This window comes from Pseudomonas sp. PS01300 (assembly GCF_029960155.1).
GTDB classification, from domain to species: domain Bacteria; phylum Pseudomonadota; class Gammaproteobacteria; order Pseudomonadales; family Pseudomonadaceae; genus Aquipseudomonas; species Aquipseudomonas palmensis.
On the sequence record NZ_JASCPN010000050.1, the window covers coordinates 1 to 41,251 of the forward strand.

Sequence of the window (41,251 nt, forward strand, 5' to 3'; positions counted from 1 at the left end):
GGTCAAGCCCGCTCCCACAGGGATCGCCGCCAACCTTGTGGGAGCGGGCTTGACCCGCGATTGGGCCTTACAGGCTACGCCGGGTTTGGAAATTATAATTTACGGGCCTTGCAGCCACCTTTCAGGGGCTTTCACCAAATAACGAATAATCCTCAGCAAAATTCATTAGTCATTCTCTATCGGTTTGACTTGTGCAATGCGCTAAGCTAATTTGTTGTGCATTATGTTGAACACTCAAGCGTTGCCGCTCCTCACCTCCCGCCTGGTTTCCCGTGAACGTCACTGGACCGGCGACCTCTAGCGCCACCCTCCCAAACCCCGGCTTTTTTGCTGACGCCGCCGTCAGCCCCTCGCGTTTTTCTAATGCCCATGGGAGGGCACCATGCGTTCCTGGATCTATCTGTTCATCGCCATCGTGGCCGAAGTGATCGGTACCACGTCGATGAAATTCGCCGCCGATCATTCGCCGATTCTCGGTCACGCCCTCATGTACGCCATGATCGGCCTGTCCTACGGCTTCCTCGCGCTCGCCGTGAAGCGCGTGCCGCTGGGTGTGGCCTACGCCCTGTGGGAAGGCATCGGCATCGTGCTGATCACCGTGGTCAGCGTCACCTGGCTGGGTGAAAGCATCGGCCTGCTCAAGGCCCTGGGCCTGGGCGTGATGATCGCGGGTATCCTGCTGATCAAGTCCGGTACCCGCAGCGCCCGCCGTGAAACCACCGGGGAGGCCCTGCCATGCTGAGCCTGCAAGTGATCCCCTTTGCCTGGCTGGCACTGGCCATCGTGCTCGAAGTGCTCGCCAACCTGCTGCTCAAGTACTCCGACGGCCTGCGCAAGCGCTGGGTCGCGGCGGCGTCGATCGTCTGCGTGCTGGCTGCCTTCACGGCGCTGGCCCAGGCGGTCAAGGACATCCCCCTGTCGATGGCCTACGCCATCTGGGGCGGCTTCGGCATTCTTGCCACCGTGGCCATGGGCTGGGCCCTGTTCGGCCAGCGCCTGGCCGGCCGCGGCTGGCTTGGCCTGCTGCTTCTGCTGGGCGGCATGGGCCTGCTGAAACTGGCCTGATCGCAGCCCTTAGAGCCATTCGCGAAAATGCTTATGCACAAGCTGCATGCCAACTCGGCGCGTAGTGCATCGCCAGTGGCCAGCCCGTTCGTCTTTGCGCAAATGGCTGTTTTTGCTCAGGTTTAGAAGGTGAACAAAAAATGACCAGCTGTCGCCAGCCCTTGTCGGGCGGCTTTTTCAGCGATTCATCAAAATGTTGCGCACAGACTTATCCACAGGTTTGCACGTCAACCGCGCTCTGCCAAAAGCATCAGATTCCGAGGCGTGAGAGGGTAGGGGCAGAAGCTGCCAAGGCGCACCTCGAAGCCCTGTTCGCCCAGGTACAGTGCGCGATCCAACACCAGCCATAGCTCCAGCGGGCGGCGGAACAGGTTGCGCACCTGTTCAAGGTTGCGCACCCGGGCCAGTCGCGCCCAGCCAGCCTGTTCCAGTGCCGCCCAGTCGGGCGCACCCGTCACCTGCAGCCCCTTGAGTTCGGCCAGGTCCTGGCAGTACTGGGCGAAGGGCTTGTGCAGCCAGTGGCTGGGCAGCGAAGGGGTGGGCAGGTAGCTGTCGCAGCCGCGAACCTCGCGCTGCAGCAGGTCGAAGCCCAGCCGCCGCGCCATCGACGCGTCACGCTGGCGGCGCACGCGGTTGCCGGCGGTGACGGTTTCGCTCAGCGGCAGGCCCAGGTCGTCGACCGACAGGCTCAACGTCGAAGCTTGAGCGGCTGTGGATAACGCTTGGTAGTGCGCTGCGCTGATACGGTTGTAGCAGCACGGCGCAATCGCCAGCTGACGGCAGCCGCCAGCGCTGGCCAGTTGCATCAGGCGCACGTGCAGGTCGCCGCAGGCATGCAGCGCAACGGCGGTGTGCTGGCTGCCCAGCTGGGTGGCAGCATCGGCGGCCATCACGTCCTGCAGGCGATGCTCCGCAGGCAGGTGATGGTGCTGGCTGAGCTGTTCGCCGGCCAACACCAGCGCGGGGTCGTATTCCAGGCATGTCAGTTGCTGCGCCGGGCCCAGCAGGCGCCGGCCCAGGTGCCCCTTGCCCGCACACCAGTCCAGCCAGTGCGTGGGCTGGCGGGCAAAATCAAGGCGCCCGGCAAAGGCCTCGATCTGCTGCCATTTGCGCCCTGGCACGTCCACGTTCAGGCGCGGGTTGGCAGGGGCCAGCTCGATTGTGGATAACTCGCCCACCGCCGACAGCGCCTGGCACTGGGCGGCCAGCTGTGGATACGGTGCGGGGGCGTTTTCAGGCGGGGTATCGGCCTCGCTCAGCGGCCGCTGGCGCAGCCAGTGGCTCAGGGCGGGGTGCTCGCGCTCCCACGGCAGGTGCAGCTGGGTAAACGGCCGCGGCCGCCACAGGCCCTGGTGCTCCAGCAAAAAGCTGTCCAGGGCCTGGAAGCGGCTATGCAGTGGCTCGCCCTGCAGTACCTCAGCGGCCCTGGCAGGCATCGACCCGCAACCAGCGCTCGAGCACCTTGAAGCCCTGCACCAGCAGGAACGAGATCAGCAGGTAGAACAGGCCGGCGGCAAAGAAGATCTCCACCGGCAGGTAGGTGCGCGCGATGATCGTGCGTGCCATGCCGGTCAGTTCCAGCAGGGTCACGGTACTGGCCAGGGCGCTGGCCTTGAGCATCAGGATCACTTCGTTGCTGTAGGCCGGCAGGCCGATGCGCGCCGCGCGCGGCAGCATGATGTAGAACAGCGCCTTGGCCCGGGACATGCCCAGCGCCCGCGCCGCCTCGATCTCCCCGCGCGGGATGGCCTGCAGCGCGCCCCGCAGGATCTCGGCGATGTAGGCGGCGGTGTGCAGGGTCATGGTCAGCACGGTGCACCAGAACGGATCGCGCAGGTACGGCCACAGGGCGCTGTTGCGCACGATCTCGAACTGCGCCATGCCGTAGTACACCAGAAACAGCTGCACCAGCAGCGGCGTGCCGCGGAAGAAGAAGATGTAGCCATACGGCAGCGCGCGCACATACCAGTGGCGCGAGGAGCGGGCGATGCCCAGCGGGATGGCCAGGATCAGCCCGGCGATGACCGCAATGGCCACCAGCTCCAGGGTCAGGGTTGCGCCCTGGGCCAGGCGTGGCAGCCACTTGATGATCACTTCCCAGTTCATTGGTTGGCCCTCGCGAAGCCGCGTGCGGCGCGTTTTTCCAGGAAGTGCATGCCGATCATCGCAAGGATGGTCAGGCCCAGGTAGATGATTGCCGCCACCATGTAGAAGGTGAACGGCTGCTTGGTGACGGTCACGGCCACCTGCGAGTGGCGCATGATCTCTTCAAGGCCGATCACCGATACCAGCGCGGTGTCCTTCATCAGGATCATGAACAGGTTGCCCAGGCCGGGCAGGGCGATGCGCCACATCTGCGGCAGGATCAGCCGCGAGAAGATCCGCGCTTTGGACAGGCCCAGGGCCAGGCCCGCTTCGCGGTGGCCTTTGGGGATGGCCAGGATCGCGCCACGGAACACTTCGGTGGCATAGGCACCGAAGCACAGGCCCAGAGCGATCACGCCGGCAGCAAAGGCGCTCAGCTCAAGGCCGGGAATATTCAGGAGGTCGCCCAGCTTGCTCATCAGGCTGACGGTGCCGAAGTAGATCAGCAACACCCACAGCAGCTCGGGCACGCCGCGCACCAGGGTCGAGTAGAAACCGCCAAGCCACTGCAGCGGCTTGTACGGCGAGGTCTTGGCCAGGGCGCCGAGCAACCCCAGCACCAGCCCCAGGCACAGGGCCGACAGCGCCAGTTGCACGGTCATCAGGGTGCCAGCCGCCAGGGCCGGACCGAATCCGTAGAGATCAATATTCATGGGCAGGCTTGTTCAGGGACGGGCACCGCCGCAGGGGCGGTGCCGGTCGGGCGAATCAATAGATGCTGAAAGGGAAGTACTTGTCGTTGATCTTCTTGTAGGTGCCGTCGGCAACGATTTCCTTGAGGGCGGCGTTCAGCCTGTCGCGCAGCTGGGTGTCACCCTTGCGCACGGCAATGCCGACCTTGTCGCTCTCGTTGACCGGGTCGCCCTTGAACTCGTAGTTCTTGCCGGCATCGGACTTGAGCCAGTCGTAGTTGGCGTACTTGTCGGCCAGGATGGCGTCCAGGCGGCCGGAGGTCAGGTCCAGGTAGGCGTTTTCCTGGCCGTCGTACAGGTTGACCTTGAAGTCGCCGTCCATGCCGCCGTTGTCGTCCAGCCAGGTTGCGGCCTGGGTGGCGCGCTGGGTGCCGATGGTCTTGCCCTTGAGCGAGGCGCGGTCGGTCTTGAAGTCGACGTTTTTCGGGGCGATGAACTGCTGCTTGTTGGAGTAGTACGGGTCGGTGAAGTCAACGGCCTGCTTGCGCTCGTCGGTGATCGACAGCGACGAGATCAGGAAGTCGAATTTCTTGGCGTTCAGGGCCGGGATGATGCCGTCCCAGTCGGAGGTGACCACTTCGCATTCGACCTTCATCTTGGCGCACAGGGCGTCGCCGATGTCCTTGTCGAAGCCTACGACCTGGCCGCTGGCATCCTTGTTGTTGAAGGGCGGGTAGGCCGCTTCGATGCCCATTTTCAGCTTTTCGGCGGCCATGGCGTTGGCCGAGAACACCAGGGTGGCGGCAGCGGCCAGGAGGAATTTCTTGTAGTTCTGCATGCGTGTTGCTCCGTTAGCGGTTGCTGGACATGAATTGTTTACAACGCGCCGAGTTCGGGTTTTCGAAAACCTGCTGCGGCGATCCTTGCTCTTCCACCAGGCCCTGGTGCAGGAAGATGACTTCACTGGACACCTGCCGGGCGAAGCTCATTTCATGGGTAACCAGTAGCATGGTACGGCCTTCTTCGGCCAGCGCGCGGATCACGTTGAGCACTTCCTGGACCATTTCCGGGTCCAGCGCCGAGGTGGGCTCGTCGAACAGAATGACCTTGGGCTTCATCGCCAGGGTGCGCGCAATGGCGGCACGCTGCTGCTGGCCGCCGGAGAGTTCGGCCGGGTAGCTGTGACGCTTGTTGTGGATGCCGACCTTGTCCAGCAGCGCCTCGGCGTGCTCGATGGCCTCGGCCTTGCTCTGGCCGAGCACGCGGCGCGGCGCCTCGATGATGTTGTCGAGCACGCTCATGTGCGGCCACAGGTTGAAGTTCTGGAACACGAAGCCGATCTCGCTGCGCAGGCGGTTGATCTGCCTGTTGTCGGCGGCGATCAGTTCGCCGTTCTTGCCGGCCTTGAGCCTGAGCTCTTCACCGGCGACCAGGATCTGGCCTTCGTGGGGGTTTTCCAGCAGGTTGATGCAGCGCAGCAAGGTGGACTTGCCGGAACCGGACGATCCCAGGATCGAAATCACGTCGCCGTCGCGGGCGGTCAGCGAAATGCCCTTGAGAATCTCCTGCGCGCCGTAGCGCTTGTGCAGGTTGCGGATTTCCAGCGCGGGCGTGGCCTGGGCCATGTGCGGTCCTCTTGAGTTCTGGTGCGTGCCTGCTGTTGTCGGCCTTCCTGGCGAGGCGCAACGCTAGCATAGCGCTCGAACGACAGCCAACAACGGCGGGCGGGGCGAAGGGCCTGTGGGCAGGTGGGTGTCGCATCGATGCAGCGGACTGTCGCGCGGATGACCGCGCGCCCCATTTCCACGGGCCGTAGCCGTGATGAAAAAAGGCGCGATGGTGCCAGTTTTGGCCGATGCTGGAAAGCCGTTTTTGACCGGTTGCACAGCATCCGGGGGTTTTGCCGGCCCTGGGCTGCGGCGCAGCCCGGGTCGTTGCTCAACCGAATTTCTTCTGCTTGGAGACGATCTCCGAGGCCTGCACATAGGCGTCCTGGAACTCGTCGCTCTCCAGCCACTGCATCGCTTGGGCCTCTTCGGTGCCGTCCAGCCAGTGGCGGTAGGCGCAGAACACCTTGCAGATGTAGTCGGTGGAGTGTTCTTCCTTGTGCCCCTTGAGCACCAGGGCCAGCAGCGGGTCGACCAGGAACACGGCAATCATCGAGGCCAGGCCGGTGTCCTGGGCCTGTTTCATCTTTTCGAACAGCGCGGTGTAGCTGCCCGATTCCATGGCCTTGGTGAACACCTGCTCGACGCTGGCGCTGGCGCTCTCGCCGCTGCTCTTGACCGCCTGGCCGCTGCGTACCATGCGGTTCTCGCGGGCCTTGCTGGCGGCGCGCTTGGCGCGTTTTTGCTGTTTGCTGCTGGAAGCCATTGCGGGTAATCCTTGAAAGAAGTGATGCGTGGCGCTATTGAACCCCACTCCACGAGGAAACCCAAGCCGTCGACACCGGCCGCTGTGGCCAGCGGGCCAACCGATGCGCACGAAAAAGCCCCTGGGTCTCGCGACCCAGGGGCTTGGCAGTTACCGCCTCAACCTGCCAGTCAGAACGCCCAGCGCACTTTCAGCGATGCCGACTGGTTGAGGAAGTCCTCACGGTATTCGGCATCGTAGTTGGCGCTCAGCTCGGTGCTGTCGGTGACGCGGTAGCTGACGCCCACACCGCCACGACCCAGCCACGGGCTAGGGTCCAGGCCCTGGGTACGGAACGACAGGCCTGGCTCGCCAGCGTAGGCACTGGTGAGCGAGGCACGTTCGCCGATGGTGTCATAGCCCACGCCCAGCTTGAGGCTGGTGGACAGCCGCTCGCTGAACAGGTGCACCAGTTCGGCGTCGGCACCCAGTACCAGGCTTTCGCTGTCACGGCGATCGACATCCAGGTTGAGCGCGCCGGCACCGGTTTCGCGGTAGCCCTCGTCCCCGACCCAGGTATAGTCCGCGCGCACGCTCGGCGTCAGCTCGGTGGCTTGGCCCAGGCGTAGCGTGTGGCCCAGGCCCACGCCTGCATGCACGACCTGGCTGTCGTACCTGGACTTGGCCTCGGTGCCCATGAACAGGATCTTGCGCTTGCCCTCGGTGCGGCCCTGGCCATAATCGAGCTGGTAGGTCAGCTGGGTCGCGTCGTCCAGGTCGTAGCTGCCGTAACCGATCAGCTGGTACATATCCATGTCGGCGCTGTTGGGGGCTGCCTTGGAGTCACCGTTGATGTCGCTTTTGGCGTAGGCGAAGGCCAGGCCCACACGGCTCTGAGGGTTGATGGCCGCGTCGGCGCCGAAGACGATGCCCTGGCTGTTGACCTCGAAGCCCGAGACGCCATTGCGCTCGTTCTGATCGCCCCACGAACCGAAGGTCTTGACCCACAGTTCGCGATCGCCTAGCACCTCGTCACCCGAAGACAAGCCGCGGCCCTGGCTGACCCGCGCCTGTACCACATCGTGGATCGCGGTGAGCGAAGCATTGGCGGCCGCTTGCGAACTGCCGACCAGCAGCGGCAGGGTCTGGCTGACCGCGTCGGAGACCTGCTGGTTGGTGCTCAGCTTGCCCAGCGAGGTGATGACCTGCTGCATGCCGGCGTTATCGGTGCCCTGGCCGATGATGGTGTCCAGTACCTGAGCCGCGCCGCGTGCCGGCTTGTTGCCGCTGATGGACGGCTGGTTGTCTTCAGGTGTCGGGGTAGGCTTGGTCGGCGGCTTCGGCTTGGTTCCGCCATCGATGATGTCGACGATGGTCGTGGCCTTTACTACCTGGAAGTCGACGTGGCCGCCAACTCCGTTAGTGGCGACACTCTTGAAGTCGAACAGCGCACTGTTGTCGGTGACTTTCGCGAAGTTGCCGCTCAGCGCTGCGCTGGTGTACACCACGTTGTCCAGGCTCTGGCCGATGGCCAGGCGATTGGCCTGGGCCACGTCCACGGCAGCGTTGCCGGCCAGGGTGACGTTGCCCGAGGCGGACAGCCGGCTGTAGCCGCCCTCGCTGTCATTGGACTCGGCGGCAATGCGGTACACGCCATTTCTGCTCTGGCTGAAGCTGCCGTCCACATAGACATAGGGGCGGGGGCTGGCGGCGTGGCCCAGCTGCAGCGTGCCGTCGTTTACCAGTGCGCCATTGATGCGAGTGTTGCCCAGTTGCAATGTGCCGCCCTGCTGCACGTTGACGCTACCCGTCAGGGTGGTGCCGTTCGCGGTGCGCAGGGTGCCCTGCTTGACGTTCCAGCGAGAGAGGGTGGTGCCGGTGCTGTCGCCGCTCAGTGTCCAGGTGCTGGCATCGCGCTTGTCGAACGTGCCGAAACCGATGTACCGGGTGTTCAGCTCGCTTAGGTTGAAGGCGCTGTCTGCCGACCCGCCTAGGGCGAACGTGTCGGCGCTGCCGGCAAAGGTCAAGCCCTGGATGTTGGAGCCGTTTTCCAATACCAGGGTGTTGCTGCCCCCGCTGAGCATGATGGCCGTGCCGGAAATCGAGCTGTTGCTGATGGTGCCGGCGTTGTAGATGGTGGAGCCGCCGCTGCTCTGGATGGCAGGCCCACTGCCCATGAACATGCCACCCGGAGCGCTCGCGCCGCTGCTGATGGTGGCGCCGGTGTTGTTGCGGACCTCGAAGTTGGAGCCCGAGATGCCGCTACCGCCTTGCGAGCCGATCGGCATCATCGGGCTGCTGGTGCCACCGGCACCGCCAAGGACAATGCCGTTGTTGACCACGACAAAGCCATCGCCGCTCACCGCAGTTGCGCCACTGCCACCGATGCCGCCCATGCCTGGCATGGCCCCCATGCCGGCACTACCGCCCGCGCCGCCGACCACACTGCCGTCGTTGATCAGGGTGAAATGGTTGCCCGCCACGGCCTCGCCACCGTTGCCGCCGCTACTGTTCGCGCTGGGGAGCGGATTGATGTTGTCGCCACCTGCCCCGCCGTTGCCGCCAGCGATGGCGCTCTGGTTGCTCAGCCACAGGCCTGATGCAACAACGCCAGTGCCGCCTTTGCCACCGTTGCCTGGAGTGCTGTTCGGCAGAGCGCTGGAATTGCCGCCACGGCCACCGGCGCCGCCGCTGATGCTGGCGTTGTTGATGAAACGGCCGGCACCGCTCAAGCCCGCGCCACCTGCACCACCGGCGCTGCCGATACCTGCTTCGCTGTTGCCGCCCTGGCCGCCACCGCCGCCCACCAGTGTGGCGCTGCTGCTGTAGTCATAGCCGCTGCCTGTGGCGGCGGCAGTGCCGCTGCCGCCCGGGTCGCCGCTGGCGCCTGGTGCCGACATGCCGCTATCGCCCTGGCACACGCCACTGAGGGTGCCGGTGCCGACCAGTGTGCAGCTGCCCGATGCAGCCATTGCCAGCGGGCTGCTCCCCAGCAGTGCCAGCAGTACCGCGTGTGCCAGAGGGCGCAGCCGTGCGCCCGTACCAATCGTGCCACTCCCCTTGCCGGCCGACCGTGCGGTCTCCGGCGCTACCTGAAAAACGCCCAGGTGGCGGTTCAAGATCAGCTTGTAGCTCTTGTTCATGGTGGTGCTTGCTCGATTGTAGTTTTAGGGTGTTGGCAGGGGCCTTTTCGGCCAAAAAGCATGCGATGCTAGCAGAGTGGCATCACGCTTTTAACATCCCCAAACAATTAGTTTTAGCGCTGTAGAATTGGCGTCAAAGCGCCGTCATCAGGACAATTCCGTGCACTATCTGATCATCCAAAACGCGTTGTCGGCGCCCTTGTTCACACAGGTTCGCGCAGCGCTCGGCAAGGGTTCTTTCAGCGATGGCCGGGCCACCGCCAACGGCCTCGCACAGGCGGCCAAGCGCAACCTGCAACTGGCGCCGGAGGGCCATGCTGAGCTGCTCGACTGCATCGCCCAGGCGCTGCTGGAGCAGCCGCTGCTGCAGGCTTTCGCGATGCCCTGGCATGTGGGGCGGCCGATGATCAATCGCTACGCGGTGGGCATGGCCTACGGCATGCATGCCGATGCTGCGCATATCGGCGACTTGCGAACCGATATCTCCTACACCCTGTTTCTGGATGATCCGGCCAGCTACGCGGGTGGTGAACTGGTCATCGACAGCGAGGGGCAGCAGTTCAGCTTCAAGTTGCCGGCCGGCAGCCTGCTGCTGTACCCGAGCGGGGCGCTGCATGAGGTGAGGGAGGTCACGGCAGGGGTGAGGCATGCCGCAGTGGGCTGGATCCAGAGCCGTATCCGCGATGCCGGGCAACGCGAGATCATCGCCAAGCTCAAGGCAGTGCCGCCTGCGCTGGGGCAGGGCGGGCAGCATCAGGCACTGGCCGTGCAGACCAACGAGTGCATCCAGCGGCTGGTTCGCATGTGGTGCGACTGAGCGCCTGGCGGGTCAGGGCAGCCGCCCGCACAGCGCATTGCCTTCATAGCCGTGCATGATCGGCGCCAGGAACATGAACGGGCCGCAGGCATTGAGGTAGGGGTTCTTGTCGACGCTGTGGGTGGTGTACATCAGCACGCGCTCGTCGCCGAACCTGTCGTGGCCGAACGCGGCTTCGGTGTAGGTCGAGCACACCGGCAGCTTCAGCGGCACGGGCAGCACCACCAGCCACAGGCTGATGCCGCACCATTCCCGGGTGGCTTCGGAACGTTCGGTGCGGGTGATGTGCGGGGTGATATCACGGCCGAGCAGCTGGCGGTAGGTGTCGGTCTTTTCGACGCGGGTCTGGGGCGAGGCGGACTTGAAACCGACGCAACCGTTCAGGCACACCAGCGCAAGCGCCGTCATCACAAGCCTTTTCATCCATGAACCCTGGTAGGCGCCGGCCTGGCCGGCGAAGGTGTCGACCTGGCGAGCACCAAATCGCAGGCAATAAAAAGCCCCAAGGAATCACTTCGCTTGGGGCTTTTCGGTATTAGTGGTGCCCAGAGACGGAATCGAACCGCCGACACGGGGATTTTCAATCCCCTGCTCTACCGACTGAGCTATCTGGGCAACGGGGCGCATTAAAAGCGTTTTTCGGATTTGCGTCAACGACTTTTTGAAAATTTATTAAATTAATTCCGTCGCTTACGAATTTCCGGGGTTATTCGGCAGGCGGCACGTAGCCTTCGGCCTTCTCGTATTCTTCGCCGGAGAAGAACTTGTCCATCTCGCCCTGGAGGTACTTGCGGTCCTCGGCGTTCATCATGTTCAGGCGCTTCTCGTTGATCAGCATGGTCTGTTCCTTCTGCCAGTCGGCCCAGGCCTTCTGCGAGATATGCTCGAAAATGTCCTGGCCCTTGGCGCCGGGATACGGCGGGCGCTCCAGGCCAGGCAGCTCTTCTTTGTACTTGCGGCACATTACGGTGCGGGTCATGACGACTCTCCTGCATTCAATACGTGGGCCGCGCGTTTGAGCAGTTTCTTGACCGGGGCAGCAAGGCCCAGGCGCGGCGGGGTGGCGAGGTTATACCAGAGCCAGTCGGCCTCGGCCACGTGGTCACCCTGGGGGGCCACCGGCACCAGCCAGGGTTGGATCGCCAGCTGGAAGTGGCTGAAGGTGTGGGTCAGGCTGTCCAGCGCCACGGGCTCGCCCAGGTTCACCCCGTGCTGCTCGGCCAGGTGTTGCAGGTCGTCGAGGCTGTCCAGCTCCGGCAGGCTCCACAAACCGCCCCACAGGCCGCTGGACGGGCGCCGGTACAGCAGGATGGCGCCCTCGTTGTTGGCCAGCAGCGGCATCAGTGTGCTGCGCTGGGGCAGGGTCTTGCGCGGCTTGGGGATCGGGTAGCGGATCTCCTGGCCGAGCATGTGCGCCTCGCAGCCGCGCTCCAGCGGGCACAGCAGGCAACTGGGCTTGCTGCGCGTGCACAGGGTGGCGCCCAGGTCCATCATCGCCTGGGTGTAGTGGTTGACCCGGCTGTGGGGGGTAAAACGCTCGGCGTTGGCCCACAGCGCCTTGGCCACCTTGGGCTCGCCCGGGTAGCCTTCCTGCGCGGTGTAGCGGGCCAGCACGCGCTTGACGTTGCCGTCCAGGATCGGCGCACGCAGGCCCATGCTGATGCTGGCGATTGCCCCGGCAGTGGACAGGCCGATGCCGGGCAGCTCGGTGAGCTTCTCGACATCGCGCGGGAATTGGCCGGCGTACTGCTCCACCACGATCTTCGCGGTCTTCTGCAGGTTGCGCGCGCGGGTGTAGTAGCCCAGCCCGGTCCACAGGTGCAGCACCTCGTCCTCCGGCGCCGCGGCCAGGGCCTCGACGCTGGGCAGGGCTTGCATGAAGCGCCCGAAGTAGTTGAGCACGGTGCTCACCTGGGTCTGTTGCAGCATGATCTCCGACACCCACACCCGGTACGGGGTGATGCCCTGTTGCCAGGGCAGGTCGTGGCGGCCGTTACGGTCGTACCATTCCAGCACGGCGCTGGAAAACTGCTCGGGATTCATCGTTTGAACAGGCCCTTGAGTGCGTCTTTGAGTTCGGGGCTGACCTTGTCACCCAGCTTTTCGTTGAGCTTTTCCTGCAGCTTGTTGCCCAGCGCCTTGCCGGCCAGCTTGCCCAGGCCGTCCTTGTCCACGCGGCAGGCCTTGGCACCCAGCTCCAGCGGGCCACGGCAGCGCAGTGGGAATTCCAGCCCCACGTAGCGCTCGTTGACCTGGCAGGCCGGGTCGGGCATGTCGCGCTTGTCGCCCTCGACGATCACGCCCACGCGGTAGTCCATGCCCAGCACGCGCAGGTCGAGGTCGCCGTGGCCGTTGACGGTCAGGCCCGGGATGCGCACCTTCAGGTCCGGGTTGCTGGCCACGCCGTTGCGCAGCACCAGGCTGCCCTTGAGTTCCTGGAACGGGGTGTCCTTGCCGCGTGGTTCGCCGCTCAGGGCCTTGCGGTTGAGGGTGGCGATGCCCTGGCACAGCTGCTGCTCGAGGTTGGCATTGACCAGCACACCGTTGTTGATGACGAAGCTGGCGTTGCCATTGAGGGTGTCGATCAGCGCCTTCTGGCTGTTGCCGCTGCCGGTCAGGTTGCTGCTCAGGGTCAGCAGGCCCTTGACCGGCGGGGTGTCGGTCTGGCTCTTGATGAAGTGCTCCACCGGTACGCGGTTGACCTGGGTACTCAGGCCGATCTGCGGTACCGCAGGGCGCACGTCGAGGGTGCCCTTGGTAGCGAAGTCGCCGTTGTAGAGGCCGCCCTGCAGGGTGTCCAGGGTGATCAGGCCGCCCTGGCCACGGGCCTTGAGCACGGCGTTCTGGATAGGCAGCTGTTCAAGGGTGAGCACGCCGAAGCTCAGGTCTGCCTGCAGGTCGAGTACGCGCAGGCGGTCCACCGGCAGCAGCTTGTCGGTGCTCCAGGCGGTCTTGGTGGGTGCGTCCGGCAGCGGTGTGGTGCCGGCTCCGGCCAGCGCGCCGGCTTCGTTCTGCTGCACCTCGGCCTGGCGCGCGGCCTTGGCGCCGGTGGCGGCCTCGCTCTTGGCCGGCAGGTAGCGGTCGGCATTGAACGTGTCGGCTTTTAGCTGCACGCGCAGGGCCTGCTTGGCGAAGTCATCCACCGCCAGGCGGCCGGTGAAGGTGCTGTCGTCGAGCTTCACTGCCAGGTCTTCCAGGGCCAGGCGGGTGGGGCTGCCTTCCAGGCGGCTGACCAGCTCGAACTTGCCCAGGGTGGCGGCATCGGCCATCGGTGGCACTGCCACGCCGACGCTGTCGAGGAACGTGCGCAGGTCGAGCTGGGCGATGGACAGGCCGCCGGTGAGCTTGGGCGTGCTGTTCAGGTCACGCACGTTCAGCTCGCCCAGGGCGCGCAGCTGGTTGGCCGACAGCTTCAGGCCGTTCCATTCGGCAACGTTCGCGGCCATGTCCACCAGCAACTGGCCCTGGGCGGCGAAGGTCATGGTCTTGCCCTGCAGCGGCTCGCCGGAGGCTTCGCCGCTGAGCTTCATGTCTTCGAACTGGTAGCGCTTGAGCGCACGGTCGAAGCGCAGTTCGCCCTTGAGCTCGGTGCGGGCGCGCAGGGCCGGCTGGCCAGCGCTGAAGAAGGCGGTCATGGTCAGCGGAATGTTGACCCCTTCGTGAACCGCGCCGGTGCTCAGCTGGATGCTCTCGGCGCTGAAACTCTGGCCGCTTTGCGCATCGCTGTACTGCACCTTGGCGTTGTTCACGGTGAGGCTGTCGATGTCCAGCTTGACCGGGCGCTCGGCGGCGGCCGGCTTGGCCGGGGTCTCGCCTGGGGCGGGTGTGCCGGCGCTGCCTTCGGCCGGTGCAGCCGGGGTGGCGGCCGGCAGCGGCTTGCCGATGTCTTCCCAGTTGCCGTGGCCGTGCTCGTCGCGGGCCAGGGTCAGGTTAAGGCCCTCGACGCGCACGTCGCTCATCTGCACTTCACGGCGCAGCAGCGGCAGTACACGCACCGACAGGCCGAGCATCTGCAGGTCGGCGAATGGCACCTTGGGATTGTTGAGCGTGGCGATGCTCGCCTCGTGCAGTTCCAGCCCCAGCCACGGGAACAGGCTCCAGCCGATGTCGCCGTTGAGCGTCAGCTCGACGTGGGCCTTGTCGCGTGCCAGCTGGCGGATCTCGTCTTTGTAGTCGTTGGGATCGAAGAGGTGGGTCAGGGCAAAGCCCAGCGCCACAATGATCAGCAACAACCCGAGTATCACCAGCCCCAGGATTTTGCCGAACGCTTTCATGGGCGAGTCCTTGTAGTCCGATTGTAAAATTCAGCCGCAGAGTATAGCCCCGTGCAGGGCGCGCGGGCGCGGCGCGACCCGGGTTTGGACAGCAACCGGCGGGGCAGTTCCTGACACGGGGGTATCAGTTTTCGCAAAAACCACAGTATCAGCCTAATTTCAGCGAGTGCGGCGAATGGTACTCTCTCGCGCCTCCACGGTCCCGTTGCGGCCGATTGTCGCGTCAAAGGGCCGGTTGCCAGATAAACGACGTGCTGCCCCAGGCAGCCAAAGTCGCAGGCAGCAGGCCTGGTCGGTGGAGCATCCATATCACGAGGGGAACAACAATGAGCAGCACTACGGTGGGCGGCATCGCCAGTACGCCCGGCTTCCTGTCCAAGGAACGCATTGTCGCCAGGGCCGGTTTCAACCGCTGGCTGGTGCCACCGGCGGCCCTGGCCATTCACCTGTGCATCGGCATGGCCTATGGCTTTTCGGTGTTCTGGCTGCCGCTGTCGCAGGCCATCGGTATCAGTGCGCCGGTGGCGTGTGCGCCGGAGATGAGCTTCGTGGCGCGCCTGTTCACCGCCGAGTGCGACTGGCCAATCTCGATGCTGAGCTGGATCTACACGCTGTTCTTCGTGTTCCTCGGTTGTTCGGCGGCCATCTGGGGCGGCTGGCTGGAGCATGCCGGGCCGCGCAAGGCCGGGGTGGTCTCGACCCTGTGCTGGTGCGGTGGCCTGCTGATGTCGGCGCTGGGGGTGTACACCCACCAGCTGTGGCTGATGTGGCTGGGCAGTGGCGTGATCGGCGGTATCGGCCTGGGGCTGGGCTACATTTCGCCGGTATCGACGCTGATCAAGTGGTTCCCGGACAAGCGCGGCATGGCCACCGGCATGGCGATCATGGGCTTTGGCGGCGGCGCCATGGTCGGCGCGCCACTGGCGGCGGCGCTGATGAGCCACTTCGCCGGCCCTGACGGGGTGGGCGTGTGGCAGAGCTTCGTGGTGATGGCGCTGATCTACTTCGTGTTCATGCTCGGCGGCGCCCTGGCCTACCGCGTGCCGCCCACCGGCTGGAAGCCCGAAGGCTGGAGCGCGCCGCAGAAAAAGGCCGGCAACGCGATGATCACCCACCGCCACGTGCACGTCAGCGTGGCGTGGAAGACGCCGCAGTTCGCGCTGATCTGGCTGGTGCTGTGCCTTAACGTGTCGGCCGGCATCGGCATTCTGGGCATGGCCTCGCCGCTGCTGCAGGAAGTGTTCGCCGGCAAGCTACTGGGCAACGACCTGAGCTTCAGCCAGCTGGATGCCACGCAACTGGCGCAGATTGCCGCCATTGCCGCCGGCTTCACCGGATTGCTTAGCCTGTTCAACATCGGCGGGCGTTTCTTCTGGGCCTCGTTCTCCGACTACATCGGGCGCAAGAACACCTATTTCGCCTTCTTCGCCCTGGGCGTGGCGCTGTATGCGCTGATCCCGAACATGGGCCACCTGGGCAACATCGCGCTGTTCGTGGCGGCGTTCTGCATCATCCTGTCGATGTACGGTGGCGGCTTCGCCACGGTGCCGGCGTACCTGGCCGATCTGTTCGGCACGCAGATGGTGGGCGCCATTCACGGTCGCCTGCTGACCGCCTGGGCGGCAGCCGGGGTGCTGGGCCCGGTGCTGATCACCTACCTGCGCGAATATCAGCTGGAGATGGGCGTGGAGCGGGCGGCGGCGTATGACATGACCCTGTACATCCTGGCCGGGCTGCTGGCGCTGGGCTTTTTGTGCAACGCGCTGGTGCGGCCGGTGGCCGACAAGTACTTCATGACCGATGCGCAACTGGCGGCCGAACAGGCGCTGGGGCACGACAAGGGCGCCAATGGCAGCACCGTGCTGGAGTGGAAGGCCGCGCCGGGCAGCCGGCCGCTGGTGATTGCCGCGTGGTTGGTGGTGGGCATTCCGCTGGCGTGGGGGGTGTGGGTGACCCTGCAGAAGACAGCGGTGCTGTTCCATTAAAGGCAGCGCGGGTCAAGCCCGCTCCTACAAGGATCTCTGCTGACCGTGTGGGAGCGGGCTTGACCCGCGATGAGGCCGGTACTGCTGACGCAAATTCCCCGCCAACTGTCTTCTTCGTTCCAAGCCACGCGTATCTAGGCCTATAATGGACACCTTTTTCGCCCAATGATTTTGCGGAGCTGGTGATGGTCGAACGTACGGCTAGCGTCGAGCGCAATACTCTGGAAACCCAGATCAAGGCCTCGATTAACCTGGATGGCAGCGGCAAGGCCCGATTCGATATCGGTGTGCCTTTCCTCGAACACATGCTCGACCAGATCGCCCGACATGGGCTGATCGATCTGGACATCGAGTGCAAGGGCGACCTGCACATCGACGATCACCATACCGTCGAAGACGTCGGTATCACCCTGGGCCAGGCATTCAACCAGGCCATCGGCGACAAGAAGGGCATCCGCCGCTACGGCCATGCCTACGTGCCGCTGGACGAGGCGCTGTCGCGCGTGGTCATCGACTTCTCCGGCCGCCCGGGCCTGGAGATGCACGTGCCCTTCACCCGCGCCACCGTGGGCGGTTTCGACGTCGACCTGTTCCAGGAATTCTTCCAGGGCTTCGTCAACCACGCCAACGTCTCGCTGCACATCGACAACCTGCGCGGGCACAACACCCACCACCAGATCGAGACCGTGTTCAAGGCCTTCGGCCGCGCACTGCGCATGGCCATCGAGCTGGACGAACGCATGGCCGGCCAGATGCCGTCGACCAAGGGCTGCCTGTAATGCAGACGGTAGCCGTTATCGACTACGGCATGGGCAACCTGCACTCGGTGGCCAAGGCCCTGGAGCACGTGGGCGCCGGCAAGGTGCTGATCACCAGCGATGCTGCGGTGATCCGCGAGGCCGACCGCGTGGTGTTCCCGGGTGTGGGCGCGATCCGCGACTGCATGGCCGAGATTCGCCGCCTGGGCTTCGACAGCCTGGTGCGTGAAGTCAGCCAGGACCGCCCCTTCCTCGGCATCTGCGTGGGCATGCAGGCCCTGCTCGACCACAGCGAAGAGAACGACGGCGTCGATTGCATCGGCCTGTTCCCGGGCAATGTGCGCTTTTTCGGCAAGGGCCTGCACGAGGACGGCGAGCACCTTAAGGTGCCGCACATGGGCTGGAACGAAGTATCCCAGGCCATCGACCACCCGCTGTGGCACGACATCCCCGACCGTGCGCGCTTCTACTTCGTGCACAGCTACTACATCACCGCCGCCAACGCGGCGCAGGTGGCGGGCAGTGGTCACTATGGCGTCGACTTTGCCGCCGCGCTGGCCGACGGCTCGCGCTTTGCCGTGCAGTTCCACCCGGAGAAGAGCCATACCCATGGCCTGCAGCTGCTGCAGAACTTCGCCGGCTGGGATGGTCGCCGGTAATGGGCAAGTCCCGCGCCAAGCGGCCGATCCTCACCCTCGCGCCTGAAGAAGAGCGCGAGGCGCTGGCCAAGCTCAAGCGTTTTCTCGAAGACCGCTTCGAGCTTGAGCTGGGTTCGTTCGAGGTGGCTGAAGTGCTGGAGCTGTTCAGCCAGGAGATTGCACCGCATTACTACAACAGGGCGATTTTCGATGTGCAGGCGCACCTCAAAGAGAGGTTCGAAAGCATTGAAAGCGACTTGTGGTCGCTCGAGAAGAACTGACTTCCCGAGCTCACTGTTTACCGAATAGACAGGTTCCCCAGATGCTGATTATTCCCGCTATCGATCTCAAGGACGGTGCTTGCGTACGTTTGCGCCAAGGCCGCATGGAAGATTCCACGGTATTTTCCGATGACCCGGTGAGCATGGCCGCCAAATGGGTCGACGGTGGCTGCCGCCGCCTGCACCTGGTCGACCTGAACGGTGCCTTCGAAGGCCAGCCGGTCAACGGCGAGGTGGTGACTGCCATTGCCAAGCGCTACCCGAACCTGCCGATCCAGATCGGCGGCGGCATCCGCTCGCTGGAAACCATCGAGCACTACGTCAAGGCCGGCGTCAGCTACGTGATCATCGGCACCAAGGCGGTCAAGCAACCCGAGTTCGTGGCCGAAGCCTGCCGTGCGTTCCCCGGCAAGGTGATCGTGGGCCTGGACGCCAAGGACGGCTTCGTGGCCACCGACGGCTGGGCCGAGGTCAGCTCGGTGCAGGTCATCGACCTGGCCAAGCGTTTCGAGGCCGATGGCGTCTCGGCGATCGTCTACACCGACATCGCCAAGGACGGCATGATGCAAGGCTGCAACGTGCCGTTCACCGCCGCTTTGGCTGCCGCCACCAAGATCCCGGTGATCGCCTCCGGTGGCATCCACAACCTGGGTGACATCAAGGCCCTGCTCGACGCCAGGGCACCGGGGATCATCGGCGCCATCACCGGCCGTGCGATCTACGAAGGCACGCTGGATGTGGCCGAGGCGCAAGCCTTCTGCGACAGCTACAAAGGCTGAGGAGAACGGCATGGCGCTGGCCAAACGCATCATCCCTTGCCTGGACGTCGACAACGGTCGAGTGGTCAAGGGCGTCAAGTTCGAGAACATCCGTGATGCCGGCGACCCGGTGGAAATCGCCCGTCGCTACGATGAGCAGGGTGCCGACGAGATCACCTTCCTCGACATCACTGCCAGCGTCGATGGCCGCGACACCACGTTGCATACCGTCGAGCGCATGGCCAGCCAGGTGTTCATTCCGCTGACCGTGGGCGGCGGCGTGCGCACTGTGCAGGATATCCGCAACCTGCTCAACGCCGGTGCCGACAAGGTCTCGATCAACACCGCAGCGGTGTTCAACCCCGAGTTCGTGGGCGAGGCCGCGCAGCATTTCGGCTCGCAGTGCATCGTGGTTGCCATCGATGCCAAGAAGGTCTCCGGCCCGGGCGAAACCCCGCGCTGGGAGATCTTCACCCACGGCGGGCGCAAGCCTACCGGGCTGGATGCGGTGGAGTGGGCGAAGAAGATGGAAGGCCTGGGCGCGGGCGAGATCCTGCTCACCAGCATGGACCAGGACGGCATGAAGAGCGGCTTCGACCTGGGCGTGACCCGCGCCATCAGCGACGCGCTGGGCATTCCGGTGATCGCCTCCGGTGGTGTGGGCAACCTGCAGCACCTGGCCGACGGTATCCTGGAAGGGCATGCCAGCGCAGTGCTGGCGGCCAGCATCTTCCACTTCGGCGAGTACACAGTGCCTGAAGCCAAGGCCTACATGGCGCAGCGCGGCATCTGCGTGCGCTGAGCGGCCGCATTCGCCGGCAAGGCCGGCTCCTACACTGCAGCGAACCTGTAGGAGCCGGCCTTGCCGGCGAAGCATTTGCTGTTAAGGTAATGCAGGCACATCGCCAGGGAATCGGGTCCATCCTATGTTCACACGCTTGCTCGTCGTGCTCGTCAGCCTCTTCTCCCTCGCTGCCACCGTCCGCGCCGCGGACCCGATGGTGCTGCTCACCGAAAACTTCCCGCCCTACAACATGGCCAGCGACGGCAAGAACTTCGCCCGCGAAGACAGGATCCAGGGCATCGCCGCCGACCTGGTTCGCGAGATGTTCAAGCGCGCCGCCATCCCCTACAGCATGACCCTGCGCTTCCCGTGGGAACGCGTGTACCAGCAGGCCCTGAACAGCCCCAACCACGGTGTGTTCGTGATGGCCCGCCAACCCGACCGCGAAAAGCTCTTCAAGTGGGTCGGGCCGCTGGGCCCCGACGACTGGATTCTGCTGGCCCGCCCCGACAGCCCCATCACCCTCGAACACCTCGGCGACGCGCGCGGCTACCGGATCGGTGCCTATAAAGGCGATGCCATCGCCCAGCACCTGAGCAGCAAGGGGCTCAAGCCGATCACCGTGCTGCGCGACCAGGACAACGCGCGCAAGCTGCTCGAAGGCCAGATCGACCTGTGGGCCACCGGTGACCTCGCCGGGCGCTACCTGGCCCGCCAGATCGGTATCACCCAGCTCAAGACCGTGCTGCGCTTCAACGGCGCCCAGCTGTACCTGGCACTCAACCGCCAGGTACCCGATGCGGTGGTGGAAAAGCTCCAGCACAGCCTGGACCAGTTGCGCGACGAAGGCTTCGTCGACGCCACCTTCGCCCGCTACCTGTAAGCGCCTAACTATGTAGTGCCGCGGCCATGCACCGGGCTGCTGTGATGGATCGTCGCTGTGAATTGCACAGCCCGATCACTCATGGAAGGTGTTAGATGCCACTGCATATCCTGCAAGACCTGCCCACGCCCGAACCCGACAATGCCCTCGCCGCCATGGTGGCCGAGCAGTTCGCCAGCCGCCCGACCCTGCGCAGCACCAGCGCCACGCTGCTGGAGCGCTTGCTGCGCGAGTACTTCCCCGGGCTGTCCGCCGATGTGGAGGCGCTGCGTTTGTACGTGCCCGACAGCAGCGCGCAGTTCTATCAGGTACGCCCGCTGGTGGACGCTGCACTGGACAACCTGTGCACCTGGGAACCGTTGCAGATGCATGCGGGTGGCTTGTCCGGTTTTCTGGGCCAGGCCGACGCGGTGAAACTCAAGCTGCAGGGCCATGCACTTGATGCGGACACCCTGCGCGAAATGATCAAGGTGTTTGCCGACGGCATCGTGGCCGAGTTCCAGCGGGCTCTGATGAACTACTGGCAGGCCAGGGGCAGTGAAGGCGTTCCGCGCCTGAGCTGGCTGGCCAGAACCCTGGCCCAGGCCCTGGTGCCACACGCCGGCGGCAAACAGGCCTGGGCCGGGATGCTGGGCCAGGTGCTGCAATGGCCACGCTGGTCGCTGCGCCAGGCCCAGGGCGAGCAGGCCGTGCGGGTGTACCTGGTGCAACTGCAGCTCGACGCCAGCCTGACCAGCACGCAGATGCTGCTCAGCGATCTGGTGTTGGTCCGCGGCGAGCAGGTGCTGCGCTGTACGCCCGCAGGTCAGGTCAGCGCCCACGCCTCGCTGAAGGCGTTCGGCGAGGCGTTGACCGACGAACTCGAAGGCGCCTATCGGCTGGTCGGGCTGCAGTGGCAGTTGCTGGAGGTCGAAGGCAATCCGTTCAGGGTCCAGGCCGAGGCGTTGCTCGATCAGCAACTGCGCGACGTGCAGGCGCTGCGCCTGGGCGGGCAGTCGGTGACTGAGCTCGAGGGGTTGTTTGCCACGGTGTCCGATGTGGCTGCGCGCCTGGCCGGCAACCGGGCATTCGTGCCGACGCCTGCCGACACTCAGGTGCTTGGCCAGCTGCCGGCATGGCTCAAGCAGGCTTCGGGGGCCGATTACCTGGACTACCGCATGCAATGGCTGAGCATGGCGCTGGCGCACCAGCACAATGCCGGCAAGGCCTATGACCACGGTATCCCGACCCTGCGTGACTATGCCGCCAAGGCGCTGGGCGAGCGCATGGCGGCAGATCAACCGGACGGTCCGACCTACGACCCCTACAAGCTGGTGCTGACCTTCCAGGTGCCCTATGGCCAGGGTGGCTTCGGCTTCGTCGAGACGGTCAGGCTGCTGCTGGTGGATGCCGCGCTGGAAAACCTGTCCGGCCTGCCCAAGGGCCCGATGAGCATTGCCCATGCCGATGGCGACGAGATCGCCGCATGGCTGAGCGCCGAGTATGTGATGACACTCATCACCGCCGTGGATGTCGGGGCCAACTACCTGGCAGTGATCGAACAGGCCATGCGCACCGATGCACGCCAGGCCGACGAGCGTCGGCAGCTGTTCGCCGACACGCTGCGCGCACAACTGCCATTGCTGGCGCTGGAATACCGGATCAGGGGCGAGCAAGGCTTCACCCGCCAGGGCCTGCGCTGCGTGGACTACGCCATGAGCACCGACCAGACCGACCGGGTCGAGGTGCGCCCGCTGACCTTCCTCAGTGGCGAAGGGGCCAGCCCTGACGAGGTCGACAACATGTTCGTGTTCGCCCTGCCCGGCAGGCCCGAGCGGGTGCTGTACCGACCGCTGTTCGAGCCCCTGCTGCGCGAATTTGCCAGCGAGGCTGCATTGTTCAAGGCCCTCGAGGAGCCCGAGCTGCAAGCCAGCGTGCTGAGCTGGATGGGACGGGACGCCCGGCGCATCTATGCCAATGGCGGCTTTGCCAACCCTCACCTGGGTATCACGGTGGATGAACCGGTGGCTGTGCCGGGGGCGAACGTGCCGCGTCTTGGCGGCGCTGCGCTGACCGGTGACCTGCTGGCGCATTTCTACACCAGTACGGTGGATGCGCTGATCACCCTGGGTGACCGGCAATCGGTATCCAACGCCGAAGATCGCTGGCTGCGCTTCAAGGAGGCGGGCTGGCTGCTGTTCAATATCGCGCTGCCTTACCTGCGTGGGCCGACAGCTGTCGCCGGATGGCTGGTGCAACTGGTCAGCAGCCTGGACAGCGACTTCAAGGCGCTGCGCGAGGGGGATGACACCACGCGCGCCCAGGCCGTGGTCGACCTGCTGTTCAACCTGAGCACGGTGTTCATGCACGGGGCCGGGGAGGTCGGCATGGCGCGCGCGACGCCGATCAAGGTGCAGCCCTCGATGCTGCAGCAAACGTTGCCGGTGCGCGGCGAGCTGCCGGTGACCGGCGTGCTGGTACCGGTGCAGCAACCCCTGGGCCCGCAACTGCGCAGTGCCGATGCGTTGCCGACAGCCATGGACTTCTCCTGGAGCGGCATGCGCAACGAAGCGACGCCCGAGCTGCGTGCGTTCCTGCGCCCGATGCAGGTCACGCCCGGCCAGGAGCCGACCGGCCTGATCGAGACGGGGGAGCGCCGCGGCCTGGCGCTGATCGACGGGTACGCGCATGTAAAACTCGATGACCGCTGGTACCGCGTGCTGGAGGTGGAGGGGCGCTTCTGCATCGTCGACCCCCTCGACAGCCGCCGCCGTGGCCCGTGGCTGCGGCGTAGCAGCGAAGGCAGCTGGCAACTGGACCTGCGCCTGGGGCTGCGCGGGGGCGGGCCGAAAAAGCGCATGAGCCTGCAGGAGAAGAAGGCGCAGAACAGGCTGCAGCTTCAGCAGCTCAACGCCACGCTGGAGTCGGCGCAGCAGGATTGCCTCAGGCGCATTGTGGCCATGACCCCCAAGGTCAACGAGCTCAACGCCTTGCTCGACCCGATGTTCAAGGCCCAGCGCGAGTACCAGCTCGATCGCACGGCGACCCGGCTGGTAGCGATGAAGCAGGCACGCACGCGTGCGCAAGTGGCCGAGCAGGCACTCAAGGTCGAGCAGGACGCCTTCATCGAGGTGGCCAAGGACCTGCTGCGCACCACCCTCGAAGCCCGCGAAACCCTGAAACTGGCGGATTTCTACGGCCATATCACTGCGGCCGACTACAGCAAGGCGCTGAACCTGAACTTCAGGATGAACTTCCAGGCGCGCCTGCAGTTGCAGGCCCAGTACCACAGCAAGCAGTTCAAGATCTCGTTGCACGATGCCTGGATCGAGAATGCGTTCCAGGTCACCCTGGGTGATACCGCACAGCCGTTTTCCGCGTTGCTGGAGGCCAACACGCAGAACGAGACGTTCCACCTGCTGGCCCTGGAGCAGGCCGAGGCCTGCAGCGCCCTGGTCGAGGAGGTTCGCCGCGAGCCGGCGGTCAAGGCCACGGCCGACGAGATCATCCGCTATGGCGAGGCCAAGCGTGAAGAGCTCAAGGTGTTCAGCGCCCAGCGCATCCGCACGGCCTACCTGGAAATCCTCGGCTACATGAGCCTGGACACGCGTATCGCGGACGCCACCCAGCGCCCGTTCTACAAGGACTTGCTGCTGGACCCGGACATCGTCGCCGGGGTGCTTTCGCATGAGCAGCTGGGCATCGATGCCCAGGAGTTCACGCCCCAGGAGCGCATCCAGGTGCTGCGCGAGGCCTCGCACTGCTACTCGCGGGCCAAGGCGGTTGCCCAGTATGTGGGCGACCTGTTCGCGCCGGTGCCCGGCAAGGACTATCTGGCGGCGTTCGTGCAGACACTCGACGAGCTCGATGCCAGCGCCAGGGCAGAACTGGACAGCCTGGTCACGGTGCCGGCCACCAGCACGACGCCCCGGCCGACGCGCAAGCGCAAGGTGATCGTCACGCGTACCCGCCGGGTGGTGGTGGGGCGGGTACGGGCGCCATCGCCCGGCGAGCCGGTGCCGATCGTGGATATCGAGGATGCCAACCACCGCATCGTGGCGTCCTACCGCGAGCACGGCGGCGATGACTGGAACCCGATCAAGACCGTACTGCCCGCCACGCCGGTCGGCCTCAAGCCGCGCAAGGCCCTGCGCAGCGAGGCGCGCCAGGTGCTCGATCAGGTCGCCCCGCTCAAGGCCAAGCAGCAGGGGTTGTCCGGCAGCGGGCATCAACCGGGGGATATCGTGTTCCCGCTGACCATCCTGGCCGATCGGCTGATCCGCGTGGCGGATGACTTCGAGCGCCACAGCGGCCTGCCCGATACCGAGCAGGCCACCGTTGCCCAGCTGCGCCAGGAGGCCCAGGGGCTCAGGGACGCAGCCGATGCCCTGCGCCTGAGCATGTGCAAGGCGCAGAAGCCCACCGCGCGCAACCTGCTGTATCTGTGGGAGCGCAAGCAACTGCACATCGAATTCAAGGCGCCGCGCAAGGCCCTGGCGGCCGGCGACTTCATCGACGAGTACGAAGTGCGTGTGGCGGGCGGCGACAAATGGTACGTGCACCTGCACTATCCTGCCCTGGACACGCCCACGGCAGCGTTCAGCAAGGGCCACATCAAACTGGAGGCGCAACGCACCAAAGGCTATGCCGACCTGCTCGAAGAGGCGAAAACCACCGGCAAGATGGGCGTGATCTGGCGCGCCGACCTCACCCCGGCCTTCATCAAGGGCTGGTTTCCGCTACGCCCCCTGGCGTAGGCGCCTCACTGGCCGCCGGCGCTGGCGCGATAGCGCCCGCCGGCACCGTGGGCCGCCATCGCCTGGTTGCTGCGCAGGGCAATCATCTGGTGGATCTCGACCCACTCGATGCCCTGCGCCTTCAGGCGAGGCAGCTCGCGTTCGAGCACCTCCAGGGTTTGCGGGTAGGGGTGGCCGATCAGGACGGCCGAGCCCTGCCGGCGCGCCAGCTCCACGGCGATGCGCAGTTGCCCGGCAATCGCCTCGGGGGTGCGCACGTCATCCAGGAACACATCCCGCGACAGGCTTGCCAGCCCCTGTTCCTGCGCCTTGGCCGCAGCGACCGTGGCGGCGCTGGTGCGGCTGTCGACAAAGAACAGATGGCGGCGCTGCAACTCGCCCATCAGCCAGGCCATGGGCAGCGGCTGTGCAGTCATGCGGCTGCCCATGTGGTTGTTGATGCCGCTGGCATAGGGCACCTTGGCCAGGGCTGCGCCCAGGCGTTGTTCCAGCTCCGGCAGCGGGGTATCCGGGTGCCAGGCGTAGGGGCCGGTGGCCGGGTCCATGGGCATGTGCAGGATCACCGTCTTGCCGGCCTTGTGCGCCTGGCGGGCGAACGCGGTGGCGTGCGGGGTATCGGGCATGATCGCGAGGGTGACCGGGCCGGGCAGGGCCAGGGTGCGCGCATCTCGCGCAGGGCTCTGCCCCAGGTCGTCGATGATCAGCGTGAGGTAGGCCTTGGCCGGTGCCGCGTGTGCGGTACCGGCCAGGCAGAGCAGGGCGAACAGCAGATAGCGCATCACTTGCCGCTGGTGATGCTCAGGCCCTTGAGCAGGTTCAGCGCCTGGCTGAGCTGGAAGTCGTCGTCCTGCGGACGGTCCTTCTTGCTCGCGGCCTTGCCCGAAGGCCGGTCGGCGCCGCCGTTGCCGTTGCCCAGGTGACCTTGCAGGTCGGCTTCCTTGAAGTTGTCGTTGTCCTGCTCGCTGGTGATCTTGGCGCGGCGCACCTCGATGTCCGGCACGATGCCCTGGGCCTGGATCGAGCGGCCGTTGGGGGTGTAGTACAGCGCGGTGGTGATCTTCAGGGCGCGGTCGTTGTTCAGCGGCAGCACGGTCTGCACCGAGCCCTTGCCGAAACTGTCGGTGCCCATCAGTACGCCGCGCTTCTGGTCCTGCAGGGCGCCGGCGACAATCTCGGAGGCCGAGGCGCTGCCGCCGTTGATCAGCACCACCAGCGGCACGCCTTCGCTGGCATCGGCCGGGTCGGCCGAGAAGCGCAGTTCGGAGTTGGCGATGCGGCCCTTGGTGTACACGATCAGGCCCTTGGTCAGGAAGTGGTCGGCCACTTCGACGGCGGCCTGCAGCACGCCACCGGGGTTGTTGCGCAGGTCCAGCACCAGGCCGCGCAGTTTCTTGCCGTTGTCCTTGCGCAGCTTGGCCAGGGCCTTGCCTACCTCTTCGCCGGTCTTGACCTGGAACTGGGTGATGCGGATATAGCCGTAGCCGTCCTCGAGCAGCTGCGACTTGACGCTCTTGACCTGGATGACCGCGCGGGCCAGGGTCACGTCGAACGGCGTGCCGCCGTCGCGCACCAGGGTCAGGGTGATCTTCTGGCCGATCTTGCCGCGCATCTTGTCGACCGCCTCGGTCATGGTCTGGCCGCGGGTCGGCTGGCCGTCGATCTTGACGATCAGGTCGCCCGCCTCGATGCCGGCACGCGAGGCCGGGGTGTCGTCGATGGGCGATACCACCTTGACGAAGCCGTCCTCCATGCCCACTTCAATGCCCAGGCCGCCGAACTCGCCGCTGGTGCTCTCCTGCAGCTCCTGGAAGTCTTCAGGGCCCAGGTAGGCGGAGTGCGGGTCGAGGTTGCTGAGCATGCCCTTGATGGCGTTTTCGAGCAGGGTCTTGTCGTCCACCGGCTCGACATAGGCGGCCTTGATGCGGTCCATCACCTCGGCGAAGGTGCGCAGCTCTTCCAGCGGCAGCGGCGCCTGGGCAGTGACCGTGGTCGGTGCCACCGTGGCTGGCTTGGCAGGCTCGGCCGCGTGGGCCAGTGGCGCGCCGATGACCAGGGCAATGGTCAGGGCCAGCGAGGTAAGGCGAGGCGTATGCAGCATGTCGAACGAACTCCTGATCCTGGTTTTGCCCCCGGGGGAGCGTCGCTGGCACCGGTTGGCGGGGCTAGCGTGAAATGAACGATGTGCCCCTATCCCTGGGCACGGCACCATTGTGTCGGGTCGCTCGGGCGGCCTTGCTGGCGAATCGCGAAGTACAGGGCGGCGGTGTCCTGGCCGCCGCTGTTGCCGACGGTGGAGATCGCCTCGCCCGACTTGACCACGTCGCCGGCATTCTTGAGCAGGCTCTGGTTGTGCCCGTACAGGCTCAGGTAGCCGTTGCCATGGTCGAGAATGACCAGAAGTCCGGCGCCGCGCAACCAGTCGGCGAACACCACGCGCCCGCCATGCACCGCATGTACCTGGCTGCCGGCGGAGGCGCTGATCATCACCCCGTCCCACTTGGCTCGCGAGTCGTCGCCGCGGGTTTCACCAAAACGTGCCAGCAATCGACCATTGACCGGCCATGGAAGTTTGCCCCGTGCTGCAGAAAAAGCGCCGCCGAAGGTGGCGCCGTCGCTGGAAACCAGCGGCCCGGGCACTGCCCTGGGCTTTTTCGGGGTGGCGTCCTGGTTGGCGGCCAGGGCTTCGCGCTGGCGCTGCTTCTCGGCTTCCTGGGCGGCCAGCAGGGCGCGCTGACGTGCCTCTTCGGCTTCGCGCGCCTGGCGTGCCAGGGTCTGCTCGATGGTCTTGAGCACCTGGGCGAGGTCGGCCTGGTCCTGTTCGCGGGCGGCCAGCTTCTGGTCGCGCGCCTTGACGTCGCTGTTGAGCTTGGCCAGCACCTGCTGGCGCTCGGCGCGGACCTTTTCCAGGTCCTGGCGCTGGGTTTCGAGGGTGCCTTGCTGGGCCAGCAACTGGGCCTGCTGCAGGGCGATGTCCTTTTCCACATTGGCCAGCTGGCGCAGGGTCTCGTTGAAGCTGCGCAGCTGCTCCAGGCGGGCCTGGCTCAGGTAGTCGTAATAGGTGAGGGTGCGCGCGAACTTCTCGGGGTTCTGCTGGTTGAGCAGCAGCTTGAGGTATTCCTCGCGACCGTTCTGGTAGGCCGAACGGGCCTGGATGGCGATCAGGCGTTGCTGTTCAACGCGGGCGCTCTGGAGTTTTTTTTTCTCTTTGTCGAGGCGCTCCAGCTCGCCTTCAGTCTTTTTTAGTTCCTGCTGCAGGGCCTCCACCTGCTTTTGCAGCTTGCCGATTTCGGTTTCGGTGCCGCGCAGGTCTTTCTGCACGCCGGACTTTTCCTGCTGCAACTGGCCAAGCAGCTTTTTCAGCTCGGCAATGTCCTGGCGCGTGGCGTCCAGTTGCTGCTGGGTTTGCGCGCGCTCGTCGGCGAATGCCGGGCCGAACAGGCAGGTCAGGGCTATGAGGATAAGTGCGCGAAGCATGGAGTAGGCGGAACCCAGGATGGAGACTGGCCTAGTATGCCCGCCATGGCGATCAAAAAAAACGACCTTCAAGCGGGATGCGATTCAGCTGCCTGTTTCAAGCTGCACGCCGCAAGAGGCGCAGCGCACGTGGCGCTGGCTCCTGCAGCTTGAACCGTGCAGCGTGGGGCGTGCCGTTCAGACGTCTACGAGAATCGAAGTACCGGTCATTTCGGCCGGTTTTTCCAGGCCCAGCAGCTTGAGCATGGTCGGCGCCACGTCCGCCAGCACGCCGCCTTCACGCACCTTGAGGTTGCGCTTGCCGACATAGATGAACGGCACCGGCTCGGTGGTGTGGGCGGTGTGGGCCTGGCCGGTGCACGCGTCTTCCATCTGCTCGACGTTGCCGTGGTCGGCGGTGATCAGCGCTTCGCCACCCACCTTGTCGAGGGCCTCGACGATGCGGCCCACGCACAGGTCCAGGGCCTCCACGGCCTTGACCGCAGCGTCGAACACGCCGCTGTGGCCGACCATGTCGCCGTTGGCGTAGTTGACCACGATCACGTCATAGCGCTGCTGTTCGATGGCCTCGACGATGCGGTCGGTGACCTCCGGCGCGCTCATTTCCGGCTGCAGGTCGTAGGTGGCGACCTTCGGCGACGGGATCAGGATGCGCTCTTCGCCTTCGAACGGTTCTTCGCGCCCGCCGGAGAAGAAGAAGGTGACGTGGGCGTACTTTTCGGTTTCGGCGATGCGCAGCTGGGTCTTGCCCTTCTTGGCCAGGTACTCGCCCAGTACGTTGTTCAGGCTGCCTGGGGCGAACGCCGCCGGGGCGGCGATCTTGGCCGAGTACTGGGTCAGGCCGATGTAGGCGGCCAGCTTGGGCAGGCGTGCGCGCGGGAACTCGTTGAAGTCCGGCTCGACGAACACCCGCGACAGCTCACGGGCGCGGTCGGCGCGAAAGTTCATGAAGATCACCGCGTCGCCGTCCTCGACCCTGACGGCCTCGCCCACGCGGGTGGCCTTGACGAACTCGTCGCTCTCGCCGCGTGCATAGGCGGCTTCAAGGCCGGCGGTGGCGGTGCTGGCGCTGAATTCGGCGGTGCTGTCGACGATCAGGTTGTAGGCGGCGCTGACACGGTCCCAGCGGTTGTCGCGGTCCATCGCGAAGTAACGGCCGATGAGGCTGGCGATGCGGCCCTTGCCCAGGCGGGCGAAGGTGGCGTCGAGCAGTTCGATGGAAGACTGGGCGCTCTTGGGTGGGGTGTCGCGGCCGTCGAGGAAGGCGTGCAGGTAGATCTTCTCGGCGCCACGTTGCGCGGCCAGTTCGGCCATGGCCACCAGGTGGTCCTGGTGGCTGTGCACGCCACCGTCGGACAGCAGGCCGAGGATGTGCACGGCCTTGCCGGCACCGGCAGCCGTGTCCACGGCGTCGCACAGCACCGGGTTCTGGAAGAACTCGCCATCCTTGATGGCCTTGGTCACGCGGGTGAAATCCTGGTACACCACGCGCCCGGCACCCAGGTTCATGTGGCCGACTTCGGAGTTGCCCATCTGCCCGTCGGGCAGACCCACGTCCATGCCCGAGCCCGAGATCAGGCCGTGCGGCTGGGTGGCGCGCAGGCGGTCGTAAACCGGCGTGGTGGCCGAATAGATGGCGTTGTATTCGTGGCTTTCGCTGTGACCGAAACCATCCAGGATGATCAGGACCAAGGGTTTTGGCGTGCTAGTCATCTATCCCACTCGCGCTTTTGTCAGGTGATAAAGACACGCATTTTAGGGCAAATTGGTCAGCAGTGACGAATTAACCTTGCGCGCCCGCCATTGCCGCCCGACGGGTAGCAGCCCGGCAATGAGAATTACTGTCGACAACCAGTGCCGGTGGGCTTTGGCCGGCCTTGGGTGCTGTGTATACTGCCCATCATTTTTAACGGCCCGGAACCCTCTGATGGTTGCTCACCTGATCGAATTCGCGACATCTCACTATCTGCTGGTTGGTATCTTCGTCGTTCTGCTGGTCCTGCTGATCGTCACCGAAGCGCGCAAGGGCGGCCGCAGCCTGAGCAACGGCGAACTGACCGCGCTGGTCAACGCCGACAAGGGCCTGGTCATCGATATCCGTGCCAGCAAGGAGTTCTCCGCCGGGCACATCGTCGGTGCGCTGAACATCCCGCAGGACAAGTTCGCCGCGCGTATCGGCGAGCTGGAAAAGCACAAGGCGACCAAGACCCTGATCGTGGTCGACAACCTGGGCCAGCATGCCGGCGCCGTGTGCCGCGACCTGCTCAAGGCCGGCTTCAACGCCGCCAAGCTGTCGGGCGGCGTGTCGAGCTGGAAGGCCGACAACCTGCCGCTGGTGAAGTGACATGAGCAACGTCATCGTCTACTCCAGCGACTACTGCCCTTACTGCTCGCGTGCCAAGCAGCTGCTGTCCAGCAAAGGTGTGGCCTTCGAAGAGATCAAGGTCGATGGCAAGCCCCAGCTGCGCGCAGAGATGAGCCAGAAGGCCGGCCGCACCTCGGTGCCGCAGATCTGGATCGGCAGCACCCACGTCGGCGGTTGCGACGACCTGTTTGCCCTTGAGCGCGCCGGCAAGCTCGACGCGCTGCTCAAGGCCTGAATTCCCTACAAGACCCTGCAAAGAAGGATCTGTCATGACTGAAGAACAGAACAACGGCGCTGCGGCAGCCGACGAAAGCTCCCCGCAATTCTCCCTGCAGCGCATCTATGTGCGTGACCTGTCGTTCGAAGCGCCGAAAAGCCCGGCGATCTTCCGCCAGCAGTGGGAACCGAGCGTCGCGCTGGACCTGAACACCAAGCAGAAAGGCCTGGAAGGCGACTTCCACGAGGTCGTGCTGACCCTGTCGGTCACGGTCAAGAACGGTGAAGAGGTTGCCTTCATCGCCGAAGTTCAGCAGGCGGGTATCTTCCTGATCAAGAACCTCGACCCGGCTTCGATGAGCCACACCCTGGGCGCGTTCTGCCCGAACATCCTGTTCCCGTATGCGCGTGAAGCGCTGGACAACCTGGTGACCCGTGGTTCGTTCCCGGCCCTGATGCTGTCGCCGGTGAACTTCGATGCCCTGTACGCGCAAGAGATGCAGCGCATGCAGGAAGCAGGCGAAGCGCCTTCGCTGCAGTAAGCTGACTGCGGTACGTTGAAAGCGCCCTTCGGGGCGCTTTTTTCATGCCTCAGGCAAAACCTTGCTGGCGCCAGGCTTCGTACACCGCCACGGCCACGGTGTTGGACAGGTTCAGGCTGCGGCAGCCTTCACGCATGGGCAGGCGCAGGCGCTGGTCGCTGCCCAGCGGGTCGAGCACCTCGGGCGGCAGGCCACGGCTTTCGGGGCCGAACAGAAAGGCGTCGCCGGGGGCGAAGGCCACGTCGTGAAACGGCCGCGAGCCCTTGGTGGTGAAGGCGAACAGGCGCGGGTTGCCCAGGCTCTCGAGGCAGCTGGGCAGGTCGCTGTGGCGCTTGAGGGTGGCGTACTCGTGGTAATCCAGGCCCGCACGGCGCAGGCGCTTGTCGTCCAGTTCGAAGCCGATCGGGTCGATCAGGTGCAGCTGGCAGCCGCTGTTGGCGCACAGCCGTATAATGTTGCCGGTATTCGGTGGAATTTCCGGTTGAAAAAGGATGACGTGAAACATGCACGGCTCCGAGCATAAAGATGACGAGCATTCTACCCCCGAACCGGACCCGCGTTCGAAACTGTGGCCGCGGGTGCTGTTCTCCATGGCCCTGTTCGGCATGCTGGTGGGCCTGATGATCGGCCGCCTCACCGCGCCTGAACCACGGGTACTGGAGCGGGTGGAGGTGGTGGCCGATGGCCTGAACCTGTGGTTCAACGAAGAGCCGCAACTGCATGGCGAGGAGGTCGAGGGCACGCTGGCGCTGGTGTTCCAGGCCAGCGGGCGGAGCCAGAAGGGTCAGTTGCAGTTGGCGGGCAAGCCCGTGAGCTGGCGCCTGCAGAACAGCGACCAGGGCCTGTTGCTGAGCCTGGTGGCGGCCCGGCCGCTGCGCGGCGACTGGGCCGGCGAGACGGTGCAGGGCCGCTGGAGGGTGCAGGTGAAACTGCACGAATAAAAGAGGGGATTCCCCGGCCTGCCTGTACCAAGGTCCCCAAAACTGGGTTGTGCTTAGGTATATGCAGGGGGTGTGCCAAGTTGGCCTGGGGCAATGGAACCTGGGGTTTTGCAGGGTTTGATGCGGTTGTGAGGGGTGTTTTTGCCTTCAGGCGGTGCAGCGGGGGCAGGCATGGTGCAGCAATGGGGCAAGCTGTACGCCGGCAAGGCCGGCTCCTACAGGTTCGGCGGCGTTTGTAGGAGCCGGCCTTGCCGGCGAAGAGGCCCCTGAGTCAGGCCTCGTCGTCGCCCTCGTCGTCCCCGCCGTCGACCTTCATGCCCAGTTCCTTGATCTTGCGCGTCAGGGTGTTGCGCCCCCAGCCCAGCAGCACCGCTGCATCGCGCCGCCGCCCGGCGGTGTGCTTGAGCGCCGTCTCGATCATGATCCGCTCGAAACTCGGCACTGCGCTGTCCAGCAGGTTCGACTGGCCACGGCTCAGCGCCTGGTCGGCCCACTGGCGCAGCGCCTGCTCCCAGTTGGTCACCGGCGCCGCGTCCTGCGGCAGGTTCAGCAGCTCCGGCGGCAAGTCGCCGATATGCACCTCGCGCCCCGAGGCCATCACCGTGATCCAGCGGCAGGTGTTCTCCAGCTGGCGCACGTTACCCGGCCACGGCAGGTTGCGCATGAACTCCTCGGTCTCCGGCTTGAGCAGCTTGGGCTCCACCGACAGCTCCTGCGCCGCACGCCCCAGAAAGTGCCGGGCCAGGGTCGGGATGTCTTCGCGGCGGTCGGCCAGGCGCGGGATGTGGATGCGGATCACGTTCAGGCGGTGGAACAGGTCTTCACGGAACTTGCCGGCCTGCACCAGGGTTTCCAGGTTCTGGTGGGTGGCGGCAATGATGCGCACGTCCACCTTCACCGGCACATGCCCGCCCACCCGGTAGAATTCGCCATCGGCCAGCACGCGCAGCAGGCGGGTCTGGGTGTCGGCCGGCATGTCGCCGATCTCGTCGAGAAACAGCGTGCCGCCGTCGGCCTGCTCGAAACGCCCGCGGCGCAGGTTGGCCGCGCCGGTGAACGCGCCCTTTTCATGGCCGAACAGCTCGGATTCCATCAGGTCCTTGGGTATCGCCGCCATGTTCAGCGCGATGAACGGCGAGGCGGCGCGCGGGCTGTGACGGTGCAGGGCGTGGGCCACCAACTCCTTGCCGGTGCCCGATTCGCCGTTGATCAGCACGGTGATGTTGGAATGGCTGAGCCGGCCGATGGCGCGAAACACCTCCTGCATGGCCGGCGCTTCGCCGATGATTTCCGGGGTGCGGGTCAGCGCCTGGGGCTCGGCCATGCCCTGCTGTTCCTGGGCGTGCTGGTTGGCGCGCTTGACCAGCGACACTGCCTCGTCCACGTCGAATGGCTTGGGCAGGTACTCGAACGCGCCGCCCTGGTACGAGGCCACGGCGCTGTCCAGGTCCGAGTGCGCGGTCATGATGATCACCGGCAGACGCGGATGCTGCTCGCGGATCTGCGCCAGCAGGTCCAGGCCGCTGGCACCGGGCATGCGAATGTCGGAGATGATCACGTCCGGCTGCTGGCGGGCCAGGCGGCTCATGACCCCATCGGCACTGTCGAAGCTCTGGGTGGTCATGCCTTCCTGTTGCAGGGCTTTTTCCAGGACCCAACGGATGGAGCGGTCGTCGTCGACGATCCAGACGGTTTCGCTTCGGCTCATGAAGAAGTGGCTCCTTGTTCCAGCGGCAGGAAGATCGAGAAGGTGGTGTGGCCAGGGTGGCTGTCACATTCGATCAGGCCCTGGTGCTGGCTGATGATGTTCTGGGTGATGGCCAGGCCCAGCCCGGTACCGTCCGGGCGACCGCTGACCATGGGATAGAAGAGGGTGTCCTGCAGTTCCGCGGGGATACCCGGGCCGTTGTCGATGATTTCGATGCGCGCCACCAGGCGGTGGCGGGTGTGGCCGATGGTGAACTGGCGCATGGCGCGGCTGCGCAGGGTGATGCGGCCCAGGCGCAGTTCGTTCTGCCCGCTGATGGCCTGCATGGCGTTGCGCACGATATTGAGCACGGCCTGGATCATCTGCTCGCGGTCCACCAGCACGTCGGGCAGGCTCGGGTCGTAGTCGCGCACCAGGGTGATGCCGCCCTGGCTTTCGGCCTCCACCAGGCTGCACACGCGCTCGAGCACTTCGTGGATGTTGGTCATGGCCAGCGACGGCAGTTTGTTGGAGCCGAGCATGCGGTCGACCAGGTTACGCAGGCGGTCGGCCTCTTCGATGATGACGTTGGTGTAGTCCTTGAGGCCGTTGTCGGGCAGTTCGCGGGCCAGCAGCTGCGCGGCGCCACGGATGCCGCCCAGCGGGTTCTTGATTTCGTGGGCCATGCCGCGCACCAGCATCTTGGTGGTTTCCTGCTTGGACAGCTGCGCCTCTTCCTTGGTGATGCGCAGCAGGCGGTCGCGCGGGTGCACTTCGAGCAGCAGCAGGGTGCGGCCGTGGTTGAGGATCGGGGTGACGGCGTAGTCGACGGTCAGGGTCTGGCCGGTGAGGGCGGTGAGCATGGCTTCGCGCTTGGTGAACGGGTGCGCGTGCTCCACGGCCTGGCGCAGCGAGTTGAGCGCTTCGGTCGATTCGGTGAACAGCTCGCTGATGAACTGCCCGTGGCTGCGCTGGCCGCTGATGGCCAGGAGCATTTCCGCTGCCGGGTTCATGTACTCCAGGCGCAATTCGGCATTGAGCAGAATGGTGGCAGTGGTCAGGTTGTCCAGTAGCAGTCGGTGCAGTGCATCGCTGATGGTCATGGGGCGTCGTTGACCTCTTTTGGCACAGTACCGCCCTGATCGGGGCCAGGGTGGCGCGCGCTGGTAATCGGCTGATGCCAGGAAAATGCAAGAACCAAACCAACGCTCCGAAAAGAAGCGCAATTCCCTGAAACCGGGCCTTGGCTGCGCAAAAAATGACTGGGTTAATAGGTTGCAGGCTGTTTTTGAACCAAAATGGGCTGTTGGTGCAGGGGTAGCGCTGCCTTGTGCACCATTGTAGAGCACTACTCACTTCGTCGTGGGTCAAGCCCGCTCCCACTGGTTTGTGGCAGCGGGCTTGACCCGCGATGAAGTCAGCGCAAAAAAAAAGGCCTCCCGAATGGGAGGCCTCTCTCGTTACGCCGCGTGAGCGAGCGTCACTGGCTTAGCAGCTGTAGTACAGCTCGTATTCCAGTGGGTGTACGAAGGTGCGCACCTTGATTTCTTCTTCGCTTTTCAGGGCGATGTAGGCATCGATGAACTCATCGGAGAACACGCCGCCCTTGGTCAGGAACGCACGGCCCTTGTCCAGCTCTTCCAGGGCTTCCTTCAGGCTGCCACAGACCTGCGGGATCTCTTTGGCCTCTTCAGGCGGCAGGTCGTACAGGTTCTTGTCGGCGGCATCGCCTGGGTGGATCTTGTTCTGGATGCCGTCCAGGCCGGCCATCAGCAGCGCAGCGAAGGCCAGGTACGGGTTGGCCGCCGGGTCCGGGAAGCGCGCTTCGATACGGCGGGCCTTGGGGCTCGACACGTAAGGAATGCGGATCGAGGCAGAACGGTTGCGTGCCGAGTAGGCCAGCATGACCGGGGCTTCGAAGCCCGGGACCAGACGCTTGTAGGAGTTGGTCGACGGGTTGGTGAAGCCGTTCAGGGCCTTGCCGTGCTTGATGATGCCGCCGATGAAGTACAGGGCGGTATCGGACAGGCCGGCATAGCCTTCGCCGGCGAAGGTGTTCTTGCCGTCTTTCCAGATCGACATGTGCACGTGCATGCCCGAGCCGTTGTCGCCGTACAGCGGTTTTGGCATGAAGGTAGCGGTGCGGCCATAGGCGTCGGCAACGTTGTGCACGACGTATTTCAGGGTCTGAACTTCGTCAGCTTTTTTCACCAGGGTGTTGAACTTGACGCCGATTTCGTTCTGACCGGCAGTCGCCACTTCGTGGTGGTGCACTTCGACGACCTGGCCCATTTCTTCCAGTGCGTTGCACATGGCAGTACGGATCTCGTGGTCGTGGTCGAACGGCGGAACCGGGAAGTAGCCGCCCTTGACGCCTGGACGGTGGCCCTTGTTGCCACCTTCCACGTCCTGGTCGGACATCCACGAGCCCTGCTCGGAGTAGATCTTGAACATCGAGCCCGAAATGTCGGACTTGAACTTCACTTCGTCGAAGATGAAGAACTCAGGCTCAGGGCCTGCGAATACGGTGTCGCCGATGCCGGTGGAGCGCAGGAACTCTTCGGCCTGCTTGGCGATGGCGCGCGGGTCGCGGTCGTAGCCTTGCATGGTCGACGGTTCGATGATGTCGCAGACCAGGATCAGGGTCGGCTCTTCGGTGAACGGGTCGAGCACGGCGGTGGAGTCGTCCGGCATCAGGATCATGTCGGAGGCTTCGATGCCTTTCCAGCCAGCGATGGAGGAACCGTCGAACATCTTGCCGGCTTCGAAGAAGTCGTCTTCCAGCGCGTCACGGGCTGGCATGGTGACGTGGTGCTGGGTGCCCTTGGTGTCAGTGAAGCGCAGATCAATCCATTTAACGTCATGATCTTTGATGAGTTGAACCGACTTCGACATGGTGTCCTCCGGGTGGGGTAGAGCGTGCCTGTGCAGCCCTTGTAATTTGGGTGATGCCGGGCGCGAATAGTCGGCCAAGGCAACCTGCCTCACAAGGGAGCAAATTGCATGCCAGTGCCCCGAGTTGGGTTTTTCGCCCCATTCTCACGCGTTTACGGGTGCCAACGGCGCCTCAGGGGTTTTTCCTGCACCCTTAGGAGGCGTTTTTTCGTTTGAGTGACCCAAAATGGTGCACGTGAAACCTTCTGTACAAAAGTTGCTCAAAGCTTGAGCGAATTCCGCTATAATCCGCGCCCCTTCTTTTTCGGCTGGCCACGCGCGCGCTGTTTTCATGAAACTAATCGTCAAAGTCTTTCCAGAGATCACCATCAAGAGCCGCCCGGTTCGAAAGCGCTTCATCCGTCAACTGGGCCGCAACATCCGCACCGTGCTCAAGGACCTGGATCCTGCGCTCGCGGTCGATGGTGTCTGGGACAATCTGGAGGTGGTCACCCGCCTGGACGACGAGAAAGTGCTGCGCGAAATGACCGAGCGCCTGAGCTGCATGCCGGGCATCGCGCATTTCCTCCAGGTCGATGAGTACCCGCTGGGCGATTTCGACGATATCGTCGCCAAGTGCAAGACGCATTTCGGCCACCTGCTGGCCGGCAAGCACTTTGCCGTGCGCTGCAAGCGCGGCGGCCACCATGATTTCAGCTCGATGGACGTCGACCGCTATGTCGGCAGCCAGCTGCGCCAGCAGTGCGGCGCCGCCGGCATCGACCTGCGCAACCCCGAAGTGGAAGTGCGCATCGAGATCCGCGACAAGCGCCTGTACGTGATCCACAACCAGCACAAGGGCATCGGCGGCTACCCGCTGGGCGCGCTGGAGCAGACCCTGGTGCTGATGTCCGGCGGCTTCGACTCCACCGTGGCGGCCTACCAGATGATGCGCCGCGGCCTGATGACCCACTTCTGCTTCTTCAACCTGGGCGGCCGTGCCCACGAGCTGGGCGTGATGGAAGTCGCGCACTACCTGTGGAAGAAGTACGGCAGCAGCCAGCGCGTGCTGTTCGTCAGCGTGCCGTTCGAAGAGGTGGTGGGCGAGATCCTCGGCAAGGTCGACAACAGCTACATGGGCGTGACCCTCAAGCGCATGATGCTGCGCGCCGCCACCAACATCGCCGACCGCCTGCAGATCGACGCGCTGGTCACCGGCGAGGCGATTTCCCAGGTGTCCAGCCAGACATTGCCCAACCTGGCGGTGATCGACTCGGCCACCGAGAAGCTGGTGCTGCGCCCGCTGCTGGCCAGCCACAAGCAGGACATCATCGACCAGGCCAATGAAATCGGCACCGCCGAGTTCGCCAAGCACATGCCCGAGTACTGCGGCGTGATCTCGGTGAACCCGACCACCTGTGCCAAGCGTCACCGCGTCGACCATGAAGAGAAGCAGTTCGACATGGCCGTGCTCGAGCGCGCCCTGGAACGCGCCCGCCTGGTGTCCATCGACCACGTGATCGATGAACTGGGCCAGGATATCCAGATCGAAGAAGTCAGCCAGGCGCTGGCCGGGCAGGTGGTGATCGACATTCGTCACCCCGACGCCCAGGAAGACCAGCCTCTGGAACTGGACGGCATCGAGGTCAAGGCCTTGCCGTTCTACGCCCTCAACAGTCGCTTCAAGGAGCTGGACCCCACGCGCCAGTACTTGCTGTATTGCGACAAGGGAGTGATGAGTCGCCTGCATGCCCACCATCTACTGAGTGAGGGGCATGCCAATGTGCGCGTTTATCGTCCGACATAAGATGCCGGGGTTGTATGGCGGCAGTATCCGCCATCGCCCTCCCGACCGACGAGCCCGTTGAGCGCCGTTCATTCACATTCGCCGCCTAGACTGGGCGGCAACCCGAATCCTCTGATCGAGATACACAAGTGATCGAAAATCTACGCAACATCGCCATCATCGCCCACGTTGACCATGGCAAGACCACCCTGGTAGACAAACTGCTGCGTCAGTCCGGCACCCTGGAGCGCAACGAGCTCAACGACGAGCGCGTGATGGACTCCAACGACCAGGAAAAAGAGCGCGGCATTACCATTCTGGCGAAAAACACCGCCATCAACTGGAACGGCTACCACATCAACATCGTGGACACCCCGGGCCACGCCGACTTCGGTGGTGAAGTAGAGCGCGTGATGTCGATGGTCGACTCCGTGCTGCTGCTGGTTGACGCCCAGGACGGCCCTATGCCGCAAACCCGTTTCGTGACCAAGAAGGCTTTCGAAGCCGGCCTGCGTCCGATCGTGGTGATCAACAAGGTCGACCGTCCGGGCGCGCGTCCTGACTGGGTTCTGGACCAGATCTTCGACCTGTTCGACAACCTGGGTGCCACCGACGAACAGCTGGACTTCAAGGTCGTCTACGCCTCGGCCCTGAACGGCATTGCCGGTCTGGACCACACCGAAATGGCCGAAGACATGACCCCGCTGTACCAGTCGATCGTCGACAACGTGCCAGCGCCAAGCGTCGACCGCGACGGTCCGTTCCAGATGCAGATCTCGGCACTGGACTACAACAGCTTCCTGGGCGTGATCGGTGTTGGCCGCATCGCCCGTGGTCGCGTCAAGCCGAACACCCCGGTTGTGGCCATCGACGTTGACGGCAAGCGCCGCAACGGTCGTATCCTCAAGCTGATGGGTCACCACGGCCTGCACCGCGTCGACGTCGAAGAAGCCCAGGCTGGCGACATCGTCTGCATCAGCGGTTTCGACGAGCTGTTCATCTCCGACACCCTGTGCTCCCCGGACGCAGTCGAGGCGATGAAGCCGCTGACCGTCGACGAGCCGACCGTTTCGATGACCTTCCAGGTCAACGACTCGCCGTTCTGCGGTAAGGAAGGCAAGTTCGTCACCAGCCGCAACATCAAGGAGCGTCTGGACAAGGAGCTGCTGTACAACGTTGCACTGCGCGTTGAAGAAGGCGACTCGGCCGACAAGTTCAAGGTATCGGGCCGTGGTGAGCTGCACCTGTCGGTACTGATCGAAACCATGCGTCGCGAAGGCTTCGAAATGGGTGTTGGTCGTCCGGAAGTGATCATCCGCGAAATCGACGGTGCCAAGCACGAGCCGTTCGAGAACGTCACCATCGACATCCCTGAAGATTCGCAGGGCAAGGTCATGGAAGAAATGGGCCTGCGTAAAGGCGACCTGACCAACATGGTGCCGGATGGCAAGGGCCGTGTACGTCTGGAATACAACATTCCAGCCCGTGGTCTGATCGGTTTCCGCAACCAGTTCCTGACCCTGACCAACGGTGCAGGCATCCTGACCTCGATCTTCGATCGCTACGCGCCAATGAAGTCCGGCCACATGTCCGGTCGTCAGAACGGCGTACTGGTATCGGTAGAGACCGGCAAGGCGCTGACCTACTCGCTGGAAACCCTGCAGGCGCGCGGCAAGCTGTTCGTCGAGCACGGCCAGGAGATCTACAACGGTCAGATCGTCGGTCTGAACAGCCGTGACAACGACCTGGGCGTCAACCCTACCAAGGGCAAGAAGCTCGACAACATGCGTGCTTCGGGCAAAGACGAAACCATCGCTCTGGTGCCACCTGTTCGCTTCACCCTGGAACAGGCCCTGGAATTCATCCAGGACGACGAGCTGTGCGAAGTCACGCCCAAGTCGATCCGTCTGCGCAAGAAGATCCTGGACGAAGGCGAGCGTACCCGCGCTGCCAAGAAAGCCAAGAACTGAGTTAGCTCAGGCTGAATGAAACGCCCCCGGTCGAAAGGCCGGGGGCGTTTTTGTTTGTGCAAGGCCTGAAACTTGCGCTGGCCGAATCGCGGGTCAAGCCCGCTCCCACAGGTAAATGCACAACCTTGTGGGAGCGGGCTTGACC

The 41,251-nt window shown here is 64.5% G+C and carries 36 protein-coding genes and 1 tRNA gene; 17 read left to right on the plus strand and 20 right to left on the minus strand.

Going from position 1 to position 41,251, the window contains the following annotated elements:
- The first annotated feature begins 382 nt into the window (after positions 1-382).
- On the plus strand, positions 383-742 hold the full coding sequence (locus QMX96_RS20275) for a multidrug/spermidine efflux SMR transporter subunit MdtJ (RefSeq protein WP_043862223.1): 360 nt from the start codon (positions 383-385) through the stop codon (positions 740-742).
- Positions 736-1,065 (plus strand): multidrug/spermidine efflux SMR transporter subunit MdtI, encoded by a 330-nt coding sequence (gene mdtI, locus QMX96_RS20280; protein WP_043862222.1) that lies wholly within the window; start codon positions 736-738, stop codon positions 1,063-1,065. Before QMX96_RS20275 ends, mdtI begins: the two co-directional genes overlap by 7 nt.
- A 227-nt stretch (positions 1,066-1,292) precedes the next feature.
- Here mdtI and QMX96_RS20285 read toward each other — a convergent pair whose 3' ends face one another.
- The 7 genes from QMX96_RS20285 to QMX96_RS20315 all read right to left on the minus strand — a co-directional run bounded on the left by QMX96_RS20285 (position 1,293) and on the right by QMX96_RS20315 (position 9,337).
- The gene (locus QMX96_RS20285) at positions 1,293-2,501 is read right to left on the minus strand and encodes a methyltransferase (RefSeq protein WP_282362293.1); all 1,209 of its coding nucleotides are present in this window, start codon (positions 2,499-2,501) and stop codon (positions 1,293-1,295) included.
- Positions 2,482-3,171, minus strand: coding sequence for an ABC transporter permease (locus QMX96_RS20290; protein ID WP_043862220.1), 690 nt, complete (start codon positions 3,169-3,171; stop codon positions 2,482-2,484). The genes QMX96_RS20285 and QMX96_RS20290 overlap by 20 nt, the downstream gene beginning before the upstream one ends.
- The gene (locus tag QMX96_RS20295; protein WP_043862219.1) at positions 3,168-3,863 is read right to left on the minus strand and encodes an ABC transporter permease; all 696 of its coding nucleotides are present in this window, start codon (positions 3,861-3,863) and stop codon (positions 3,168-3,170) included. Before QMX96_RS20295 ends, QMX96_RS20290 begins: the two co-directional genes overlap by 4 nt.
- Before the next feature lie 55 nt (positions 3,864-3,918).
- A complete protein-coding gene (locus tag QMX96_RS20300; protein ID WP_043862218.1) occupies positions 3,919-4,680 on the minus strand; it encodes an ABC transporter substrate-binding protein in 762 nt (253 codons plus the stop codon).
- A gap of 13 nt (positions 4,681-4,693) precedes the next feature.
- Positions 4,694-5,467 (minus strand): ABC transporter ATP-binding protein, encoded by a 774-nt coding sequence (locus QMX96_RS20305; RefSeq protein ID WP_088514664.1) that lies wholly within the window; start codon positions 5,465-5,467, stop codon positions 4,694-4,696.
- A 313-nt stretch (positions 5,468-5,780) separates the two neighbouring features.
- Entirely contained in the window at positions 5,781-6,215 is a 435-nt protein-coding gene (locus QMX96_RS20310; protein WP_043862216.1) for a hypothetical protein, read from the minus strand.
- Between the two features lie 170 nt (positions 6,216-6,385).
- On the minus strand, positions 6,386-9,337 hold the full coding sequence (locus tag QMX96_RS20315) for an autotransporter domain-containing protein (protein WP_116052506.1): 2,952 nt from the start codon (positions 9,335-9,337) through the stop codon (positions 6,386-6,388).
- Positions 9,338-9,497: 160 nt separating this feature from the next.
- Here QMX96_RS20315 and QMX96_RS20320 point away from each other — a divergent pair, with 160 nt between their 5' ends.
- Positions 9,498-10,154, plus strand: coding sequence for a Fe2+-dependent dioxygenase (locus QMX96_RS20320; protein ID WP_282362294.1), 657 nt, complete (start codon positions 9,498-9,500; stop codon positions 10,152-10,154).
- A gap of 12 nt (positions 10,155-10,166) precedes the next feature.
- Here the strand turns inward: QMX96_RS20320 and QMX96_RS20325 are convergent, their stop codons facing one another.
- The 5 genes from QMX96_RS20325 to QMX96_RS20345 all read right to left on the minus strand — a co-directional run bounded on the left by QMX96_RS20325 (position 10,167) and on the right by QMX96_RS20345 (position 14,428).
- Complete coding sequence (locus tag QMX96_RS20325; protein ID WP_054915790.1) at positions 10,167-10,577, minus strand: hypothetical protein; 411 nt, start codon at positions 10,575-10,577, stop codon at positions 10,167-10,169.
- 116 nt (positions 10,578-10,693) lie between these two features.
- Positions 10,694-10,769 (minus strand) — tRNA-Phe (locus tag QMX96_RS20330).
- A gap of 91 nt (positions 10,770-10,860) precedes the next feature.
- Positions 10,861-11,133 carry an oxidative damage protection protein gene (locus tag QMX96_RS20335; protein WP_043862214.1) on the minus strand — a complete coding sequence of 91 codons (273 nt, stop codon included), beginning with the start codon at positions 11,131-11,133 and terminating at the stop codon, positions 10,861-10,863.
- Positions 11,130-12,197: an A/G-specific adenine glycosylase gene (gene mutY, locus QMX96_RS20340; protein WP_043862213.1), complete on the minus strand. Its 1,068-nt coding sequence runs from the start codon at positions 12,195-12,197 to the stop codon at positions 11,130-11,132. Before mutY ends, QMX96_RS20335 begins: the two co-directional genes overlap by 4 nt.
- Positions 12,194-14,428, minus strand: coding sequence for an AsmA family protein (locus QMX96_RS20345; protein ID WP_282362295.1), 2,235 nt, complete (start codon positions 14,426-14,428; stop codon positions 12,194-12,196). Before QMX96_RS20345 ends, mutY begins: the two co-directional genes overlap by 4 nt.
- Before the next feature lie 326 nt (positions 14,429-14,754).
- Here QMX96_RS20345 and QMX96_RS20350 point away from each other — a divergent pair, with 326 nt between their 5' ends.
- The 8 genes from QMX96_RS20350 to QMX96_RS20385 all read left to right on the plus strand — a co-directional run bounded on the left by QMX96_RS20350 (position 14,755) and on the right by QMX96_RS20385 (position 25,251).
- The gene (locus QMX96_RS20350; protein WP_054915788.1) at positions 14,755-16,413 is read left to right on the plus strand and encodes an OFA family MFS transporter; all 1,659 of its coding nucleotides are present in this window, start codon (positions 14,755-14,757) and stop codon (positions 16,411-16,413) included.
- Between the two features lie 185 nt (positions 16,414-16,598).
- Entirely contained in the window at positions 16,599-17,192 is a 594-nt protein-coding gene (gene hisB / locus QMX96_RS20355) for an imidazoleglycerol-phosphate dehydratase HisB (protein WP_043862210.1), read from the plus strand.
- Positions 17,192-17,830, plus strand: coding sequence for an imidazole glycerol phosphate synthase subunit HisH (gene hisH, locus QMX96_RS20360; RefSeq protein ID WP_043862209.1), 639 nt, complete (start codon positions 17,192-17,194; stop codon positions 17,828-17,830). The genes hisB and hisH overlap by 1 nt, the downstream gene beginning before the upstream one ends.
- Positions 17,830-18,090 (plus strand): DUF2164 domain-containing protein, encoded by a 261-nt coding sequence (locus QMX96_RS20365; RefSeq protein ID WP_043862208.1) that lies wholly within the window; start codon positions 17,830-17,832, stop codon positions 18,088-18,090. The genes hisH and QMX96_RS20365 overlap by 1 nt, the downstream gene beginning before the upstream one ends.
- A gap of 41 nt (positions 18,091-18,131) precedes the next feature.
- Positions 18,132-18,869 carry a 1-(5-phosphoribosyl)-5-[(5-phosphoribosylamino)methylideneamino]imidazole-4-carboxamide isomerase gene (gene hisA / locus QMX96_RS20370; protein WP_043862207.1) on the plus strand — a complete coding sequence of 246 codons (738 nt, stop codon included), beginning with the start codon at positions 18,132-18,134 and terminating at the stop codon, positions 18,867-18,869.
- Between the two features lie 10 nt (positions 18,870-18,879).
- Positions 18,880-19,650, plus strand: coding sequence for an imidazole glycerol phosphate synthase subunit HisF (gene hisF, locus QMX96_RS20375; protein ID WP_043862206.1), 771 nt, complete (start codon positions 18,880-18,882; stop codon positions 19,648-19,650).
- 124 nt (positions 19,651-19,774) lie between these two features.
- Complete coding sequence (locus tag QMX96_RS20380; RefSeq protein WP_282362296.1) at positions 19,775-20,515, plus strand: ABC transporter substrate-binding protein; 741 nt, start codon at positions 19,775-19,777, stop codon at positions 20,513-20,515.
- Between the two features lie 95 nt (positions 20,516-20,610).
- Positions 20,611-25,251, plus strand: coding sequence for a hypothetical protein (locus tag QMX96_RS20385; RefSeq protein ID WP_282362297.1), 4,641 nt, complete (start codon positions 20,611-20,613; stop codon positions 25,249-25,251).
- A 5-nt stretch (positions 25,252-25,256) separates the two neighbouring features.
- Here the strand turns inward: QMX96_RS20385 and QMX96_RS20390 are convergent, their stop codons facing one another.
- The 4 genes from QMX96_RS20390 to gpmI all read right to left on the minus strand — a co-directional run bounded on the left by QMX96_RS20390 (position 25,257) and on the right by gpmI (position 30,438).
- Complete coding sequence (locus QMX96_RS20390; RefSeq protein ID WP_043862203.1) at positions 25,257-26,030, minus strand: divergent polysaccharide deacetylase family protein; 774 nt, start codon at positions 26,028-26,030, stop codon at positions 25,257-25,259.
- Positions 26,030-27,349, minus strand: a complete 1,320-nt coding sequence (locus tag QMX96_RS20395; protein ID WP_043862202.1) for a S41 family peptidase — start codon at positions 27,347-27,349, stop codon at positions 26,030-26,032. Before QMX96_RS20395 ends, QMX96_RS20390 begins: the two co-directional genes overlap by 1 nt.
- 89 nt (positions 27,350-27,438) lie before the next feature.
- On the minus strand, positions 27,439-28,725 hold the full coding sequence (locus tag QMX96_RS20400) for a murein hydrolase activator EnvC (RefSeq protein WP_043862201.1): 1,287 nt from the start codon (positions 28,723-28,725) through the stop codon (positions 27,439-27,441).
- A gap of 177 nt (positions 28,726-28,902) precedes the next feature.
- Positions 28,903-30,438, minus strand: a complete 1,536-nt coding sequence (gpmI, locus tag QMX96_RS20405) for a 2,3-bisphosphoglycerate-independent phosphoglycerate mutase (RefSeq protein WP_282362299.1) — start codon at positions 30,436-30,438, stop codon at positions 28,903-28,905.
- A 214-nt stretch (positions 30,439-30,652) separates the two neighbouring features.
- On the opposite strand from gpmI, the gene QMX96_RS20410 reads away from it, so the two are divergent.
- From QMX96_RS20410 to secB, 3 genes are read left to right on the plus strand one after another with little or no spacing between them, the layout of a single operon-like run.
- Positions 30,653-31,069, plus strand: a complete 417-nt coding sequence (locus QMX96_RS20410; RefSeq protein ID WP_043862199.1) for a rhodanese-like domain-containing protein — start codon at positions 30,653-30,655, stop codon at positions 31,067-31,069.
- A 1-nt stretch (position 31,070) separates the two neighbouring features.
- The gene (grxC, locus tag QMX96_RS20415; protein WP_043862198.1) at positions 31,071-31,325 is read left to right on the plus strand and encodes a glutaredoxin 3; all 255 of its coding nucleotides are present in this window, start codon (positions 31,071-31,073) and stop codon (positions 31,323-31,325) included.
- 34 nt (positions 31,326-31,359) lie between these two features.
- Positions 31,360-31,848, plus strand: coding sequence for a protein-export chaperone SecB (gene secB / locus QMX96_RS20420; protein ID WP_043862197.1), 489 nt, complete (start codon positions 31,360-31,362; stop codon positions 31,846-31,848).
- A 49-nt stretch (positions 31,849-31,897) separates the two neighbouring features.
- On the opposite strand, the gene QMX96_RS20425 is transcribed toward secB, so the two are convergent.
- Complete coding sequence (locus tag QMX96_RS20425) at positions 31,898-32,353, minus strand: tRNA (cytidine(34)-2'-O)-methyltransferase (protein ID WP_043862196.1); 456 nt, start codon at positions 32,351-32,353, stop codon at positions 31,898-31,900.
- Between QMX96_RS20425 and QMX96_RS20430 the strand changes: the two genes are divergently transcribed.
- Entirely contained in the window at positions 32,352-32,789 is a 438-nt protein-coding gene (locus QMX96_RS20430) for a hypothetical protein (RefSeq protein ID WP_255000484.1), read from the plus strand. The two genes, QMX96_RS20425 and QMX96_RS20430, sit on opposite strands and share 2 nt — an antisense overlap.
- 271 nt (positions 32,790-33,060) lie before the next feature.
- Here QMX96_RS20430 and ntrC read toward each other — a convergent pair whose 3' ends face one another.
- The 3 genes from ntrC to glnA form a co-directional block, all read right to left on the minus strand.
- Complete coding sequence (ntrC, locus tag QMX96_RS20435; protein ID WP_043862194.1) at positions 33,061-34,497, minus strand: nitrogen regulation protein NR(I); 1,437 nt, start codon at positions 34,495-34,497, stop codon at positions 33,061-33,063.
- Positions 34,494-35,579: a nitrogen regulation protein NR(II) gene (gene glnL, locus QMX96_RS20440; protein ID WP_043862193.1), complete on the minus strand. Its 1,086-nt coding sequence runs from the start codon at positions 35,577-35,579 to the stop codon at positions 34,494-34,496. Before glnL ends, ntrC begins: the two co-directional genes overlap by 4 nt.
- Positions 35,580-35,964: 385 nt before the next feature.
- On the minus strand, positions 35,965-37,371 hold the full coding sequence (gene glnA, locus QMX96_RS20445; RefSeq protein ID WP_043862192.1) for a glutamate--ammonia ligase: 1,407 nt from the start codon (positions 37,369-37,371) through the stop codon (positions 35,965-35,967).
- A gap of 331 nt (positions 37,372-37,702) precedes the next feature.
- Here glnA and thiI point away from each other — a divergent pair, with 331 nt between their 5' ends.
- Together thiI and typA are read left to right on the plus strand one after the other, a co-directional pair.
- Positions 37,703-39,157 (plus strand): tRNA uracil 4-sulfurtransferase ThiI, encoded by a 1,455-nt coding sequence (thiI, locus tag QMX96_RS20450; RefSeq protein WP_043862191.1) that lies wholly within the window; start codon positions 37,703-37,705, stop codon positions 39,155-39,157.
- 128 nt (positions 39,158-39,285) lie between these two features.
- Positions 39,286-41,106: a translational GTPase TypA gene (typA, locus tag QMX96_RS20455; protein WP_043862190.1), complete on the plus strand. Its 1,821-nt coding sequence runs from the start codon at positions 39,286-39,288 to the stop codon at positions 41,104-41,106.
- The last annotated feature ends 145 nt before the right edge of the window (positions 41,107-41,251 follow it).

Coding starts and splice junctions, on each gene's coding strand:
- QMX96_RS20335 (WP_043862214.1), bottom strand. CDS start 11,133: ATGACCCGCACCGTAATGTGCCGCAAGTACAAAGAAGAGCTGCCTGGC.
- QMX96_RS20315 (WP_116052506.1), bottom strand. CDS start 9,337: ATGAACAAGAGCTACAAGCTGATCTTGAACCGCCACCTGGGCGTTTTT.
- QMX96_RS20430 (WP_255000484.1), top strand. CDS start 32,352: ATGCACGGCTCCGAGCATAAAGATGACGAGCATTCTACCCCCGAACCG.
- ntrC (WP_043862194.1), bottom strand. CDS start 34,497: ATGAGCCGAAGCGAAACCGTCTGGATCGTCGACGACGACCGCTCCATC.
- hisA (WP_043862207.1), top strand. CDS start 18,132: ATGCTGATTATTCCCGCTATCGATCTCAAGGACGGTGCTTGCGTACGT.
- QMX96_RS20325 (WP_054915790.1), bottom strand. CDS start 10,577: ATGAAAAGGCTTGTGATGACGGCGCTTGCGCTGGTGTGCCTGAACGGT.
- QMX96_RS20390 (WP_043862203.1), bottom strand. CDS start 26,030: ATGCGCTATCTGCTGTTCGCCCTGCTCTGCCTGGCCGGTACCGCACAC.
- mdtI (WP_043862222.1), top strand. CDS start 736: ATGCTGAGCCTGCAAGTGATCCCCTTTGCCTGGCTGGCACTGGCCATC.
- QMX96_RS20285 (WP_282362293.1), bottom strand. CDS start 2,501: ATGCCTGCCAGGGCCGCTGAGGTACTGCAGGGCGAGCCACTGCATAGC.
- QMX96_RS20275 (WP_043862223.1), top strand. CDS start 383: ATGCGTTCCTGGATCTATCTGTTCATCGCCATCGTGGCCGAAGTGATC.
- QMX96_RS20385 (WP_282362297.1), top strand. CDS start 20,611: ATGCCACTGCATATCCTGCAAGACCTGCCCACGCCCGAACCCGACAAT.
- QMX96_RS20365 (WP_043862208.1), top strand. CDS start 17,830: ATGGGCAAGTCCCGCGCCAAGCGGCCGATCCTCACCCTCGCGCCTGAA.
- glnL (WP_043862193.1), bottom strand. CDS start 35,579: ATGACCATCAGCGATGCACTGCACCGACTGCTACTGGACAACCTGACC.
- QMX96_RS20380 (WP_282362296.1), top strand. CDS start 19,775: ATGTTCACACGCTTGCTCGTCGTGCTCGTCAGCCTCTTCTCCCTCGCT.
- QMX96_RS20395 (WP_043862202.1), bottom strand. CDS start 27,349: ATGCTGCATACGCCTCGCCTTACCTCGCTGGCCCTGACCATTGCCCTG.
- QMX96_RS20300 (WP_043862218.1), bottom strand. CDS start 4,680: ATGCAGAACTACAAGAAATTCCTCCTGGCCGCTGCCGCCACCCTGGTG.
- QMX96_RS20295 (WP_043862219.1), bottom strand. CDS start 3,863: ATGAATATTGATCTCTACGGATTCGGTCCGGCCCTGGCGGCTGGCACC.
- QMX96_RS20410 (WP_043862199.1), top strand. CDS start 30,653: ATGGTTGCTCACCTGATCGAATTCGCGACATCTCACTATCTGCTGGTT.
- secB (WP_043862197.1), top strand. CDS start 31,360: ATGACTGAAGAACAGAACAACGGCGCTGCGGCAGCCGACGAAAGCTCC.
- hisF (WP_043862206.1), top strand. CDS start 18,880: ATGGCGCTGGCCAAACGCATCATCCCTTGCCTGGACGTCGACAACGGT.
- QMX96_RS20350 (WP_054915788.1), top strand. CDS start 14,755: ATGAGCAGCACTACGGTGGGCGGCATCGCCAGTACGCCCGGCTTCCTG.
- QMX96_RS20305 (WP_088514664.1), bottom strand. CDS start 5,467: ATGGCCCAGGCCACGCCCGCGCTGGAAATCCGCAACCTGCACAAGCGC.
- gpmI (WP_282362299.1), bottom strand. CDS start 30,438: ATGACTAGCACGCCAAAACCCTTGGTCCTGATCATCCTGGATGGTTTC.
- QMX96_RS20425 (WP_043862196.1), bottom strand. CDS start 32,353: ATGTTTCACGTCATCCTTTTTCAACCGGAAATTCCACCGAATACCGGC.
- QMX96_RS20400 (WP_043862201.1), bottom strand. CDS start 28,725: ATGCTTCGCGCACTTATCCTCATAGCCCTGACCTGCCTGTTCGGCCCG.
- mutY (WP_043862213.1), bottom strand. CDS start 12,197: ATGAATCCCGAGCAGTTTTCCAGCGCCGTGCTGGAATGGTACGACCGT.
- thiI (WP_043862191.1), top strand. CDS start 37,703: ATGAAACTAATCGTCAAAGTCTTTCCAGAGATCACCATCAAGAGCCGC.
- QMX96_RS20290 (WP_043862220.1), bottom strand. CDS start 3,171: ATGAACTGGGAAGTGATCATCAAGTGGCTGCCACGCCTGGCCCAGGGC.
- glnA (WP_043862192.1), bottom strand. CDS start 37,371: ATGTCGAAGTCGGTTCAACTCATCAAAGATCATGACGTTAAATGGATT.
- hisB (WP_043862210.1), top strand. CDS start 16,599: ATGGTCGAACGTACGGCTAGCGTCGAGCGCAATACTCTGGAAACCCAG.
- grxC (WP_043862198.1), top strand. CDS start 31,071: ATGAGCAACGTCATCGTCTACTCCAGCGACTACTGCCCTTACTGCTCG.
- QMX96_RS20345 (WP_282362295.1), bottom strand. CDS start 14,428: ATGAAAGCGTTCGGCAAAATCCTGGGGCTGGTGATACTCGGGTTGTTG.
- QMX96_RS20310 (WP_043862216.1), bottom strand. CDS start 6,215: ATGGCTTCCAGCAGCAAACAGCAAAAACGCGCCAAGCGCGCCGCCAGC.
- hisH (WP_043862209.1), top strand. CDS start 17,192: ATGCAGACGGTAGCCGTTATCGACTACGGCATGGGCAACCTGCACTCG.